This window comes from Lederbergia sp. B243.17, assembly GCF_057657925.1.
In genome coordinates, this window is sequence record NZ_JBWBKF010000025.1 from 55,779 (window position 1) to 113,449 (window position 57,671).

Annotated in this window: 54 protein-coding genes (2 of these 54 cut by a window edge); 52 read left to right on the forward strand and 2 right to left on the reverse strand. The window is 48.0% G+C overall.

The window, feature by feature from the left end; translation table 11 throughout:
- Positions 1–222 carry the 5' portion of an N-acetyltransferase gene (locus AC0TWI_RS03615; RefSeq protein WP_488124971.1) on the reverse strand. Its footprint begins 252 nt before the window's first position, so 222 of the gene's 474 nt are visible here — the first part of the coding sequence; its start codon is at positions 220–222; its stop codon lies beyond the left edge, outside the window.
- A 148-nt stretch (positions 223–370) separates the two neighbouring features.
- On the opposite strand from AC0TWI_RS03615, the gene AC0TWI_RS03620 reads away from it, so the two are divergent.
- The 43 genes from AC0TWI_RS03620 (at position 371) to pyrE (ending at position 46,140) form a co-directional block, all read left to right on the forward strand.
- Positions 371–1,708, forward strand: a complete 1,338-nt coding sequence (locus tag AC0TWI_RS03620; protein WP_488124972.1) for an acetyl-CoA carboxylase biotin carboxylase subunit — start codon at positions 371–373, stop codon at positions 1,706–1,708.
- Positions 1,705–1,917, forward strand: a complete 213-nt coding sequence (locus AC0TWI_RS03625) for an acetyl-CoA carboxylase biotin carboxyl carrier protein subunit (RefSeq protein WP_488125038.1) — start codon at positions 1,705–1,707, stop codon at positions 1,915–1,917. The genes AC0TWI_RS03620 and AC0TWI_RS03625 overlap by 4 nt, the downstream gene beginning before the upstream one ends.
- Before the next feature lie 36 nt (positions 1,918–1,953).
- Positions 1,954–3,480: an acyl-CoA carboxylase subunit beta gene (locus AC0TWI_RS03630; RefSeq protein WP_488125039.1), complete on the forward strand. Its 1,527-nt coding sequence runs from the start codon at positions 1,954–1,956 to the stop codon at positions 3,478–3,480.
- A 98-nt stretch (positions 3,481–3,578) separates the two neighbouring features.
- The gene (locus tag AC0TWI_RS03635) at positions 3,579–4,484 is read left to right on the forward strand and encodes a 2-dehydropantoate 2-reductase (protein ID WP_488124973.1); all 906 of its coding nucleotides are present in this window, start codon (positions 3,579–3,581) and stop codon (positions 4,482–4,484) included.
- Entirely contained in the window at positions 4,481–4,876 is a 396-nt protein-coding gene (locus AC0TWI_RS03640) for a DUF3397 domain-containing protein (RefSeq protein WP_488124974.1), read from the forward strand. Before AC0TWI_RS03635 ends, AC0TWI_RS03640 begins: the two co-directional genes overlap by 4 nt.
- An 89-nt stretch (positions 4,877–4,965) precedes the next feature.
- On the forward strand, positions 4,966–6,594 hold the full coding sequence (gene bshC, locus AC0TWI_RS03645; RefSeq protein WP_488124975.1) for a bacillithiol biosynthesis cysteine-adding enzyme BshC: 1,629 nt from the start codon (positions 4,966–4,968) through the stop codon (positions 6,592–6,594).
- Between the two features lie 215 nt (positions 6,595–6,809).
- Positions 6,810–7,241, forward strand: a complete 432-nt coding sequence (mraZ, locus tag AC0TWI_RS03650) for a division/cell wall cluster transcriptional repressor MraZ (protein WP_488124976.1) — start codon at positions 6,810–6,812, stop codon at positions 7,239–7,241.
- A 46-nt stretch (positions 7,242–7,287) separates the two neighbouring features.
- The gene (gene rsmH, locus AC0TWI_RS03655; protein ID WP_488124977.1) at positions 7,288–8,220 is read left to right on the forward strand and encodes a 16S rRNA (cytosine(1402)-N(4))-methyltransferase RsmH; all 933 of its coding nucleotides are present in this window, start codon (positions 7,288–7,290) and stop codon (positions 8,218–8,220) included.
- Positions 8,221–8,242: 22 nt separating this feature from the next.
- Complete coding sequence (gene ftsL / locus AC0TWI_RS03660; protein ID WP_488124978.1) at positions 8,243–8,602, forward strand: cell division protein FtsL; 360 nt, start codon at positions 8,243–8,245, stop codon at positions 8,600–8,602.
- Positions 8,599–10,809 carry a penicillin-binding protein gene (locus tag AC0TWI_RS03665; RefSeq protein ID WP_488124979.1) on the forward strand — a complete coding sequence of 737 codons (2,211 nt, stop codon included), beginning with the start codon at positions 8,599–8,601 and terminating at the stop codon, positions 10,807–10,809. Before ftsL ends, AC0TWI_RS03665 begins: the two co-directional genes overlap by 4 nt.
- Positions 10,810–10,951: 142 nt before the next feature.
- The gene (locus AC0TWI_RS03670; RefSeq protein ID WP_488124980.1) at positions 10,952–12,865 is read left to right on the forward strand and encodes a stage V sporulation protein D; all 1,914 of its coding nucleotides are present in this window, start codon (positions 10,952–10,954) and stop codon (positions 12,863–12,865) included.
- A gap of 204 nt (positions 12,866–13,069) precedes the next feature.
- Positions 13,070–14,539 carry a UDP-N-acetylmuramoyl-L-alanyl-D-glutamate--2,6-diaminopimelate ligase gene (locus AC0TWI_RS03675; RefSeq protein WP_488124981.1) on the forward strand — a complete coding sequence of 490 codons (1,470 nt, stop codon included), beginning with the start codon at positions 13,070–13,072 and terminating at the stop codon, positions 14,537–14,539.
- A gap of 155 nt (positions 14,540–14,694) precedes the next feature.
- Positions 14,695–15,669 (forward strand): phospho-N-acetylmuramoyl-pentapeptide-transferase, encoded by a 975-nt coding sequence (gene mraY, locus AC0TWI_RS03680; RefSeq protein WP_488124982.1) that lies wholly within the window; start codon positions 14,695–14,697, stop codon positions 15,667–15,669.
- Between the two features lies 1 nt (position 15,670).
- Positions 15,671–17,044, forward strand: coding sequence for a UDP-N-acetylmuramoyl-L-alanine--D-glutamate ligase (gene murD / locus AC0TWI_RS03685; RefSeq protein WP_488124983.1), 1,374 nt, complete (start codon positions 15,671–15,673; stop codon positions 17,042–17,044).
- Positions 17,045–17,122: 78 nt separating this feature from the next.
- The gene (gene spoVE / locus AC0TWI_RS03690; RefSeq protein WP_488124984.1) at positions 17,123–18,223 is read left to right on the forward strand and encodes a stage V sporulation protein E; all 1,101 of its coding nucleotides are present in this window, start codon (positions 17,123–17,125) and stop codon (positions 18,221–18,223) included.
- Between the two features lie 221 nt (positions 18,224–18,444).
- Entirely contained in the window at positions 18,445–19,545 is a 1,101-nt protein-coding gene (gene murG / locus AC0TWI_RS03695) for an undecaprenyldiphospho-muramoylpentapeptide beta-N-acetylglucosaminyltransferase (RefSeq protein WP_488124985.1), read from the forward strand.
- Between the two features lie 183 nt (positions 19,546–19,728).
- Complete coding sequence (locus tag AC0TWI_RS03700) at positions 19,729–20,505, forward strand: cell division protein FtsQ/DivIB (RefSeq protein ID WP_488124986.1); 777 nt, start codon at positions 19,729–19,731, stop codon at positions 20,503–20,505.
- The gene (locus AC0TWI_RS03705) at positions 20,502–21,197 is read left to right on the forward strand and encodes a DUF881 domain-containing protein (RefSeq protein WP_488124987.1); all 696 of its coding nucleotides are present in this window, start codon (positions 20,502–20,504) and stop codon (positions 21,195–21,197) included. Before AC0TWI_RS03700 ends, AC0TWI_RS03705 begins: the two co-directional genes overlap by 4 nt.
- 1 nt (position 21,198) lies before the next feature.
- On the forward strand, positions 21,199–21,924 hold the full coding sequence (locus AC0TWI_RS03710) for a DUF881 domain-containing protein (RefSeq protein WP_488124988.1): 726 nt from the start codon (positions 21,199–21,201) through the stop codon (positions 21,922–21,924).
- A gap of 2 nt (positions 21,925–21,926) precedes the next feature.
- Complete coding sequence (locus AC0TWI_RS03715; RefSeq protein ID WP_488124989.1) at positions 21,927–22,283, forward strand: small basic family protein; 357 nt, start codon at positions 21,927–21,929, stop codon at positions 22,281–22,283.
- Between the two features lie 130 nt (positions 22,284–22,413).
- Positions 22,414–23,703 carry a cell division protein FtsA gene (ftsA, locus tag AC0TWI_RS03720; protein WP_488124990.1) on the forward strand — a complete coding sequence of 430 codons (1,290 nt, stop codon included), beginning with the start codon at positions 22,414–22,416 and terminating at the stop codon, positions 23,701–23,703.
- Positions 23,704–23,740: 37 nt separating this feature from the next.
- Positions 23,741–24,895, forward strand: a complete 1,155-nt coding sequence (gene ftsZ, locus AC0TWI_RS03725; protein ID WP_488124991.1) for a cell division protein FtsZ — start codon at positions 23,741–23,743, stop codon at positions 24,893–24,895.
- 203 nt (positions 24,896–25,098) lie between these two features.
- Positions 25,099–26,022 carry a sigma-E processing peptidase SpoIIGA gene (gene spoIIGA, locus AC0TWI_RS03730; protein WP_488124992.1) on the forward strand — a complete coding sequence of 308 codons (924 nt, stop codon included), beginning with the start codon at positions 25,099–25,101 and terminating at the stop codon, positions 26,020–26,022.
- A 22-nt stretch (positions 26,023–26,044) separates the two neighbouring features.
- Positions 26,045–26,764: an RNA polymerase sporulation sigma factor SigE gene (gene sigE, locus AC0TWI_RS03735; RefSeq protein ID WP_488124993.1), complete on the forward strand. Its 720-nt coding sequence runs from the start codon at positions 26,045–26,047 to the stop codon at positions 26,762–26,764.
- Between the two features lie 105 nt (positions 26,765–26,869).
- Positions 26,870–27,688 carry an RNA polymerase sporulation sigma factor SigG gene (gene sigG / locus AC0TWI_RS03740; RefSeq protein ID WP_488125040.1) on the forward strand — a complete coding sequence of 273 codons (819 nt, stop codon included), beginning with the start codon at positions 26,870–26,872 and terminating at the stop codon, positions 27,686–27,688.
- A gap of 103 nt (positions 27,689–27,791) precedes the next feature.
- Positions 27,792–28,064, forward strand: a complete 273-nt coding sequence (locus AC0TWI_RS03745) for a YlmC/YmxH family sporulation protein (protein ID WP_488124994.1) — start codon at positions 27,792–27,794, stop codon at positions 28,062–28,064.
- Positions 28,065–28,186: 122 nt separating this feature from the next.
- On the forward strand, positions 28,187–28,864 hold the full coding sequence (locus AC0TWI_RS03750; protein ID WP_488124995.1) for a YggS family pyridoxal phosphate-dependent enzyme: 678 nt from the start codon (positions 28,187–28,189) through the stop codon (positions 28,862–28,864).
- A gap of 16 nt (positions 28,865–28,880) precedes the next feature.
- The gene (locus AC0TWI_RS03755) at positions 28,881–29,324 is read left to right on the forward strand and encodes a cell division protein SepF (protein ID WP_488124996.1); all 444 of its coding nucleotides are present in this window, start codon (positions 28,881–28,883) and stop codon (positions 29,322–29,324) included.
- Between the two features lie 5 nt (positions 29,325–29,329).
- A complete protein-coding gene (locus tag AC0TWI_RS03760; protein ID WP_488124997.1) occupies positions 29,330–29,593 on the forward strand; it encodes a YggT family protein in 264 nt (87 codons plus the stop codon).
- A gap of 77 nt (positions 29,594–29,670) precedes the next feature.
- Positions 29,671–30,447 carry a YlmH family RNA-binding protein gene (locus AC0TWI_RS03765; RefSeq protein ID WP_488125041.1) on the forward strand — a complete coding sequence of 259 codons (777 nt, stop codon included), beginning with the start codon at positions 29,671–29,673 and terminating at the stop codon, positions 30,445–30,447.
- Positions 30,448–30,529: 82 nt separating this feature from the next.
- Positions 30,530–31,039, forward strand: a complete 510-nt coding sequence (locus AC0TWI_RS03770; protein WP_488124998.1) for a DivIVA domain-containing protein — start codon at positions 30,530–30,532, stop codon at positions 31,037–31,039.
- A 372-nt stretch (positions 31,040–31,411) separates the two neighbouring features.
- A complete protein-coding gene (gene ileS, locus AC0TWI_RS03775; RefSeq protein WP_488124999.1) occupies positions 31,412–34,174 on the forward strand; it encodes an isoleucine--tRNA ligase in 2,763 nt (920 codons plus the stop codon).
- Between the two features lie 158 nt (positions 34,175–34,332).
- Complete coding sequence (gene lspA, locus AC0TWI_RS03780) at positions 34,333–34,800, forward strand: signal peptidase II (RefSeq protein WP_488125000.1); 468 nt, start codon at positions 34,333–34,335, stop codon at positions 34,798–34,800.
- Positions 34,797–35,708, forward strand: coding sequence for an RluA family pseudouridine synthase (locus AC0TWI_RS03785; RefSeq protein ID WP_488125001.1), 912 nt, complete (start codon positions 34,797–34,799; stop codon positions 35,706–35,708). The genes lspA and AC0TWI_RS03785 overlap by 4 nt, the downstream gene beginning before the upstream one ends.
- 190 nt (positions 35,709–35,898) lie before the next feature.
- Entirely contained in the window at positions 35,899–36,441 is a 543-nt protein-coding gene (pyrR, locus tag AC0TWI_RS03790; protein WP_488125042.1) for a bifunctional pyr operon transcriptional regulator/uracil phosphoribosyltransferase PyrR, read from the forward strand.
- Between the two features lie 191 nt (positions 36,442–36,632).
- Positions 36,633–37,517, forward strand: coding sequence for an aspartate carbamoyltransferase catalytic subunit (locus AC0TWI_RS03795; RefSeq protein ID WP_488125043.1), 885 nt, complete (start codon positions 36,633–36,635; stop codon positions 37,515–37,517).
- Positions 37,518–37,532: 15 nt separating this feature from the next.
- Positions 37,533–38,810 (forward strand): dihydroorotase, encoded by a 1,278-nt coding sequence (locus AC0TWI_RS03800; protein ID WP_488125002.1) that lies wholly within the window; start codon positions 37,533–37,535, stop codon positions 38,808–38,810.
- Positions 38,810–39,901 (forward strand): carbamoyl phosphate synthase small subunit, encoded by a 1,092-nt coding sequence (locus AC0TWI_RS03805; protein ID WP_488125003.1) that lies wholly within the window; start codon positions 38,810–38,812, stop codon positions 39,899–39,901. Before AC0TWI_RS03800 ends, AC0TWI_RS03805 begins: the two co-directional genes overlap by 1 nt.
- Positions 39,894–43,106, forward strand: a complete 3,213-nt coding sequence (gene carB / locus AC0TWI_RS03810) for a carbamoyl-phosphate synthase large subunit (protein ID WP_488125004.1) — start codon at positions 39,894–39,896, stop codon at positions 43,104–43,106. The genes AC0TWI_RS03805 and carB overlap by 8 nt, the downstream gene beginning before the upstream one ends.
- Entirely contained in the window at positions 43,103–43,885 is a 783-nt protein-coding gene (locus tag AC0TWI_RS03815; RefSeq protein ID WP_488125005.1) for a dihydroorotate dehydrogenase electron transfer subunit, read from the forward strand. Before carB ends, AC0TWI_RS03815 begins: the two co-directional genes overlap by 4 nt.
- A complete protein-coding gene (locus AC0TWI_RS03820; RefSeq protein WP_488125006.1) occupies positions 43,882–44,823 on the forward strand; it encodes a dihydroorotate dehydrogenase in 942 nt (313 codons plus the stop codon). The genes AC0TWI_RS03815 and AC0TWI_RS03820 overlap by 4 nt, the downstream gene beginning before the upstream one ends.
- Positions 44,798–45,508, forward strand: coding sequence for an orotidine-5'-phosphate decarboxylase (gene pyrF / locus AC0TWI_RS03825; RefSeq protein WP_488125044.1), 711 nt, complete (start codon positions 44,798–44,800; stop codon positions 45,506–45,508). The genes AC0TWI_RS03820 and pyrF overlap by 26 nt, the downstream gene beginning before the upstream one ends.
- Positions 45,505–46,140 (forward strand): orotate phosphoribosyltransferase, encoded by a 636-nt coding sequence (pyrE, locus tag AC0TWI_RS03830; protein WP_488125007.1) that lies wholly within the window; start codon positions 45,505–45,507, stop codon positions 46,138–46,140. The genes pyrF and pyrE overlap by 4 nt, the downstream gene beginning before the upstream one ends.
- Positions 46,141–46,202: 62 nt before the next feature.
- Here pyrE and AC0TWI_RS03835 read toward each other — a convergent pair whose 3' ends face one another.
- Positions 46,203–47,924 (reverse strand): Rqc2 family fibronectin-binding protein, encoded by a 1,722-nt coding sequence (locus AC0TWI_RS03835; RefSeq protein WP_488125008.1) that lies wholly within the window; start codon positions 47,922–47,924, stop codon positions 46,203–46,205.
- Between the two features lie 134 nt (positions 47,925–48,058).
- On the opposite strand from AC0TWI_RS03835, the gene AC0TWI_RS03840 reads away from it, so the two are divergent.
- The 9 genes from AC0TWI_RS03840 to rsmB form a co-directional block, all read left to right on the forward strand.
- On the forward strand, positions 48,059–50,740 hold the full coding sequence (locus AC0TWI_RS03840; RefSeq protein ID WP_488125009.1) for a cation-translocating P-type ATPase: 2,682 nt from the start codon (positions 48,059–48,061) through the stop codon (positions 50,738–50,740).
- 188 nt (positions 50,741–50,928) lie between these two features.
- Positions 50,929–51,189, forward strand: coding sequence for an extracellular matrix/biofilm regulator RemA (gene remA / locus AC0TWI_RS03845; RefSeq protein ID WP_488125010.1), 261 nt, complete (start codon positions 50,929–50,931; stop codon positions 51,187–51,189).
- A gap of 12 nt (positions 51,190–51,201) precedes the next feature.
- Positions 51,202–51,816, forward strand: a complete 615-nt coding sequence (gene gmk / locus AC0TWI_RS03850) for a guanylate kinase (RefSeq protein WP_488125011.1) — start codon at positions 51,202–51,204, stop codon at positions 51,814–51,816.
- 1 nt (position 51,817) lies between these two features.
- Positions 51,818–52,027, forward strand: coding sequence for a DNA-directed RNA polymerase subunit omega (gene rpoZ / locus AC0TWI_RS03855; protein ID WP_488125012.1), 210 nt, complete (start codon positions 51,818–51,820; stop codon positions 52,025–52,027).
- 112 nt (positions 52,028–52,139) lie between these two features.
- Entirely contained in the window at positions 52,140–53,330 is a 1,191-nt protein-coding gene (gene coaBC, locus AC0TWI_RS03860) for a bifunctional phosphopantothenoylcysteine decarboxylase/phosphopantothenate--cysteine ligase CoaBC (protein ID WP_488125013.1), read from the forward strand.
- Between the two features lies 1 nt (position 53,331).
- Positions 53,332–55,740, forward strand: coding sequence for a primosomal protein N' (priA, locus tag AC0TWI_RS03865; protein ID WP_488125014.1), 2,409 nt, complete (start codon positions 53,332–53,334; stop codon positions 55,738–55,740).
- Between the two features lie 24 nt (positions 55,741–55,764).
- On the forward strand, positions 55,765–56,247 hold the full coding sequence (gene def / locus AC0TWI_RS03870; RefSeq protein WP_488125015.1) for a peptide deformylase: 483 nt from the start codon (positions 55,765–55,767) through the stop codon (positions 56,245–56,247).
- Positions 56,244–57,191, forward strand: coding sequence for a methionyl-tRNA formyltransferase (gene fmt, locus AC0TWI_RS03875; protein WP_488125016.1), 948 nt, complete (start codon positions 56,244–56,246; stop codon positions 57,189–57,191). The genes def and fmt overlap by 4 nt, the downstream gene beginning before the upstream one ends.
- Positions 57,184–57,671, forward strand: the 5' end (the start) of a protein-coding gene (gene rsmB / locus AC0TWI_RS03880) for a 16S rRNA (cytosine(967)-C(5))-methyltransferase RsmB (protein ID WP_488125017.1). The gene runs 847 nt beyond the window's last position; only the first 488 of its 1,335 coding nucleotides appear in the window; it begins with the start codon at positions 57,184–57,186; its stop codon lies beyond the right edge, outside the window. The genes fmt and rsmB overlap by 8 nt, the downstream gene beginning before the upstream one ends.

The following is a 57,671-nucleotide window of genomic DNA, read 5'->3' on the forward strand; positions in this document are numbered from 1 at the left end:
AAAATACTGATCGAATTTTGCCTTCCGCTTGTAAAGGCTCATCCTTGCCACCAGCTTTTCACCGAAGTAAATGCCGTAAAAAGGAGATTCAATGTCATCCTCCACCATATTTGCTTCAAGGTCTTCGAGCATGGAGAGTTCTTGGGCCCCATATTCCTTAAACTCTTTGAACTCCTCCAGCGATTTGAAATTTATTTTCAGTTTTTCCACCTTTACAGCCATGTTGACTCCTCCCAACTAGTGAACTGTCATAATCATACCCATTATAGCCTAAAGTAAAAAATAAGTCAGATATTTTCATTAGGTAAGCGTTTTCATTTTTATGGAGATTTGTAGTACAATAGAGTGAATAGTGGGAAGGAGGATGGGGTTGCAAAAAATTTTGATTGCTAATCGGGGAGAAATCGCTTCGCGGATCATTTTGACTTGTAAAAAGATGGGCATCAAGACAGTGGCTGTTTACTCTAAGGTTGATGAAGGTTTACCTTATGTCAGTGAAGCGGATCAGGCCTATTTCATCGGAGAAGCGCCGGTCCGACAATCTTACCTTAATGTTGATCGGCTGCTGACGATAGCAGAAGATGCCGAGGCGGAAGCAATCCATCCAGGGTACGGCCTGCTTTCCGAAGACAGCCGCTTTGCACAGGCATGCGAGAGGAAAGGAATTACTTTTATTGGTCCAAAACCTCATACAATCGAAATGATGGGGGATAAGATCCGGGCGCTGGAGACGATGATCAAGGCTGGTGTCCCTGTCCTTCCCGGCAGCCGAAGGGCACTTGGTACGGTTGAGGAGGCAATTACTGAAGCAGAGGAGATCGGTTATCCGGTCATGCTGAAAGCGAGTGGAGGCGGTGGCGGAATCGGCATGGGTCGCTGTGAAGGAAAGGAAGAATTGCAGAAACTCTATGATTCTGTGAAAGCAAGGGCCAAAGCCTATTTTGGCAATAGCGAGGTCTTCCTGGAAAAGTTTATTGAAAATGCGCGTCATATTGAAGTTCAAGTCTTTGGCGACAGATATGGGAATGTAATTCATCTCTATGAAAGAAACTGTTCGGTTCAGCGGCGGCATCAGAAAGTGATCGAAGAGACACCTTCGCCGAATTTATCGGCTCATGCAAAAGAAAGACTGTACGCAGCTGCCATTTTGGCGGCAAGGGCCGTACAGTATGAAAATGCAGGGACGGTTGAGTTTATCGTTGATAGCGAGGAGAACTGTTATTTTCTCGAGATGAATACGAGACTGCAAGTGGAGCATCCGGTAACTGAGGCAGTGACCGGCCTAGACCTTGTCGAGTGGCAGATCCGTGTTGCCCGCGGAGAACGACTGCCTCTTCAACAAGCACAAGTTCCTCACTCAGGCCATGCGATCGAATTCCGCATTTATGCAGAGGACCCGGCAACCTTCCTTCCTTCGCCAGGAAGAATCGAGGAAATGGAATGGTCACATATTAGCGCAAGGATTGACAGCGGCTATACGGCTGGCAGCAGTTTGACACCGTATTATGACCCCCTGATTGCTAAATGTGTCATCCTTGAGCAAGATCGCGAGGCATGTATGAGAAGAGCGGCAACCTTTCTGGAATCCTCAAGGATCAGCGGGATTAAAACGAATATCCCTTTGCTGCTGGAAGTGCTGCACAATGAACAGTTCATCAAAGGTCTCTATGATACGTCAATTATCAAAGGGCGGGAGGGCAAAAAATAGTGGAAATTTTATCAACGATGGCAGGCACAGTCCTTCAACTTCTTGTTAGTGAGGGGGATCAGGTGGAGCGAGGACAGACCGTTGCCATGCTGGAGTCTATGAAAATGGAAATTCCGATCGAAGCGGAATGCAGCGGGACGGTGCGTTCGATCAAGAAGGCGGCCGGTGACTTTGTGAACGAAGGCGATGTGATGATCGTACTGGATTGAATGCTGAAGGGAGGAAGGCTACAGGTGAAAAGAGAAATGGAAACCGATTTGCATGTAAAAAAGGAGGAGATTCGAAAAGGGGGCAAACAAAAATACCATGATGCACTCCATGCACAAAATAAATTGTTTGCCAGGGAAAGGCTGAGGATGCTATTCGATGACGGAAAATATGAAGAGGACGGCATATTTGCCAACGCCAAGGCGAGTGACTTGCCCTCTGACGGAGTTATAACCGCTATCGGCCAAGTGAACGGCAGAACGGTCTGTGTGATGGCAAATGATTCGACTGTAAAAGCGGGCTCCTGGGGGCCAAAAACAGTAGAGAAAATCATTCGCATTCAGGAAACGGCAGAGAAGTTGATGGTTCCTCTCCTGTATTTGGTCGATTCGGCGGGTGCGAGAATTACCGACCAACTGCAAATGTTTCCGAACCGGAGAGGGGCTGGCCGAATTTTTCATAATCAAGTGAAAATGTCCGGTATGGTTCCGCAAATCTGCCTCTTGTTTGGCCCTTCTGCAGCAGGGGGTGCCTATATCCCTGCGTTTTGCGATGTCGTAATTATGGTAGAGGGAAATGCCTCTATGTATCTCGGTTCTCCGCGAATGGCCGAGAAGGTGATTGGGGAGAAAGTGACCCTCGAAGAAATGGGCGGCGCACGGATGCACTGTACGGTCAGCGGCTGCGGAGATGTGCTTGCTGAAAATGAAGAAGAAGCAATCGAGTTGGCAAAGCAGTACATGGATTACTTTCCAAGCAACTGTCACAAGGCTCCAGCCGTACGGGACGCGAAGGAACCGAAGAAGGGCGGGAGACAGCTTGAAGAGATTGTGCCGAAGCATCAGAATGCTCCGTTTGATATGTACGAAGCGATTGATGCCCTAATAGACGGCGGCAGTTTTTTTGAAATCAAAAAACTGTTTGCCCCCGAGCTGATCACCGGACTCGCGAGAATCAGCGGGAAACCGGTCGGCATCATTGCCAATCAACCGAAGGCAAAAGGCGGTGTTCTTTTTATCGACTCTGCCGACAAAGGGGCCAAATTCATCCAGCTTTGTGATGCCTTTCATATTCCCTTGCTGTTCCTGGCAGATGTGCCGGGTTTTATGATCGGTACAAAAGTAGAGAGGGCGGGCATCATCAGGCATGGGGCGAAACTGATTGCCGCCATGAGCTCAGCATCTGTACCGAAGATTTCCGTTATCGTCCGGAAAGCATACGGAGCCGGACTGTATGCTATGGCCGGGCCCGCTTTCGAGCCGGATTGCTGCATCGCACTCCCGACAGCCCAAATTGCCGTTATGGGTCCCGAGGCTGCGGTGAACGCTGTGTACTCGAACAGGATCCAGGAAATCGAAGACCCGGAAAAACGAGCAGCTTTTGTGCAGCAAATGCAAAAGGAGTACAAAGAACATATCGACATTTACACGCTCGCATCAGAGATGATTGTCGATGAAATCGTCGCCGCAAATGATCTTAGAGAGGTTCTTATTCGACGCTACAGCATTTACGAAACAAAGGAGATCCCACTTCCTCAAAAAAAGCATTCTATTTTTCCTGTCTGACGCCTCCGCTTTCGGAGGTTTTTTCGTAAAAATTTTCCCTTTCTGTCTGGGTCTTTTGCTACAATGGGAATAATAACGAACAGCAAAAGGTGATTTACATGAAAATCGGCATTATTGGCGGAGGCGCCATCGGATTGCTTTTGGCCTCCTATTACAGCAGCAGGCATGAAGTTCTGTTGATCACGAGGAGGGCAGAGCAGGCTGAACGGATTGGACAAAAAGGGATCAAACTGCTGAGCGGGAATGCTGAATGGGAAAATGAAGTGCATGTGTCCAGTATGGAGAATGGTCTTCCGGATAATCTTGACGTGCTCTTCATTGCTGTCAAACAGTACGATCTTGAACCTGTCATCGCGAAACTGCATCATATTGCAAGTGACGCATTGCTTTGTTTCGTACAAAATGGGATGGGACATCTGAAGCAAGTGGAAACTCTACCACAGAAGACGATTGCAGTCGCTACAGTTGAACATGGTGCCGCCAGGACCGATGACCGGACGGTGAGGCACAATGGAATTGGAAAATTGAATGTCGCTTTACTTCGAGGCAAATCCGATTTACCCCTCATTTTTCCGAAAGCGGATTCTCCGGACTTCCCGGTTGATTTTCATTCGGATTATGAGGAAATGCTATTAAGGAAATTAGCAGCCAATGCGGTAATCAACCCGCTTACGGCAGCCATGAAGGTAAAGAACGGACAGCTGCTTTCTAACCCTCATTATCATTTTTTGTTCCATTCCTTATATGAAGAAGTGGCGAGCGTCTTTCCGAAACTCGGTCATCCCCGGTATTTACAAGAAATAGAAGCCATCTGCCAGAACACAAAAGAGAATACGTCTTCCATGCTGAAAGATCTGCTTGAAGGAAGGGAGACAGAGGTGGATGCCATTCTAGGGTTTATCATGGAAGAGGCAAAATTCAAGGGAATAGACGTCCCATCGATCCGATTCGTTTACAGGATGATCAAGGGGATGGAAGGGGAAGGGGGAAAAGATGTAGGATGAGTTCCGTTTTATCTGCGGCGGCAGCGGTTTTTATCATGCTGCCGATACTGATATACCTGCCCGTCTTTGTAATAACAAAACAAGTAACGGGAAAACACCGGAAAGCTGTTAATGCGGCTGTTAACACGACGACCTTTGTCTTGATCTTCTCGGTGCACTTTCTGATTTTGACAATCTGGCAGCAGTCCTTTCTCTGGGTAATGATCCTTTTAATGCTTGGAATTGCCGTGCTTTTCACATTCATTTATTGGAAGCTGAAAGAGGAAATTATTTTTAGCCATGTTTTTACGGGAGTTTGGAGAATCAACTTTTTGATTTTGACCGCATCCTACATCATTTTGCTGTTATACGGTGCTTTCTCGAGGGTAGCACATCTTGTAGCGGCCGTATGATACTTTGTGAATACAAGTTAATGTATTTTTACAACCGCTTTTGATATACTTTCCATAGATTAGGCAGTTGCAGAAAGGAAGTACAGCTTATGAAAATGGAAAGCATCGGCATTCCAGCCGCAAATCTTTTCACCTCCGGATACATACATAATCAAGAGCCTGTCAATGGCTTCTTTCACTATGATATAACAAATGAAAATGTTTTTAGAGACCGCTATCACGATGTAATGCAGCGTGAATTCCAACGGACAGAGCTTGCGCGCTGCATCGAGGAATATATGAGCTCATATCCGATGTCGCCGGCCATCCGTGCATCGATTGAAAAGCTGAGAGATCCATCGTCCGCCGTCGTCATCGGCGGACAGCAAGCAGGACTGCTTACAGGCCCCCTTTATACAATTCACAAGCTGATTTCGATCATTAAGCTTGCTGAACAGCAAGAAAAAGAGCTGGGCAAGCCGGTTATCCCCGTTTTTTGGATTGCTGGCGAAGACCACGATTTTCTTGAAATCAATCATGTGTATGCTCCAGGGACTCCTGAAATGAAAAAGTTCAGCTATCCTGAAATGCCATCCGGGAAAAAGATGACATCTGATATCCAGTTTGACAGGAAGCAGATGAAAAAATGGATTTCCGACTATTTCAGTTTGCTGAGCGAGAGAAAGTATACGAAAGAAGTTCTGCAACTGCTGGACCAGGCATGCGAGAACAGCGGGAACTTTACTGAACTGTTTACATACTTGATTCAAGCATTGTTTAAAGAATACGGCTTGCTGTTGATTGATTCTGCAAATAGCGGTCTCCGACAACTTGAAATCCCATATTTTATACAAATGATTGAAAATGCCGGCAAGACAACGCATTCTGTATTATCAATGCAGGACAACATTATGTCGCATGGTTATGGAAAAGCGATCGAGATAGAAGAAAATGCGGCCAATCTCTTCTATTATCATGAAGAAGAGCGGCTCCTTCTCGAATATTGTCCGGATGACAACACGTTTTCCGACCGGAACCGAACGGTTATGTTTTCAAAAGACGATCTATTGGGTGAACTGTACGCACACCCTGAGCGGTTCAGCAATAATGTCGTCACAAGGCCGCTTATGCAGGAATCTCTTTTCCCGACACTCGCTTTCATCGGTGGTCCCGGCGAAATTGCTTATTGGGGTGAACTGAAAAGGGCGTTTGAATTGTTCGGAATGAACATGCCGCCGATTGTTCCACGGCTGAACATTACCTTGCTTGAAAGAAAAGTTGAGAAAGACTTGGAAGAGATCGGTCTGACTGTGGCCGGCGTGCTTGCGGAAGGAACCGTGAAGGAAAGGGAACGTTTCCTCGCTGCGGTGACAGACCCTGGGATTAGCAGTCAGTTTCAGGAAATCCGTCAATACTTGGAGGGGAAATACGCCTCTCTTGCCCCGCTGCTCGAAGAAGCAGAACGCGGCTTGAAGCCTCTATCCGAGAAGAATCTCGCCTATCATTTACGTCAAATTGACTATTTGGAAGGAAAGACTGCCCAGGCGATTGAAAAGCGGCACCAGATCATGCTAAGAAAATATGATGAAGCAGGAAGAAGCCTGAGACCGAATGGCGGGCTCCAGGAACGGACGTGGAATGTGTTCTACTTCCTTAATTTTATCGGACTGTCGATGATCGATGACATGATGGAGCTTGATTATCTATTCGACGGCAAGCATAAATTGATCCGTTTATAAAGACTGACAAACAATCAAGGCCCGTTAATGATTTACGGGATAGACCAATAATGGCTCAAAATATGCCAGCAATCGCAAACCTCTTCAAAATTGAAGAGGTTTTTTGTTTGATTATACAGGAATAGCTGGAAAGATAACGAGCGGAAAAAGATAAAAGTGGTGGAGAAAGGTGGGAGGATGTGGTACAGTATAAATAGAAAGTGGGGGCATTCCATATGTTCATGGGTGAATACCAACATAACATGGATACGAAGGGCCGATTGATTATTCCGGCTAAGTTTCGAGATCACCTCGGTGAATCATTTGTCATCACACGGGGTCTTGATCAATGTTTATTTGGGTACCCGATGGACGAGTGGAGGCAGTTGGAAGAAAAGCTGAAAAGCCTTCCGATGACAAAAAAAGACGCACGTGCTTTCACAAGATTTTTCTTCTCTGGGGCAGTTGAGTGCGAAATAGACAAGCAAGGCAGGGTCAACTTGCCTTCATCATTGCTCGCTTATGGAAAAATGGCGAAGGAATGCGTAATTTTAGGGGTATCCAATCGTATCGAGATTTGGAGCAAGCCTTTATGGGAAGAATATCTTGCAGATTCAGAAGAGTCGTTCTCGGAGATAGCCGAGAATATGATCGATTTTGACATTTAAGCAGGATAGCTCCTTAACTCAATAAAGATTGGACAGGTGAAGGGTCATGTTTAACCATAAAACAGTATTGTTAAAAGAGACAGTAGACGGATTGAATGTCAAAAGTGACGGCGTGTATGTCGATTGCACGTTAGGGGGGGCAGGCCATACCGCCTACCTGCTTGAACAGTTGTCGGAAAAAGGGCGGGTGATCGCATTCGATCAGGATGAAACCGCGCTGAGAAATGCAGAAGTCAAGCTAGCAGGCAAAATGGGCCAAGTCACCCTTGTCAAAAGCAACTTTGCTCATTTAGAAGCTGAACTCGAAAAGCTCGGCATCGAAAAGGTGGACGGGATTCTTTATGATCTCGGGGTCTCTTCTCCCCAGCTCGATACACCGGAGCGCGGATTCAGCTATCATCATGATGCACCGCTCGATATGAGAATGGATCTGCAAGGATCGGTCTCCGCATACGAAGTTGTGAATGAATGGGCATATGAGGACTTGGTGAAAATTTTCTTCCGGTATGGCGAAGAAAAGTTTTCAAAACAAATTGCACGAAAAATCGAGTCAGCTCGGGAAAAAAAGCCTATACAATCGACAGGTGAGTTAGTAGAATTGATCAAGGAGGGAATCCCTGCTCCAGCAAGAAGGACAGGGGGACACCCTGCAAAAAGAGTTTTCCAGGCAATCCGGATAGCTGTGAACAATGAACTGGCCGTATTTGAAAGTTCATTGCGGCAAGCAATCGGAATGTTGTCCCCGATGGGCCGAATCAGCGTTATTACGTTTCATTCACTGGAAGACAGAATCTGTAAATCGGTTTTCAGGGAAGCGAGCCAAGGCCCTGAACTTCCTCCCGGTCTTCCTGTTATACCGGATGAGTATAAGCCAGTACTGAAATTGGTGAACCGGAAGCCGATTGTGCCTTCTGATGAAGAATTGGAAGAAAACAATCGTTCACGTTCGGCGAAACTGAGAATCGCAGAAAAGCTATAGATAAGAATAGGGGGAGAACAGTTTGAGCAATTTAGCTCGACAGCACCAGCAGAGTCAATCGCAGCAAATACAAACAGAGATACATATCAAGACGATTCGCCGCCGCGCAAAAATCACTCCTGGGGAGAAAGTGCTCGGACTGGCCCTCGTCATCTTCTGTATTCTCATGGCGGTCAAAATTGTGTCGGCGCAAGCGGCCATTTACGAGGTCAACAAGGAAATACAGGATATCCAGACTACAATCCAAGAACAGACCAAATACAATGATGATCTAGAAGTGCAGATCAGTGATTTGAGCAAGTATGAGAGAATTTGGGAGAAAGCTAATGAACTCGGCTTGGATTTGGATGAAAACAACGTCAAGGTAGTGGACAAGAAATGAACAAAAGAAATACAAACTTGGGAGCAGCAATCCTGTTTTTAGCATTCGGGCTGCTCTTTTTTGTCTTGCTGATCCGGTTTATTACAATCCAATATACCGGCGAAGCGGATGGACAGGTGCTTGCCGCGAAAGCCGCTAAGCTTTATTTGCGGCAGGATGTGATTAAAGCGAAGCGGGGCACCATCTACGACCAGAATGGTTCCGTCATTGCGGAGGATACGTCCTCGTACACGTTGGTTGCCATCCTTGATGAAAAAATGACAAGCGATCCGGAGCATCCCAGACATGTTGTCGATCCGCAATATACCGCCAGAGAACTTTCTAAGCTGATTGATATGGAAGAACAGGAAATCTATAAACGTTTAACCTTAGAAGGATTTCAAGTTGAATTTGGCAGAGCGGGAAGAGACCTGCCTCATAATGTAAAAAAGAAAATCGAAAACCTGAAACTGCCGGGAATCACCTTTGTCAAAGATACTAAACGCTTTTACCCTAACGGAATTTTCGCTTCCCACTTGATCGGTTACGCGAAAAAGGATACGGAATCACTGGAAATCAAAGGTGTTGCAGGTCTTGAGAAAAGTTACGAAAAAATCCTTAAGGGAAAAGACGGCACGCTGAAATACGAGGGCGATATTTGGAACTATATTTTGCCGAATGCGAATAAGCAGATTAAAGAACCGGAGAACGGACATGACCTTTATTTGACCATCGACAAAAAGATCCAGACATTCCTTGAGGATGCCATGAGCAAAGTGGACGAGCAATATAAGCCGAAGAAAATGATGGCGATTGTTGCCGACCCGAAAACCGGGAAAATATTGGCGATGGGGCAGCGCCCTACATACCACCCGGAAACGCGTGAAGGAATCGAGAAATCTTGGCATAATGAGAACATTGAAACAACGTTTGAGCCAGGATCGACAATGAAGGTCTTTTCGCTCGCAGCAGCGGTAGAGAGCGGTGTTTTCGATCCGAATGCTTACTTTGAATCCGGGAGATACTATGTTGACCAAAAGTCTCCGCCAATCAAAGACTCCAACTATGGTCGAGGATGGGGACCGATTACGTATCTTGAGGGGGTTCAACGGTCATCGAACGTAGGATTCGCTAAGCTCCTTGAACGGATGGGAACGGAAAAGTGGCGGGAATATATGGACCGTTTCAAACTTGGGCAGCCTACAGGCATTGACCTTCCGGGAGAAGCTTCCGGAAAAATTTTGTATGACTGGCCTGTTGAAAAGGTGACGAGCGTCTTCGGGCAGGGAACAACGGTGACGGCGATGCAAATGGTACAAGGCATGACAGCTATCGCGAATGATGGTGTCATGATGAAACCATATGTTGTTGACAAAATTGTCGACCCGAATGACGGTTCCGTTAAAGAGACGAAACCTGAAGTGGCCGGACAGCCGATCACAAAGGAAACGGCAAAAAAAGTAAGGGAAATCCTTGAAACCGTTATGCTGCCTCCTCATGGTACTGGGCAGATCTACCAGCTTGATGGGTACAAAGTTTCGGGTAAAACGGGCACAGCCCAGCTGCCGAATCCGAATGGCGGCGGCTACTTGACCGGCTGGAACAATTATCTGTTCTCCGTTCTTGGCATGGCGCCGGCTGATGACCCAAAGATCATCATGTATGTGGCGATCGAGCAGCCGAGCCTTGCCGAAGGTGAAAACGGATCTGTGCCTGTGTCAGAAATTTTCAAGCCAGTCATGCAAAACAGCTTGAAGTATATGAATATCCAGCCAGATGAAACACCTGAACCGAATATTACCAAGTTGCCGGATTTTAGCGGAAAAGGTGTGGAAGCAGCGAAAGTAAAGCTTGCAGGCAGCTCGCTTATACCTGTTGTGATTGGAAACGGAAGTAAAGTGACTGGCCAATTGCCAAATTCAGGAGTTTCCGTTATCGAAGGAGAAAAAGTTATCCTTAGGACTGACGGTGATCTGACAATACCCGATATGACGGGCTGGTCTAAGCGAGATGTACTGAAGGTAGCTGAGATCGCTGGGCTGAAATTGAACATGGTCGGAAATGGCTATGTGTACAAGCAGAACATCAAGCCGGGTTCAACTGTTTCAGAGGGAGGCCAGCTGGTCGTGAACTTTGAAACACCGGAGGAAAAGCAGGCTAGAGAAAAGCAGTCTTCTTCTGACGAGTCTAAAGAAGAGGCAGGGGAAGAACCGCCCCCGCTTGATTAATAGAACATTATACAGAGTTCCGGATTCGGCCCGTTCGCCGAGTATCCGGAGCTCTTTTTTTGTTTTCTTATACATCCAAACACTGTACATATTGGACAAGGATGCGCATATAGTGAAGTGAACTGCTAAAGGGGGAGTGTGCGTGAAACGGGTCTCTGCGGTGACAGTCAGAAAAAGGCTTTCCTTTATCTTGCTGGCAGGCTTAGTTGTCTTTTTAATCATTGACGTCAGACTAGGATATGTACAGTTTGTACTTGGGGATGTATTAACCGAGCGGGCAAGAGAATTGTGGAGCAGGAATATACCTTTTCAGCCGGAAAGAGGGCAGATCACAGACCGGAATGGAGTGCCAGTAGCAACAAATAAAAGTGCACCATCAGTCTATGTAATTCCCCGTCAGGTCGAGAATCCTGCGGAGGCTGCAGAAAAACTGGCCGCTGCTCTTGATGCCGGGCAGGAGGACATTTACAAGCAGCTCGTTAAGGTAACGTCGATTGAACGGATCAAAGAAGGCAGAAAAATCTCTTACGAAAAAGCGAGGGAAATCAGGGAACTCGATATCAAAGGGGTTTACATAGCGGAGGACTCCAAACGGCATTACCCATACGGAAGGTATCTGTCCCATGTCCTTGGGTTTACCGGTATCGACAATCAGGGGCTGATGGGTCTTGAGCTTTTCTACGACAAAGAGCTTCAGGGGAGTAAAGGGTCTGTGCAGTTTTTCTCTGATGCCAAAGGGCGGAGGATGCCTGACATGTCGGATGACTACGAAGCTCCTTTGGATGGGTATGATCTTAAATTGACGATTGATACAAAAGTGCAATCGATCATGGAGCGTGAGCTGGACAATGCGGAAGCCCAGTACAATCCCGACGGAATCATCGCAATAGCAATGGACCCGAAAAGCGGGGAAATCCTAGGCATGTCAAGCCGGCCTTCTTTTGATCCTGCAGATTTCCAAAAGGTTCCGCAGGAAATCTATAACCGAAATTTGCCGATCTGGAGCACATATGAGCCGGGATCCACTTTTAAAATCATCACACTCGCGGCGGCGCTGGAAGAAGGGAAAGTGAATCTTGAAGAAGAATATTTCCACGATCATGGTTCTGTAAAAGTCGGAGGGGCAAATCTCAAGTGCTGGAAGCGGGGCGGCCATGGAAGTCAGTCCTTTCTGGAAGTTGTTGAAAATTCCTGCAACCCCGGGTTTGTCGAACTCGGCCAGCGACTGGGGAAAGAAAAATTGTTTAAATATATAAAGGACTTTGGATTCGGACAGAAAACAGGGATCGATTTGGCGGGCGAAGGAACGGGGATCCTGTTTAAAATGGACCGGGTAGGGCCGGTTGAACTGGCAACCACTGCATTCGGGCAAGGGGTATCGGTTACGCCAATCCAGCAGGTTGCCGCGGTTGCCGCTGCTGTTAACGGGGGTACCCTGTACCAGCCTTATATTGCAAAAGAATTGATTGATCCTGCCACGGGCGAAGTGGTAATGCGAAAAACACCGACAGCAAAGCGGCAAGTAATATCAGAACAAACATCAAAGGAATTGCGGCATGCATTGGAAAGTGTAGTAGCACAGGGGACAGGCAGAAATGCTTTTATCGAATCGTACCGTGTCGGGGGGAAGACAGGAACCGCACAGAAGGCGAAAGACGGACGCTACCTTGAAAATAATCATGTAGTCTCTTTTATCGGCTTTGCGCCGGCAGATGACCCGCAGATTGTGGTTTACGGAGCGGTCGACAATCCGAAGGGAACGATTCAATTCGGCGGAACGGTTGCAGCGCCGATCGTTGGGAAAATAATGGAAGACTCGCTGCGGGCACTAGAGGTGAAGCCGAGAAAAGATCAGATCGAAAAGGAGACAAACTGGCTGGATCCGAAAATGGTAACCATTCCCGATTTAAAGGGTTTGTCAAAAAAAGAGCTTCAAGAGCAAATGTATGATTTGAGGCTCGATGCTACCGGTGAAGGAACAACGGTCTTTCAGCAAGTACCTGAGCCGGGCGTGAAAGTGGAGGCTGGATCGGTTGTCAGGGTATATTTCCGGTAGTAATATTATGTAAACATTTGATGTTCTACAGCATCCCCCGAGAACAGCGGCCCAGGCAGAATTTTGCCAGGCCGCTGTTCTCGGAGGAAAAAATAAATTAAATGATATTGGCTTCATCAACAATTATTTTGTAGAATAGATTAGTATATGTATAGCCGCCCGCGTCTTTTTCAGCGGACTTGGTTATGGGAAGGGATTGAAGCAATGAATTTACATACGTTATTAAAGGCGATTCCGTTTGCTGCTTTGCCTGAAGAGAATCCTGAAATCACAGGAATTACGAATAATAGCAAGAACGTTACTGAGGGAAGCCTCTTTGTCTGCATCTCCGGGCATGCTCTTGATGGCCATTCCTTTGCGGCTGAAGCGGCAAAACAAGGAGCAGCGGCTATTTTGGCAGAGAAAGATGTCGATGCGAATGTTCCCGTCGTCAAGGTTCGGGATACAAAAAAAACGCTCGCCATCTTGGCGGATGCGTTTTACGGCCATCCAACCCAGAAGCTTCATCTGATCGGCGTTACAGGAACAAATGGAAAAACAACGACCACTCATCTCCTTGAACATATTTTTCAGGAGGCGGGGCAGCGTACAGGCTTGATTGGTACGATGTATACTAAAATTGGCGACCAGACTCTTGAATCGAAAAATACGACACCCGACAGTGCGGGACTTCAAGCGATTTTTTCACAAATGGCGGAAAGCAAGGTTCAATCGGCATTTATGGAAGTCTCTTCACATGGTTTGGTGCAGGGACGAGTGGACGGCTGCGATTTTGATGTTGCAGTCTTTACGAATCTTTCTCAGGATCACCTGGACTACCATAAGACGATGGATGAATACAGACGTGCCAAAGGTCTCCTTTTCTCCAGGCTTGGCAATGCCTATCGGGAAGACAGCCCCAAATTCGCTGTCCTAAATGCGGATGATGAGGCTGCAAACGAGTATATGACAGACACGGCTGCCCATATCGTGACTTACGGTATCGAAAATGCCGCTGATTTCCGCGCGTCTGATATTTCCCTTGACGGTTCGGGAACTCATTTTACTTTGCATTCGCCAGAGGGTGAAAAACGTGTCTCATTGAAGCTGATTGGCAATTTCAATGTGTATAACGTCCTTGCTGCGATTGCAGCTGCTTACGTATCAGGGCTTGAGATGGAAGTGATTCTCCGTGCTGCTGAAAGTGCAAAAGGGGTAGGGGGCAGGTTCGAAGCGGTCCAGGAGGGCCAGGATTTCGCAGTAATTGTTGACTATGCCCATACACCGGATGGACTGGAGAATGTGCTTAAGACAGTCCGCCAATTTGCTGAAGGCAGAGTATTCACGGTTGTCGGCTGCGGTGGGGACAGAGACAGGTCAAAGCGCCCGCTTATGGCACAAATCGCCTGCCGATATTCCACCGATCCGGTGTTTACGTCTGATAATCCGAGAAGCGAGGATCCGGCTGCCATTCTGAAGGATATGGAAGCAGGGGTCGAAGGCAAGAACTATATTTCTATCCCGGACCGCAGGGAAGCAATCCGCCATGCCGTTGAAAAGGCATCATCAGGCGACGTCATCCTGATTGCCGGTAAGGGGCATGAAACCTATCAGATCGTCGGCAGTAAGATATTGGACTTTGATGACCGGATCGAAGCAAGAAGCGCAATCAAGGCCAGGGCAGAACACCGATGAGTCGAGTGGTGCCTGCCTGGCAGGCAAGCGTGCAACAGGACTTACAAAAAAGGATAATGGGGAAAAGATAAGAATATGATTAAAATTTATGCAAGCACACACAAAAAAAATAAAAAAGCATGTTCCAGTTTCGGACAGGACAGGAGAGGGAGACAATGATGGAGCGCGTCATTCTATTTTCCATAATCATGGCTTTTCTCATCTCTGTGCTGCTGTCACCACTGTTCATACCGTTTTTGAGACGGCTCAAATTCGGCCAGAGCATTCGGGTGGAAGGCCCGAAATCACATTATAAGAAAAGCGGCACACCGACGATGGGTGGAATCTTGATCATTTTATCCGTCATTGCGACAACATTGATCATGACCTGGAAATACTCTGAGCCCGGCCGTGATACATGGCTGCTCCTGCTCGTCCTGGCAGGCTACGGGCTTGTCGGTTTTTTGGATGATTTTATCAAGATTGTACTCAAGCGGAATCTTGGACTGACTTCAAAGCAAAAGTTGCTTGGCCAGGTTGTCATCGCACTGCTTTTCTACTTCTTATTACGTTCGACCGGCTTTGATACAACTATTACATTGCCATTTGGAAATCTGTCCTTTGATCTTGGATGGGGTTATATGATTTTCCTCATCTTCTGGCTCGTCGGTTTTTCCAATGCCGTCAATCTGACAGATGGCTTGGACGGTCTTGTCTCCGGTACAGCTGCCATTGCATTCGGTGCGTTCGGCATCCTCGCTTGGAGCCAGTCACAATATGACATCGCCCTTTTCTCAGTGGCAGTTGTTGGCGCCGTGCTTGGTTTCCTTGTTTTCAATGCCCACCCAGCGAAAGTATTCATGGGAGATACCGGCTCGCTCGCGTTAGGCGGAGTCATTGCGGCGATTGCCATCATGACCAAGTTTGAATTCATTTTGCTGCTGATCGGCGGTGTATTTGTCATCGAAACGCTTTCCGTCATTTTGCAGGTCATTTCTTTCAAAACGACAGGGAAGAGAATTTTCAAAATGAGCCCGCTGCATCATCACTATGAATTATCTGGCTGGTCCGAGTGGCGGGTTGTCGTGACGTTCTGGTCAGTCGGCCTGCTGTTTGCCGTACTGGGAATCTATATAGAGGTGTGGATGTAACATGAAAGCGATCGATAAATATAAGCATAAGAAAATATTGGTTCTCGGCCTGGCTAAAAGCGGCGTCGTGGCTGCTTCTCTGCTCCATAAGCTTGGGGCATTCGTCACGGTGAATGATTACAAACCGTTCAACGAAAATCCTGAAGCACAAGGCCTGTTGGAACAAGGGATTAAAGTTGTTTGCGGGAGCCATCCTGTCGAACTGCTGGATGAAGGTTTTGAACTCATCGTCAAAAATCCCGGCATCCCCTATACCAATCCACTCGTTGAAGGTGCTGTGAAGCTCGGTATTCCAATTATTACAGAAATCGAGTTGGCGTATGAAACGTCTGACGCAGAGATAATTGGGATTACGGGCACGAATGGAAAAACGACGACAACAACGCTTATATTCAAGATGCTCGAAGCGGACAAAAAGCAGCCGCTGATCGCAGGCAATATCGGCACTGTCGCTTCCGAAGTGTCGCAAATTGCCGCACCTGAAAATACGATGGTAGTTGAGTTGTCCTCTTTTCAGCTGATGGGAATCGAGCATTTCCGTCCGAAAATTGCAGTGATCCTAAATCTTTATGAAGCGCATCTTGACTACCATCACTCACTTGATGAGTACCATCAAGCAAAGTTGAACATCGCTAAAAATCAGACTGCCGAAGATTTTTTGATCATCAATGCGGACCAACCTCATCTAATGAATAAGATTTCAGCCGTTCGCTCGCAGATAGTACCGTTCTCGGTAAAAGGTTTTATCAATGACGGCTGCTCGATTAAGGATGGCATGGTCGTTTTCAAAGGGGAACCGGTAGTTGCTCTTAATGAGATTGTGCTGCCAGGGGCCCATAATCAGGAAAATATTTTAGCGGCTGTGGCAGCAGCAAAGCTTTCGGGAGTCTCGAATGAGGCAATTGTGCAAGTGCTGTCCACATTTGCAGGAGTGAAGCACCGGACTCAGTTTGTCACGGAGTTTTTGGGCAGGAAGTTTTATAATGACTCAAAAGCGACAAACAATCTCGCAGCAAAATGTGCACTAGATGCGTTCAGCCAGCCGACCATTTTGTTGGCGGGGGGCCTTGACCGCGGCGTTGGATTCGATGAACTTATCCCTGAACTGGAGAACAACGTGAAAGCAATGGTTGTTTTCGGAGAAACTGCCGAAAAACTTGCTGAGACCGGACGACGGGCAGGAATAGAAACGATCATCCATGTCGATAATGTGGCTGATGCTGTGCCTGCCGCATTTGAAGTATCCGCACCTGGAGACGTGATTCTCTTGTCGCCTGCGTGTGCGAGCTGGGATCAATACCGGACATTTGAAGTCCGCGGTGATATTTTCATGGAGGCCGTGCATAAGCTAAAAGAGAGCATGGACCACTGCTGAAGCATTACAGAAGAAGACAGGCATCATTTGCAGGCTTGGCAGCATGGCTCTAATAAAGGTGAGGCTGGTGTTGCTTGAATGCCTGTTAAAAAATCGTCGCCCGACTTTCTGTTGATCTTCGCCGCTTTGACGTTGCTGGCTCTTGGTCTGATCATGGTTTATAGCGCGAGTGCCATTTGGGCCGATTTTAAATCGAATGATTCCTTTTATTTCGCCAAGAGGCAATTATTATTTGCCGGCGTCGGATTTGCTGCCATGCTGTTTATCATGAACATCGACTACTGGACATGGCGAAAATGGGCAAAACCGCTTCTCATCATCTGCTTCGTGCTATTAATCGCGGTGCTCATTCCCGGAATCGGGATGGAGAGGAACGGATCGCGCAGCTGGATCGGCGTCGGTGCGTTTTCTATTCAGCCGTCCGAATTTATCAAAATGGCGATCATCATCTACCTGGCGAAGTTTTTGTCTGAGCACCAGCGCCACATCACGACCGTGAAAAAAGGGCTGCTGCCATCTTTTTCCCTTGTTTTTCTTGCCTTTGGCCTGATCATGCTCCAGCCCGATTTAGGGACAGGCACTGTGATGGTAGCAACATCGATAATCATGATCTTCATTGCCGGTGCCAGGATCATGCACTTCGCTTTTCTGGGGCTGATCGGTATTGCCGGTTTTGTTGCCCTGATTGCCTCCGCTCCTTACCGGATTGCTCGGATTACATCTTTTCTAGACCCGTGGCAAGACCCGCTTGGCAGCGGCTTTCAGATTATCCAGTCGCTGTATGCAATCGGGCCGGGGGGATTACTCGGATTGGGGCTTGGAATGAGCAGGCAAAAATTTTTCTATCTGCCTGAACCGCAGACAGATTTTATTTTCGCGATAGTGGCGGAAGAACTGGGGTTCATCGGCGGAAGTCTCGTTTTGTTGCTGTTTGCCCTGCTCTTATGGAGGGGGATCCGGATCGCTCTCGGGGCGCCGGATCTTTATGGCAGTTTCCTGGCTGTTGGCATTATTTCCATGATTGCTGTGCAAGTAATGATTAATATCGGAGTGGTGACTGGCCTGATGCCTGTAACAGGCATCACACTGCCTTTTCTGAGTTATGGCGGGTCTTCCTTGACCCTGATGCTGATGGCTGTCGGCGTCCTGCTGAACATTAGCCGTTATTCAAGGATTTGATTACCCCTATTTAAGATGCAGAAAAGAGAGCAGAGACGAACCGTATGAGGTTCGTCTCTGCTCTTTTGCCCTTAAGGAGTTTTTGTCAGAGAATAAGGTGATACAATGTAACAACATTGATAAAATATAGTAAGATAACTATAGTTATATCTTTGATAAAATAGAAGTTACTTTACCGAAGCAAACGCGGCGGACGATTACAATTGTTGATGAGGTGCTATATGAAAATTGCAATCAGCGGCGGCGGAACGGGCGGTCATATCTACCCTGCCCTTGCGTTGATCCGTACTATTCAGAAAGAGTATCCAGATACTGAATTTCTGTACATCGGTACAGAAGCCGGACTGGAATCGAAATTGGTAAAAAGAGAAGGCATTCCTTTTCGAACAATTGATATCACCGGTTTTAAGCGCTCAATCTCGTTTGAGAACATCAAGACAGTATACCGTTTTATGAAAGGTGTTTCCTTAAGCAAAAAAATGCTGAAAGAATTCAATCCGGACGTTGTGATCGGAACAGGAGGGTATGTTTGTGCGCCTGTCGTATATGCCGGTGCAAAAAGAAAAATACCAACGATTATACATGAGCAGAACAGTGTGCCTGGTTTAACCAACAAGTTCCTTAGCCGTTATGTTGACAAGGTTGCCATCTGCTTTGAATCGGTCAAAGAGTATTTCCCTGAGGAAAAAGTGGTAATGACAGGGAATCCACGTGCCTCGGAAGTAGCTGGAAAGCAGGGGACTGGTTCTTTAAAAGAAGTCGGCCTTCGGGATGATCTCCCTGCCGCACTGATTTTCGGCGGGAGCAGAGGTGCAAGGCCGATAAACGATGCGGTTCTTAAGTCGTTGACCGCTCTTGCGGGCAAGCCGTATCAAGTGCTTTATGTAACAGGGGATGTCCACTATAATGATGTCATGAAGGAAGCGTCGTTACTCGGCGAGGCATCTAACATATCCATTAAGCCGTTCATTCATAATATGCAAGATATTCTTGGCAGAATGGATGTTGTAGTCGGCCGGGCAGGCGCCACGTCGATTGCAGAAATAACAGCACTCGGGCTGCCATCTATCCTTATTCCGAGTCCTTATGTGACGAATAACCACCAAGAAAAAAACGCGCAGGCTCTCACAAGTTCGGGTGCTGCAACCATGATTAAGGAAACCGAACTGACCGGGCAGCGCCTCGTTGAAACACTCGATGCCATTCTCCTTGATGACAACAAGAGAAAGTTGATGGGTGAAGCATCCAGTGAGCTTGGCATTCCTGACGCAGCACAGCGTTTGTTCCAAATGATGCTTGAATTGGCAAAAAAGGACTCTTGATTCCTTTAGAGGAGCTTCATACAATAGACAAGTCGCTGGAATGCTTCCGGAGAGGAAGCGATTGTACATATAGCGGCGGACATCCGGCGAACGGGGCACCGCAATCATTAGTTGTCAGTGAACTGCAGGCAAAATCACCGGCCGGACAAATCAGATAAGGCCGGTGCAAAAGGGGAAGTGTATATGGAAAAAGGGAAAGTTCTCTCCCTTGAGGACCGGATACCGAAGATAAAGCAGCATAGGAAAAGGAAGGCAAACAGGCGTCTGATTTTCCTGCTTTCCCTTTTCTTCTTTCTGATTGTGCTTGTCGTCTATTTTCAATCGCCTCTCAGCCACATAAAAAAGATCGATATCCAGGGAAATCGCACGTTGAGTGCCAAAGAAATCGAAGACAAGAGCGGATTAAAACCTGGCGAACATTTATGGAAAAGTGATTTTTCGGGCGCGGCGGAAAAACTAAAGGATTTTTCGCAAATAAAAGAAGCGGAAGTGCATTTCACGTTTCCCAATAAGGTCGAAATTGTTGTAGAAGAATTCAAAACAGTTGCCTACCTTTCGAATGGAAAAGGTTATCGGCCTTTGCTCGAGAATGGGAAGATACTGGGGGATGAAAGTGGACATACTCCTGAATCGGAGGCGCTATTGTTATTCAGCTTTAAAAGCGGCGACATCTTGACGGATCTTACAGAGCAATTGACCGCTCTTCCGACTGAGATTTTGACAGCCATATCCGAAATTCATTATCAACCAAAAAAAACAGACCGCTATGCCATTCATGCTTATATGAATGACGGCAATGAAATAACCGCAACCATCCCGACCTTTGCTGAAAAGATGGTACATTATCCATCCATCGTCAGTCAGCTTGATAAGGACGTCAAGGGAGTCATAGACCTTGAGGTAGGCTCTTATTTCAAAGCATTTGAACCGGAAGAAACAGAGGGTGAAGAGGAAGAGTGAACAGAAAAAGAAGAAACGTTGTATTTTCCATTGTATTCCTCGTCTTCGGTTTTATTCTCGCCTTTTCCTATAGCCAGCTTGGGCAGCGCAGTGAAAATAGTTTGCTTGACTTGCGCTATTCGAAAGAAAATGAGCTTCGGAAGCAGCTGATTGGTCAACAGGATGAAAACCGCCGACTTCAGCAAGAGTTATATGACAAGCAGGGGAAAGTGGTCGAGCTTGAAAAAGATTTATCCGATGAGAAGACCGGCATGGCAAAGCTGGCATCCGAAGCGGAGAAATACCGGATGTTCCTCGGGAAAGTGGGAGTCAAAGGACCTGGGGTTGAAGTGAAACTGGATGACGGAAAGAACCGGTCCAGCGAAAATGCAAACCTGTATATCGTGCATGAACATCATGTGTTCAATGTGATAAATGAGCTGCTGATTGCCGGGGCGGACGCCGTCGCAGTAAATGGACAGAGGATTTACCATCATTCCTATATCGTCTGCAATGGCCCGGTCATCACAGTCGATGGGAATCAGTATCCTGCTCCGTTCCGGATTACGGCAATCGGCAACCCGGATGTTCTCGCGGGAGCTTTATCCATCCAAGGCGGTGTCCGTGATCAGCTTGTGAATGATAATGTTGTTTTTACGCTGGAGAAGAAAAAACAAGTGACGATGGAGCCGGCACTGGGAGAGGCGCAGTAGAATGAAAAACCGGTCTAAACTTTATTTTACCATCATTGCATTTATTATCGGTGTCATGGTTGCCGTCCAGTTTCAGACAGTCAACGAACCGGCCGCGGAGGATCCTTCGGATACATGGGAATTGCGGCAGGAGCTGACAAAAGAGATGGATCTGCAGTCAAAGCTCATCAATGAAATACGAGCAAATGAACTGAAAATCCATGACTATGAATCAGAGATTTTTGGCAGCAAGGAAGAGGCGCTGAAGCAGACGATTCAAGTGTTGAAGGAAGAGGCTGGCCTGACGAAGGTGACGGGCCCGGGTATTAAGCTGACCATCGAGCCGGTAAACGAAGCACTATTGCTCGGGGAAGAGGTTGAAGGTGTATCGCCCGTCATCTTGAAGAGGCTGGTAAATGAATTAAACCGATACGGGGCGAGGCATATCTCAATCGATGGTGAAAGGCTGATCAACTCGACTGTCATCCGCGATATAAATGGAGAGACGGTCGTCGGCACCCATGCGCTCCGGGACCTGCCATTTGTAATTTATATTACGGCTGATAATATGGAACAGGCAGGCAAAATCTACAACCGGATGCAAATATCACCTTCGATCGAAGACTTTTTTATCGATAATCTTCGGGTAAAAGTGTCAGAGCCTCTTCAGCGGGTCTCCATACCTGCCTATTCGGAGCCAATAACGATTCACGGCATGGAACCTGTGAACGAAAAAGGAGAGAAGTGACGATGTGGCTCCCCATCCTCGGATTATTGATCGGTGTGCTTCTGGGACTGTTGACTGATATCAGAGTGCCTGATGAATACGCGAATTATTTATCAATTGCTGTACTGGCAGCCCTTGATACCCTTTTCGGTGGGATGCGCGCTTATTTGCAAAATCAATATGATCAGCGAGTATTTGTTTCCGGTTTTTTCTTTAATATTTTGCTGGCAGCAAGTTTAGCTTTTCTAGGTGTCCATCTTGGTGTAGACTTATATTTAGCTGCCATTTTCGCCTTTGGCGTCCGGCTCTTTCAAAATATCGCGGTGATTCGCAGAATTTTACTGAGCAGATGGTCGGCATTTAATGAAAAAAAGAAATAATATTAAAGAAGAGACAGGAAAACCACCACTTGTGACGAATTATTTTAATAAAGTATACTCAAGGATGATTACAAATGAAGCAAATGAATGTGAATAAAGAGATAAGGAAGGGAAAAGGGGGTGCCGCGGAATGAACAACAGTGAAGTATATGTCAGCTTAGACATCGGTACGTCCACGGTTAAAGTGATTATTGGAGAAATGGCCAATGATTCATTGAATATTATTGGCGTTGGCACATCAAAGGCAGAAGGCATCAGAAAAGGGTCCATTGTTGATATAGATGAAACGGTTCAGTCGATCAGAAAAGCGGTAGAACAAGCTGAGCGAATGATCGGGATGCAAATCAGGCAGGTCATCGTCGGCATAACAGGCAATCATGTGGGGCTTCAGCCTTGCCACGGAGTTGTTGCTGTTGCTAGTGAGAACAGGGAGATCACAGACGATGATGTCGCAAGAGTGCTTGACGCTGCCGAAGTTATTTCTATTCCCCCGGAAAGGGAAATTATCCATGTGATTCCGCGCCAATTCATCGTTGACGGACTTGACGAAATTACAGACCCACGAGGGATGATCGGTGTTCGCCTTGAACTTGAAGGGATCATGATTACAGGGTCGAAGACCATTTTACATAACACACTTCGCTGTGTGGAACGAGCAGGGCTTGAAATCGTTGACATCATCCTTCAGCCGGTTGCTGCTGCTTCGGCAGCATTGTCGAAAGATGAGCAAAATCTCGGTACAGCTCTGATTGATCTGGGCGGCGGTTCCACTACCGTTGCCGTCTTTGACCAAGGGTACATAAAAGGAGTCAGTGTCATTCCTGTCGGCGGGGAACATATCACGAAAGACCTGTCGATCGGTCTACGGACAGCCACCGAAGATGCAGAAAAGATCAAGTTGAAATATGGCCATGCCTTCTATGACCAGGCGTCAGAAGACGAGATTTTCAGCGTGCCTATCATTGGCAGTGACCAGCATCAGCAGTTTAACCAGCTGGAATTATCTGATATCATAGAAGCCAGGATGGAAGAAATCTATGATCTCATTCAAAACGAGTTTAAGAGAATGGGAGTTTCCGATTTGCCAGGCGGCCTCGTGCTGACCGGCGGCGGAGCCAATATGCCTGGTGTGATGGAACTTGCCCAGGTGATTTTCCAAAACCGGGTGAGAATCGCGATCCCTGACTATATCGGTGTCCGCGAACCTCAGTTTGCGACTGCTGTCGGGTTGATCAAATATGCTTATAAAAACGCACGACTGCAAGGAAGGAATGTTTCCTCCGCACCGGTGCATATCACGAATGAAGTGCCCGAAAAGCGTCCTGTAAAGGCAGGCGCACCTAAACAGAAAGCGGAAAAGAACCCGGACGATAAAATGTCTGTCAAAGTGAAAAAATTCTTCGGATATTTCTTTGAATAGGACAACCGGCTGATTAAACAATATAGGAGGACTGGCCATGTTGGATTTTGATACAAATTTAGATTCTCTAGCGACAATAAAAGTAATCGGTGTCGGCGGCGGCGGCAACAATGCGGTGAACCGAATGATCGAACATGACGTACAAGGCGTCGAGTTCATTGCAGTCAATACAGATGCACAGGCACTAAACCTGTCGAAAGCGGAAATCAAGATGCAGATCGGTGCAAAGCTTACCCGCGGACTTGGAGCCGGTGCCAATCCTGAAGTAGGCAAAAAAGCCGCCGAAGAAAGCAAGGAACAGATTGAAGAGGCGCTCAGAGGCGCAGATATGGTATTCGTAACGGCCGGAATGGGCGGCGGAACAGGCACAGGCGCTGCACCAGTCATCGCTAGGATTGCCCGCGATCTTGGAGCACTGACTGTTGGTGTTGTGACACGTCCATTCTCTTTCGAAGGCAGAAAACGTTCGAGCCAGGCAGGCGGCGGAATCGAATCTATGAAGGAAGCTGTCGATACATTAATCGTTATCCCGAACGACCGCCTTCTCGAAATTGTCGACAAAAGCACGCCGATGCTTGAAGCGTTCCGTGAAGCGGACAATGTTCTCCGTCAAGGTGTACAAGGCATTTCCGACCTGATCGCGGTGCCGGGACTGATCAACCTCGACTTTGCAGACGTGAAAACAATCATGACGAACAAAGGGTCCGCATTGATGGGTATTGGTGTCGCGACTGGCGAGAACCGTGCAGCCGAAGCGGCTAAAAAGGCGATCTCCTCGCCATTGCTTGAAACATCCATTGATGGGGCTCAAGGTGTGCTGATGAACATCACGGGTGGTACTAACCTGAGCCTTTACGAAGTACAGGAAGCGGCTGATATCGTTGCTTCTGCTTCTGATCAGGAAGTCAATATGATTTTCGGTTCAGTGATTAACGACGATTTGAAAGACGAAATCGTCGTAACTGTCATCGCAACAGGATTTTCGGATTCTGCGGCTCCACAACTTAAGCAGCAGCGTCCTTCATTTGGACATTCCCAGCCGCGCCCGGCACAGACACAGCAACAAGCGCCTGTCCGTGAACCGAGAAGGGAAGAGCCGCAGGAACAGCAGCAGCAGCCAAGATCAAATCAGACGGTCGAGGATACGTTGGACATCCCGACATTCCTGCGCAACCGCAATAGAAGACGATAATTTGGAAACCGAAGGACCGGGCATGGATATGCCCGGTCTTTTTTTGTTTGTTGAAAATAGCAGGACGCCCTTTTTGTAAGCGTTAGACTTAATTCGGGAAAACTTCCAATGATTCAGCCCGAGGAACTGACAGAAACCTCTGTTGGCTTGTACTATACTTTTTTTAGGACATCGGCATTCTCATTTAGAGAGGAGGGGGTGTGGTGACGCTATATCTCGATCTGATCTGGCTGCTTAATTTTCTGGTGGATAGCTTGCTGCTATGGATGACATCCATTTTCTTAAAGCGTTTCGTTTCAATATGGAGGATTTTCGCCGGAGGTCTGATCGGGTCTCTCGTCGTGTTTGCGAGTCTTAGTCCGCAGGCTGGATACTTCAGCCACCCGCTCGCAAAACTGGCAGTGTCAGTTTGTATGATACTTGCCGCTTTCGGATGGAAGAGGGCGAAGCATTTTTGGGCCGGCTTACTCACCTTATATTTCGCCACTTTTCTGATGGGTGGGATTTTGCTCGGCACTCATTATTTTCTTGTATTTGATCTTGATATGCAGACGGCAGTATTTTTGCAAAGTCTAAACGGATTTGGCGATCCGATCAGCTGGCTGTTTGTAATACTCGCCTTTCCGGTTGCCTGGTATTTTTCCAAAAGAAGAGTCGGAGCCGTCACGGCTGCAAACATAGCCTACGATGTACTGGCAGATGTCAAAATCGTTATAAATGGAACCACTCTGAAGGCAAAAGGGATGGTCGACAGCGGAAATGGGTTGCTGGATCCCATCTCGAAAGCGCCCGTCATGATACTCTCCACGGTAGGACAGGAAGAGAAGGTGCCGGAGGAGATTGTTCAACTGGCGGCGGAGCAATATTCAGCATTGGAGGCGGCATCTTCACTTCCAGAAGCTTGGGTACAGAAGATGCGGCTCATCCCTGCCCAGTCGCTAGGGAGGAAGCATCAGCTCCTTTGCGCTTTTAAACCGGATACGATTACGATCATTGACCGGGAGGAAAGGATGATCCAAAACGGCTTAGTTGTCTTTACAGGGCAGAGTCTTTCGGCAAGCGGAGAATTCCAATGCATCATTCATCCGCTAATGGCTGCGGGAGGCCTCGTACGTTCCGCGTCATAGAAAAGGGAAGGAGGGGGAAGGTTTGAAAACGATCCGGCTAAAATTACAATCGTTCTGGCTAAAGCTGCTCGTAAAACTGAAAATCCGCCCGGATGAAATTTATTATATCGGCGGTAGTGAGGCGTTGCCGCCGCCCTTGTCAAAAGATGAAGAGGAAAGCTTGCTGCTGCGGCTCCCAAAAGGGGATATGGAGGCAAGGTCGATTTTAATTGAGCGGAACTTGCGCCTTGTCGTCTACATTGCCAGGAAGTTTGAAAATACAGGAATCAACATAGAAGACCTGATCAGCATCGGTACCATCGGATTGATCAAAGCGGTGAACACGTTTAACCCAGAAAAGAAAATCAAGCTTGCTACATATGCATCTCGCTGTATTGAAAATGAAATTTTAATGTTTTTAAGGAGAAACAATAAGACAAGGTCGGAAGTGTCATTCGATGAACCGCTGAATATCGATTGGGACGGCAATGAGTTGCTGCTCAGCGATATTTTGGGAACGGATGAAGATATCATTACACGGAATCTGGAAGCGAAAGTTGATAAGAAACTACTGTTTACTGCACTGCTTAAGCTGACGGATCGGGAAAAGCAAATTATGGAACTCCGTTTCGGCCTTGCAGGCGGAGAGGAAAAGACTCAAAAAGATGTAGCGGACATGCTTGGCATTTCCCAATCGTATATATCCCGCCTGGAAAAAAGGATCATCAAAAGACTGAGGAAGGAATTCAATAAAATGGTGTAAAAAAGAAATATTTTATTGCCGAATTGAGCCGCAACGGCAAGGGATGAGGCAAAGGGAACACAAGAATCGCTACATTACAGATGCATAGATTTTCCTCCTGCGGAGATACTTTATTTTGTAAAGCAGCTCCTGCAAGGAGGGAAAAAGTTGAAGCGGAACAAGGTAGTCATATGCGGTGTGGATACTTCCAAGCTCCCTGTCCTCAAAAACGAAGAAATGCGGGAACTTTTGCGGCAAATGCAAGAAGGGGACTTAACGGCCAGGGAGAAACTAGTGAATGGCAACTTGAGGCTCGTTCTGAGTGTCATCCAAAGATTTAATAACAGAGGCGAATATGTCGATGACCTTTTCCAAGTCGGCTGCATTGGTTTAATGAAGTCGATCGACAATTTCGATTTAAATCAGAATGTTCGTTTTTCCACTTATGCAGTGCCGATGATCATCGGGGAAATCAGAAGGTACTTACGGGACAACAACCCGATTCGGGTATCCAGGTCACTCCGTGATATCGCATATAAAGCATTGCAGGCGCGGGAGAGGCTGATGGCGAAAACATCAAGGGAGCCGACAGCGGGCGAGATTGCCAAGGAGTTGGGCATTCCGCACGAAGAAGTCGTGTTTGCGCTTGATGCCATTCAAGATCCTGTTTCGCTTTTTGAACCGATTTATAATGATGGCGGGGATCCGATTTTTGTCATGGACCAGTTGAGTGATGAAAAGAGCAGGGACAGTCAATGGATTGAAGAGATTGCCCTCCACGACGGTTTGGAGAAGCTGACGGATCGTGAAAAAATGATTTTGCATAAACGGTTTTTCCAAGGCAAGACCCAAATGGAGGTCGCTGACGAGATCGGAATTTCACAAGCTCAAGTGTCCCGCCTGGAAAAAGCGGCAATTAAACAAATGAATAAAAATATCCAGTAATAAAGAAACCGGACTCCCAATAGGGCAGCCCGGTTTTATCTATTCATGAAGGGCCTGTCCTCCGGCATACATTAGTATAAAGGGGAAGGAAGAGGGGATATTCATGAGGATTTCGGAATTTCAGCTGAAAGATGTTGTCAATATATCAGACGGTAAGAAACTCGGAAACATTGGAGATATTGAAATAAACTTAGAAACAGGGAGAATCGAAACGGTGATCGTCGGAGGGGCAGGTAAACTGCTCGGCTTTTTCGGCAGAGAAGAAGAAATAATGATTTCATGGAACCAAATCATGAAAATCGGCACCGATGTCATCCTTGTCAGACTGAACAGCCAGCAGGTCATGCAGCATCAGCTGGGCGAACCGAAAGATTGAGATAAGGCTTTGGGAAGAAAGGCTTTTATGGTACACTAGTAAATAATCTTGCACAGTTTTGCTGTTTTGCCGGATACGCAAATAGTTTATGAAGAATTATGATAAAACTAGGAGTTTGAAGGATGAAAGTTGTCGATAAGCTTGAGAAAATTATGCAGAACATAAACGAAGCATGCAGAAGGGCGGACCGCAGTCCTGAAGAGGTAAAGATTATCGCGGTGACGAAATATGTGACAGCGGAACGCGCGAAAGAAGCCGTAGATGCCGGCATCCGCCATCTTGGTGAGAATCGGGAGACCGGTTTGGAAGTTAAGAGGGAAGTGCTCGGTGAGAGTGCGATCTGGCATTTTATCGGCTCACTGCAAACGCGGAAAGTGAAACAAGTGATTGGGAATGTGTCGTATATCCACTCTTTGGACAGGCACTCGCTTGCAAAAGAAATTGATAAGAGGGCAGACGGAAACAAAATCCACTGTTTCGTCCAAGTTAATATTTCTGGTGAAGAGTCCAAACATGGGGTTGAGCCGGATAAGGTGATCGATTTCATAAGGGAGATCGCCCAATACCCAAACATTAAGGTTGTCGGCCTAATGGGAATGGCGCCGCTTACGGATGATGATGAGAAAATCCGTTCTTGTTTCCGGAGGCTGAAATCACTCCAGTCCGAAGCGGAGGAATTGAACTTGGAGCATGCTCCATGCCGAGAGCTGTCGATGGGCATGTCAAATGATTATATGATTGCAATTGAAGAAGGCGCTACATTTATCAGAATCGGAACCGCGCTCGTTGGTGAGGACTGAAAAGGAGGCATCAAAAATGGGTATGAAATCAAAGTTTAAAAACTTTTTTATGCTGGAAGATGAATATGAATACGTCGAGGAGCAGGTCGTCAAGGAAGAGGAGCCTGTTCAGGAGACAAAACCGGCAAGCGGGCGAAAGCAAGCCCAAAATGTCGTGAGTCTGCAAAGCGTACAGAAATCGTCTAAAGTTGTCCTTGTTGAACCGCGAGTTTATGCAGAAGCACAGGAAATTGCCGACCATCTTGTTAATCGCCGTGCAGTTCTTGTGAATCTGCAGAGGATTCAGCGGGACCAGGCAGTTCGCATCGTCGACTTTTTAAGCGGCGCAGTCTATTCAATCAATGGAGATATACAAAAAGTGGGAAGTGAAATATTCCTTTGCACGCCGGATAATGTTGAAGTGTCAGGAAATATCTCACAGCTGCTAGATGAAAATGATTTTGATACGAGGTGGTCTTAAGGTTTATGGGTACAGTCATATTACTCATTGCAAAACTGATACAATATTATTCATACGCGCTGATCATATATATTTTGATGTCATGGTTTCCGAATGCGCGTGAAACAACGATCGGCCAATTCTTTGCGAGAATTTGTGAGCCGTATCTTGAACCATTTCGAAGAATTGTCCCCCCAATCGGCATGATTGACATTTCACCGCTCGTAGCTTTTTTCGTGCTTAATTTGGCTACAAGGGGTCTGGGTGAGCTTTACTACTGGCTCGCATAAACGAGTTGAACCGAGACTTATAAGAAAAGGATAGCAGCCGCTTTCCTTTTTTATTTGAAGGAATTGAGGTGCAGTATTTGTCACATATATACCAGCATTTCAGGCCTGGGGAGAAAGAATTTGTTGACCAGGTGCTACAATGGAAAGAGCAAGTTGCCGGCCGATATGCACCGAAGCTGACGGATTTTCTTGATCCGCGTCAGCAGTTTATTTTGCAGTCGCTGCTTGGACATGAGGATGAGGTTCAGCAAAGTCTGTTTGGCGGAAGCGAAGATGGAGAACGGAAAAGGGCTCTTATCTATCCTGCTTATTTCGTACCTGAAGAAGTGGATTTCTCTATAGGCCTGTATGAAATCAATTATCCGGAGAAGTTTTTCAGCCTAGATCATCGGATGGTCCTTGGATCGATGATGTCTCTTGGCCTAAAAAGAGAGAAGTTCGGAGATATTTTAATCAATGGAACGAGAATCCAGTTTTTTGCAGCCGCAGAGGTCGAGTCCTATATGTTCATGGAGCTGAAGCAGATCGGTAAAGCGAGTGTCCAACTGCAAAGGATAGCGCTCTCCGAAGCAATAGAAAGCGATGAAAAGTGGCAGGAGCTCGAATCCACTTCTAGCTCATTAAGACTTGACGCTGTTGTGGCAGCTGCGTTCAAGCTTTCCAGGCAGAAATCTCAGGCACTTATCCAGCATGGAGCCGTGAAACTAAACTGGAAACAATCCGAAAATCCGGCTGAGGAATGCCGGGAAAGTGACATTCTTTCTGTTAGAGGGCATGGCCGCTGTAAATTAACCGCCATTTTGGGTCAGACAAAAAAGGACAAATGGAGGATTCAGCTGGGCATTTTGAAATAATTTTTGTGAAATACCGCCCTTTTGCGTCGAAATTTTGTATAATAACAGTAATGATTTTGGAAGAAGCAGTGGAGGTGGCATAATGCCGTTAACGCCAGTCGATATACATAATAAAGAGTTCAGCAAAGGTTTCCGCGGGTATGATGAGGATGAAGTGAATGAGTTCCTTGACCAAATCATCAAGGACTTTGAACTTCTGATCCGTGAGAAGAAAGAATTGGAAGCAAAGCTTTCTTCGATGGACGAACGCCTTGGGCACTTCAGCAATATCGAAGACACATTGCACAAATCGATCATGGTTGCCCAGGAAGCAGCGGAGGAAGTGCGGGGCAATGCACAGAAAGAAGCAAAGCTGATCATTAGGGAAGCGGAAAAAAACGCCGACCGGATCGTAAATGAATCGCTCTCCAAAGCAAGGAAAATTGCGATGGAAATTGAAGATTTGAAGAAGCAGTCGAAAGTATTCCGCACCCGGTTTAAAATGCTGATTGAAGCTCAGCTTGACCTGATCGACAATGAGGACTGGGATCATTTGATGGAATTTGAAGTCGATGCGACAGAACTGAAGGCGTTGCAGGAAGTCGAAGACTAATCTTGACTTGCTGAAAGTCTTTCGCATATACTATTGATATTTACAAAAGCGAATACACATAACGATGACAGGGACAGTAGATTTTCAATCGTCTTCTTATAGCGATTCCGGGGTGGTGGAAGCCGGAAGGACGGGAAAGTTGAAGCATCACCCTCGAGTTCCGGAATGGAAAGCCCTAAGGCAAGTAAACGACGGCGGCCAGCCCACGATACGGGAATGAGCGGACAAGTGATTGTCTATTTGGGTGGTACCGCGGGAATATAACCTTCTCGTCCCTATTGGGATGAGGAGGTTTTTTTATTTTCCTGCCGGAACAGAAGGACAAAACGGATAGTATCCGGCAAAAAGCCGGATAGGATAGGAGGAAGAAAAATGGATTACAAAGAAACACTGAGAATGCCGAAAACAGATTTTCCGATGCGCGGAAACCTGCCGAAAAAAGAGCCGGAAATCCAGGCACGCTGGGCTGAAATGAACATTTATGAGAAAGTGCAGGAACGGACGAAGGATCGACCGCTCTTCATCCTCCATGATGGACCGCCTTACGCGAACGGCGATCTTCATATGGGCCACGCTCTTAATAAAACATTGAAGGATTTCATCGTCCGCTATAAGTCGATGTCCGGTTACTGTGCTCCATATGTACCGGGTTGGGATACTCACGGCCTTCCAATCGAACAGGCGCTGACAAACAAAGGTGTCAAGCGTAAAGAGATGACCGTTGCAGAATTCCGTGAGCTATGTACAACGTATGCCCTCGAGCAGATCGACAATCAGCGCCGTGAGTTCAAACGGCTCGGCGTCAGGGGAGATTGGGAAAATCCATATATCACGCTAAAACCGGAATATGAAGCCCAACAGATCAAGGTGTTTGGCGAGATGGCACAAAAAGGCTATATCTATAAGGGGAAGAAACCGGTGTATTGGTCCCCATCTTCAGAGTCCGCGCTCGCAGAAGCGGAAATCGAGTATCAGGATAAGCGTTCGCCATCCATTTATGTTGCGTTCGCTATCCAGGATGGCAAAGGTGTTCTTGACGAAGGGGCAAACATCATCATCTGGACGACGACACCTTGGACGATTCCGGCCAACCTTGGTATCGCAGTTCATCCTGACCTTCAGTATGTCGAAGTGAAAGTCGGCGACAATCTGTATGTTGTTGCTGAAGCTCTTCTCGATGAAGTGGCGGAAGTGATTGGTTGGGAAGACGTTGAAAAAGTGAAGACAGTAAAAGGTTCGGAAATGGAGAAGATGACAGCAAAACATCCTTTCTATGACCGAAGCTCTCTCGTCGTTCTCGGTGAGCATGTTACGACCGACTCTGGTACAGGGTGCGTCCATACGGCTCCGGGCCATGGGGAAGATGACTTCTATGTCGGACAAAAATACGGGCTTGACGTTCTCTGCCCTGTTGATGATAAAGGAAGAATGACGGAGGAAGCACCTGGATTTGAAGGGCTATTCTATGATGAAGCAAACAAACCGATCACAGAGAAGCTTGAGGAAGTAGGCGCCCTGCTCAAATTGAACTTTATTACCCACTCTTATCCGCATGACTGGCGGACGAAAAAACCGGTTATTTTCCGTGCGACCGCCCAGTGGTTCGCATCCATCAAGGACTTCCGCGAGGAACTGCTTGAGGCGATCAAGGAAGTCAAATGGGTACCGCACTGGGGCGAGACGAGGCTGTTCAATATGGTCCGTGACCGTGGCGACTGGTGTATATCCCGCCAACGTGTATGGGGCGTTCCGATTCCTGTTTTCTATGCTGAAAACGGTGAAGAAATCATTACGAAAGAGACCATTGCCCATGTAGCTGATCTTTTCCGTGAACATGGATCAAATATTTGGTTTGAACGGGATGCGAAAGATTTATTGCCGGAAGGATTCACCCATCCGGGCAGCCCGAACGGGAACTTCGAAAAAGAGACGGACATCATGGATGTTTGGTTCGATTCTGGTTCCTCCCATCAGGCAGTGCTTGTGGAGCGGCCGGAACTGCGCCGTCCTGCCGATCTGTATTTGGAAGGCTCCGACCAGTACCGCGGCTGGTTCAACTCTTCACTTACAACGGCCGTAGCCGTAACAGGCGAGGCTCCTTATAAAGGCGTGCTGAGCCACGGTTTCGCCCTTGACGGAGAAGGCAGAAAGATGAGTAAGTCATTGGGCAATACCATTTTGCCATCGAAAGTGACGAATCAGCTCGGCGCTGAGATTCTCCGCCTTTGGGTCGCCTCGGTTGATTATCAGGCGGATGTGAGGGTATCCGATCCAATTTTGAAGCAGGTCAGCGAAGTGTACAGAAAAATCCGCAATACGTTCCGTTTCCTTCTCGGCAACTTGTTTGACTTCAACGCAGAGAAAGATGCGATTGCATTTGCGAACCTGCGCGAGGTCGACCAGTTCCTGCTCGTACGGCTGAATAATCTTGTTAAAGAAGTGGAAGATTCCTACGAAAACTACGAGTTCTCAACGATCTACCATGCGGTCAACAATTTCTGCACGCTTGATCTGAGTTCATTCTATATGGATTTTGCCAAGGATGTCCTGTACATCGAAAGCGAAAACAACTTTGAGCGCAGAGCGATGCAGACAGTCATGTACGAAACCGTAACTGTGCTTGCGAAACTGCTGTCGCCGATTCTTCCGCATACAGCAGATGAAGTTTGGTCCTTTATCCCGGGAGCTGAGGAATTGAGCGTCCAATTGACGGATATGCCGGAACATAAAGAAATTCCTGATGCTGAAGCAATCGAAGCGAAGTGGAATGTTTTCTTGGATGTAAGAGACGATGTGCTGAAGGCTCTTGAGGAAGCGCGTAACGCCAAGCTGATCGGCAAATCGCTGACTGCAAAAGTTTCGCTTTATGTCGATGACGAAACGAAATCCTTGCTTGAAAGCATCACGGAAAGCATGAAGCAGCTGTTCATTGTTTCCGGTTTTGAAATCTCCGGATCCTATGATCAAGCTCCGGAAAATGCGGTGAAACTTCCGCATGCTGCGATCGTAGTCAGCAAAGCAGAAGGGGAAACATGTGAAAGATGCTGGGTCGTATCGCCGGAGGTTGGCGAAGATCCGGATCATCCAACGCTTTGCCCTCGCTGTGCAGCAGTTGTAAAAGAAATCAACGGATAAGCGGCAGCTTGTCCATTCGGCCCAGCCAAGCGTCCTGTTCGCAGTTTGTTCACTGCCGGGCGCCAGATGGCTGGGCCTTCTTCTATTGTGCTATTTTATTTTTTCCAGATGTGGTAAAATGCACGGAGGATAATTTAATCGATTCGGAGGTTTGTCCATTGGGCTATTATGTACTTGCTCTGTTCGTCGTCGCACTTGATCAGTTCACCAAATGGCTGATCGTCAAAAACATGCAAATCGGCGACAGTATTGCTGTCATACCGAATTTCTTCCATATTACCTCTCACAGGAATCAAGGGGCTGCATGGGGAATGCTCCAGGGCCAGATGTGGCTCTTTTATATTATTACTGTGATCGTTGTGGCAGGAATCATTTATTATATGGAAAAACATGCAAAAGGGAAACCGATGTTCCAGGCAAGCCTCGCCTTCATTTTAGGCGGAGCGATCGGCAATTTTATCGATCGTCTGTTCCGTAAGGAAGTAGTCGACTTCATCGATACGTATATCTTTTCCTACGATTTCCCGATTTTTAATATTGCCGACTCGGCCCTGACTGTTGGGGTCATCATGCTGCTGATTGTCATGTTTATTGAAGAAAGGAAAGAGAAGAGGAAAACGATATGAACAAAATAGAGCACATTGTCACAGAAAACGAATCCGGCCAAAGGCTCGACAAACTGCTTGCAGGCGTTTCGGCAGACTGGTCAAGGTCACAGATCCAGATCTGGATCCGCGACGGTCTCGTAACGGTGAACGGAAAGGCTGAAAAGGCCAATTATAAATGTTCCGCTGAGGATCAGATCAAGGTGGAAATCCCTGAACCGGAAACGCTTGATGTAGAACCTGAAGAAATGGATCTCGATATTTATTACGAGGACGGAGATGTGCTTGTCGTAAACAAGCCGAAAGGGATGGTAGTTCATCCTGCACCCGGCCATTCGGGCGGAACGCTTGTCAACGGGTTGATGGCCCATTGTAAAGACCTATCCGGTATTAACGGGGTCATGCGGCCGGGAATCGTACACCGCATTGATAAAGACACGTCTGGACTGCTGATGGTTGCGAAAAATGATATGGCCCATGAGAAGCTGGTCAATCAGCTTGTCGACAAATCGGTTACCCGAAAGTATTTTGCGCTAGTCCATGGCAATATTCAGCATGACCACGGAACGATCGACGCACCGATCGCCAGAGATAAGAACGAGCGGCAAAGTATGGCGGTCGTCGAAGGTGGGAAACATGCGGTTACGCATTTCAATGTTCTGGAGCGGCTCGGGGAGTATACATTTGTCGAATGTGTATTGGAAACCGGACGGACACACCAGATTCGCGTCCATATGAAATATATCGGCTATCCGCTTGTCGGCGATCCAAAATATGGACCAAAAAAGACGCTCAACACAGATGGACAAATGCTGCATGCCGGCGTTCTCGGCTTCATCCACCCGCGAAGCGGGGAATACATTGAGTTTTCCGCTCCTCTGCCGGCACCTTACGAGACATTGCTGAACAAATTGAGGGATAATGATTGACAGCCGGCATGTTCAGTATTATAGTTGTTGATAGTTGAATAAGGACCTTTAACAAAGTCCAGTGAGGCTTGGAAGGATACGGGATTTTGCATGCGGCTCCGTGCTGCATTGCGCCAGTCTGCAAGTAAGTATGCCCTCTCGCCTCGGCGGGAGGGCTTTTGAATTATCAGAATGGGGTGGTTATGGCATGATGCAACAGGCGGTTGTTCTGGATGAGAAAGCCATTCAGCGGGCGCTGACAAGGGTGGCCCATGAAATTATTGAGCGAAATAAAGGGGTTGAAGGCTGTGCACTTGTCGGTATTAAGACAAGGGGCATTTTCCTGGCAAACCGGATCGCCAGCAGGATTGAAGCGATCGAGGGAGAGTCGATTCCGGTCGGTGAACTGGATATTACACTCTACCGTGACGATTTGACCTTCAAGAACCAGGAGGCAGAGCCGGAAGTGAAAGGTTCTGACATTCCCTTCGATATATCAGATAAAAAAATTATTGTCGTCGATGATGTATTGTATACAGGCAGAACCGTCAGAGCTGCGATGGATGCGCTGATGGACATGGGACGCCCATCCCAGATCCAGCTTGCCGTACTTGTGGATAGGGGACATCGCGAGCTGCCGATCAGGGCGGATTTCATCGGCAAGAACCTGCCGACCTCCAGCCAGGAGCGCGTAGTCGTTGAACTAGCCGAAAAAGACGAGATGGATCAAGTAAGCATTTATAAAAACGAATAAACAAACTTCCTTTTAAATCAGTACGAGAGACTGGCAAAGGAGTTCGCTGTGCAGCGGCATGTTTTTTTGCATGCCTCTTCAATGGACCCTCTTTGCCAAGATGCAAAGAGGGTTTTTTATTATCATGAGATCTGCCTGGAAGGGCTGATTGTGAATGGGGGACCAAAGAAATGCAGGTGAGCGGAGTGGCGATGAAGCATCTTTTGACGATGTCGGATATGGAAACCGAAGACATTATGCAAATTCTCCGGTATGCAGCAGATTTTGAAAAGGGGGAGATTTGGCAGCCTGAAAGGAAGGTCTTCGCAGTTAATCTTTTTTTTGAGCCAAGTACGAGAACAAGAACAAGCTTTGAAATGGCGGAAAGGAAGATTGGTCTTGAAGTACTTCCATTCGAGCCGGGGGCTTCGAGTCTGCTGAAGGGGGAAACGCTCTACGACACAGTTAAAACGCTGGAATCGATCGGTGTAGATCTTGCCGTCATCCGCCATGAACAGGAGGCGTACTACCGGGAGCTTACAGGAAAGGTGAACATGCAGCTCGTAAACGGAGGGGACGGCTGCGGACAGCACCCGACACAATCCCTTCTCGATATCTACACCATTTATAAGGAGTTTGGCACTTTCAAAGATTTGGAGATTGCCATTATCGGCGACCTGCGACACAGCCGGGTAGCGCGTTCCAATTACGAGGCGCTGGCAGGTCTGGGTGCGAATGTCTCGCTCTCCGGTCCTCCTGAGTGGTTTCTTGAAGGCGCGGAATTCGCAGGCCGGTATCGGGAGATTGACGAGGCAGTTGCAACGGCTGATGTTGTCATGCTGCTGAGAATCCAGCACGAGCGCCATGGGGAAAATCCAGCAGATGTAAAAAGGGAATATCACGAGCGGTATGGGCTGACAATCCAGCGTGAAAAAATGATGCAGCCGCATGCGATTATCATGCATCCCGCACCTGTCAACAGAGGTGTTGAAATTGCTGACGAACTGGTCGAATGCAGCCGATCAAGGATCTTTAACCAAGTGCAAAATGGATTGTTTACTAGAATGGCAGTACTGAGAAAACTATTGGAATCGTAAGGGGGAGCTGAAACGATGAATTGGCTGATCAGAAACGCTTATTTGGCAGAAAATGACCAGGAAAAAGTAGATGTACGGATTGAGAATGGGAAGATAACCGAAATCGGAAAAGAGCTGGAGCATAGGGACGGAAAGGAGTTTAACGCGGAGGGCCTCCTCTTATCTCCAGGATTCATTGACTTGCATATCCATTTGAGGGAACCCGGCGGTGAAAGAAAGGAAACAATTGAAACGGGAACGAAGGCAGCGGCTCGCGGAGGCTTCACAATGGTGGCTGCAATGCCGAACACAGATCCTGTGCCAGACACTGCGGAAAAAATGGAATGGCTCGTCAGTGCGGCAAAAAGCAGAGGGGCGGTCGATGTACTTCCGTACGCGGCAATTACAATCGGGCAGAAAGGTGAAGAGCTCGTTGACTTTCAAGCGTTGAAGAATGCCGGCGCGTTTGCATTCACCGATGACGGTGTCGGCGTGCAGTCCGCCGGAATGATGTTCGAAGCGATGAAGGAAGCAGCAAAGCTTGGCATGGCGATTGTCGCTCACTGTGAGGATAACACACTTATATATGGGGGAGCGGTCCATGATGGCGAGTTTGCCAAAAGAGAGAATTTGCCGGGCATCCCGTCCATTTGCGAGTCCGTACATATTGCCCGCGATATCCTGCTTGCAGAAGCAGCCGGATGCCATTACCATGTCTGTCATATCAGTACGAAGGAATCGGTCAGGGCGGTCAGAGATGCGAAGCGGGCAGGGATCCATGTGACTGCCGAGGTTTCTCCTCACCACCTGCTCCTTTGCGAGAAAGATATCCCCGGCAAGGATCCGAACTTCAAGATGAACCCGCCGCTTAGGAGCGAGGACGACCGTGCCGCGCTGATCGAAGGGCTGCTCGATGGAACCATTGATTTCATTGCTACGGATCATGCACCACATACAGCTGAAGAAAAAGGGAAAGGGATGGAGCTGGCGCCCTTTGGCATCGTCGGCCTGGAAACAGCGTTCCCGCTTCTCTATACATACTTTGTAAAGGAAGGGAAATGTACACTGAACGAGCTGATCAACTGGTTGACAAGTAAGCCAGCCGGAACATTCGGCCTCAAGTCAGGAAGTCTGGAAATCGGAGGGAAGGCGGACCTCACTCTGATTGATCTGGAAATGAAAAAGGCTATTCATCCTGAAGAGTTCGCATCCAAAGGCAGGAATACGCCTTTTGCCGGATGGGAATGCCAGGGCTGGCCGCAAGCGACATTCAAAGACGGAGAACTTGTATGGTCTGAAAGGGAGGACATTTGATGAACAGGAAATTGATACTGGAAGATGGAACCATTTTACTGGGGAAAGCATTTGGTGATGAAAAAGAAGTGTTTGGTGAAGTGGTTTTTTCGGGAGGCGCTACAGGATACCAGGAAGCGATTTCCGACCCGTCCAATTACGGTCAAATCCTCGCGTTTACATACCCGCTCATCGGCAACACGGGAATCAACAGGGACGACTTTGAAAGCATCCAGCCGGTCATCAAAGGAGTCGTTGCAAAGGAAGTATGCGAACATCCGTCAAATTGGCGGAGCAGCATGACGCTGAGCGAATTTTTGAAAATGAAGAGAATACCGGGCATCAGCGGCATTGATACGAGAATGCTTACAAGGCTGATCAGGGAAAAAGGCAGCATGAAGGGAGCCATCTGCCATGAAGGCGAAAGCGAAGAACAAGTGCTTGCCCGCCTGAGGGCTACGAGTTTTCCGAGAGACGAGGTAAAACAGGTAACAGCGACCAAAGCGTATCCAAGCCCCGGCAGAGGGAAGAACGTCATCGTCGTCGATTTCGGGGTAAAGCATGCGGTGCTGAGAGAACTGACGAATTGCGGCTGTGATGTCGTTGTCGTCCCTTACAACACACCTGCTTCAGAGATTCTCGCGCTGAAGCCGGACGGAGTGGTTTTATCGAATGGGCCGGGCAATCCGGAGAGTGTTGCCGGTGTGTGCGAAATGATAGAGGCTGTGCAAAAAGAGGTCCCATTGTTCGGCATCGGTCTCGGACACCAGCTATTTGCGATGGCGAACGGTGCGAATGTGGAGAAAATGCATGCGGGACACCGGGGACTGAGCTACCCGGTCAGAGACCTGAAAAGCGGTAAAGTGCTTTTCACCGCTCAGAATCATGGCTATGAGGTAGAAGCGGAATCGATCGATCCGGCGCTTCTGAAAATCACTCATATAGATTTGAACAGCGAATCGGTCGAAGGTCTGCAGCACGTGGAATACCCTGCTTTTTCCGTTCAATTCGAGCCGGAAGCATCAGCAGGTTCTGAAGATGCAAAGGTGCTATTTGATCAATTTATCGAGCAGATGGAACAATCCGGAAAGGTGGAGAAGCAAAATGCCTAAAAGAAATGATATTGAGAGCATCCTCGTTATCGGATCAGGACCGATCATCATCGGACAAGCGGCAGAGTTCGATTACGCCGGAACACAGGCATGTATGGCCTTGAAAGAAGAAGGCTACAGGGTAATCCTGATCAATTCCAATCCCGCAACAATCATGACGGATACAGAAATTGCCGATGCCGTTTATATCGAGCCGCTGACACTGGAATTCGTTTCGAGAATCATCCGCAAGGAACGTCCGGATGCACTTCTTCCGACACTCGGCGGGCAGACTGGCCTTAACATGGCGATGGAACTGGCGAAGGAAGGAATACTGGAAGAATGCGGCGTGGAAGTGCTCGGAACTCGGCTTTCCGCGATTGAGCAGGCAGAAGACCGAGATGCGTTCCGGGAATTGATGAGAGAACTGGATGAGCCTGTGCCAGACAGTGAGATTGTTCATTCGCTTGAAGAAGCGGAGGCTTTCGCCGATGAGGTCGGCTATCCGGTCATCGTCCGTCCGGCCTATACGCTTGGCGGCACGGGCGGCGGCATTTGTGAAAACGGCACTGAGCTTACCGAAATTGTCGGAAGCGGCTTGAAAAACAGCCCGGTCCATCAGTGCCTAATTGAAAAAAGCATTGCCGGCTATAAGGAGATTGAATTCGAGGTCATGCGTGATGCAAACGACAATGCGATCGTCGTCTGCAATATGGAAAACGTTGATCCTGTAGGCATACATACCGGCGATTCCATCGTTGTCGCTCCTTGCCAGACCCTCACAGACCGAGAAGTGCAGAAGCTGCGCAACGTTTCGCTTAAATTGATCCGGGCATTGGGCATCGAGGGAGGGTGCAACGTCCAATTGGCCCTCGATCCGGACAGCTTCCAATACTATATTATTGAGGTGAACCCGCGGGTAAGCCGGTCATCCGCCCTTGCTTCAAAAGCGACAGGGTTCCCGATCGCCAAACTTGCTGCAAAAATTGCCGCAGGCTACACGCTAGACGAAATTATCAATCCTGTAACGAAAAAAACATATGCCTGCTTCGAGCCGGCAATCGATTATGTCGTAACGAAAATTCCGCGCTGGCCGTTCGATAAGTTCGAATCCGCCAACCGCATCCTCGGCACACAAATGAAAGCAACTGGAGAAGTGATGGCAGTCGGCAGAACGTTCGAGGAATCACTGCTTAAAGCGGTCCGCTCCTTGGAAAACAACGCCTACCACCTTGGTACGCTTGGACAATCGGATCTGGGCAGAGACGATTTCCAAAAAGCGATCGAAAAAGCGACAGATGAGCGATTGTTTTATATCGGAGACGCCTTGAGAAGCGGAATTTCCTTGGATGATATCCATACATGGAGCAAAATTGATTACTTCTTTCTTCACAAACTGGCGAACATCATCCAAATCGAGCAAGAGCTAGCGAAGGAACCGTTTGAAACCGACGCAGCTTCTAAAGCGAAAGCAGCAGGCTTCTCAGACAAGACAATCGGCATCTTGTGGAATTGCGGCGAAATGGACGTCTATGACTGGCGCAAGGAGCAGGGATTGATGCCAGTTTATAAGAAGATCGATACATGCTCAGGAGAATTCGATTCGGATACGCCGTATTTCTATGGGACGTACGAGTGGGAAAATGAATCCGAGCGCTCTGAACGAAAAAGTGTCGTTGTACTCGGATCCGGCCCGATCCGGATCGGCCAAGGAATCGAATTCGACTATGCGACGGTTCACAGTGTCTGGGCGATACAGGAAGCGGGATATGAGGCGATCATCATTAATAGCAACCCGGAAACCGTTTCTACCGACTTCAGTATTTCCGACAAGCTGTATTTCGAGCCGCTGACAATAGAAGACGTCATGCATGTTATCGATCTTGAGCAGCCCGAAGGAGTTGTTGTCCAGTTCGGCGGCCAGACTGCAATCAATCTTGCGGCGGATCTTGAAGAAAGAGGAGTCAAGCTTCTTGGCACGACATTGGAAAGCTTGGATAGGGCGGAAAATCGCGATAAATTCGAGCATGCCCTCTCCGAGCTGAAAATACCTCAGCCGAAAGGAAAGACGGCTTTCTCTGTTGAAGAGGCTGTCAAGATTGCTGATGAAATCGGCTATCCGGTTCTTGTCCGACCTTCTTACGTCCTTGGTGGCCGGGCGATGGAAATTGTTTATGAAGAAAAGGAACTTCTCCATTATATGAGAGATGCTGTGAAAATCAATCCGGAACATCCGGTACTTGTCGACCGCTACCTAGTCGGCAAAGAGATCGAAGTCGATGCAATTTGCGACGGAACGGACGTCCTCATTCCGGGGATCATGGAGCATATTGAACGGGCGGGCGTCCACTCAGGCGATTCGATTGCCGTTTATCCAACACAGAACATCAGTCCGGAAATGAAGGAGAAGATCGTCGATTATACAGTCAAACTGGCAAAGGGATTGGAAATCATCGGTTTGCTCAACATCCAATATGTCATTTCCAATAATGAATTGTTCGTCATTGAAGTCAATCCGCGCTCAAGCCGTACGGTCCCATTCCTGAGCAAAATAACCGGCATCCCTATGGCGAACCTCGCGACAAAGGTGATTCTCGGCCAAACTCTTTCTTCACTTGGCTATACGGGCGGGCTCGCTCCGGAACAGCCAGGCGTATACGTGAAGGTGCCGGTATTTTCCTTCGCGAAGCTGCGCAGGGTCGATATCACGCTCGGACCAGAAATGAAATCGACCGGAGAAGTAATGGGCAAGGACAATACACTGGAAAAAGCACTGTATAAAGGACTTGTCGCTGCCGGAATGAATATCAAGACGTACGGAACGGTATTAATCACTGTCGCAGATAAAGACAAAGAAGAGGCTGCCTCCCTGGCGAAGAGATTCCAGGCGATCGGCTATCGAATTATCGCCACGAGCGGTACTGCTGGCGTGCTGACGGAGCAAGGCATTAATGCAGTCGTTGTTGGAAAAATCGGTTCCGAAGGCGAAACACTGCTTGACGTCATTAAACAAGGGAAAGCTCAGATCGTCATCAATACATTGACAAAAGGCAAGCAGCCAGCCCGGGACGGCTTTAGGATCAGAAGAGAGTCTGTTGAAAATGGAATCCCTTGCCTGACATCTCTCGATACGGCAAAAGCGATCCTTGATGTCCTTGAATCAATGGTTTTCACAGCCGAGGCGATGGGGAAGGCAACGAGGAATGAAAAGGCGGTTTGTCTATGATCATGCAAGAAACAATGACGGTTTTGTCCCAGCGGACACTGGCAAGCAATATCTATGAAATGACAGTTGAAGGAGAGCTAGTGCAAAAAATCAAGTCGCCGGGACAATTCGTCCATATCCGTCCTACAGGAGGATCCGATCCGCTTCTCCGCAGGCCGATCAGCATTTCCTCATACAATAAAGAGAAGAAGACGATGACCCTGATTTACCGTGCAGAAGGAAAAGGGACAACCCTTCTGTCGGAAAAAGGACAGGGAGAGAACCTGGATGTAATCGGTCCGCTCGGGAACGGTTTTAACGAGAAAGAGCCTGCGACAGGGAGCACAGCCCTCCTTGTCGGCGGAGGCGTAGGCGTCCCCCCGCTCTACGAGCTGGCCAAGCAGCTGGAAAAACGCGGCGTACGCACCGTCCATGTTCTCGGCTTCCAATCAGAATCGAATGTGTTTTACGAAGAAGAATTTAAAGCAATAGGCCGTACGCTGATTGCAACTGTAGACGGAACACACGGGATAAAAGGATTTGTCACCGATGTAATCAAGGGAGCGGGCATTCATCCGGACTATCTTTATGCCTGCGGACCGACACCGATGCTGAAGGCGATTCAGGCCAGATATTCCAATATCCCTGCGTATCTTTCGCTTGAGCAGCGGATGGGCTGCGGGATCGGGGCTTGCTTCGCCTGTGTATGCCGCACGCAAAACGATCCTTCAGGGACCGAATACGTAAAGGTGTGCACGGACGGCCCTGTATTCCCGATTGGAAAGGTGGTATTAGGATGAGTCGACTTTCAGTGGAGCTACCAGGGCTTTCCTTGAAAAATCCGGTCATGCCGGCATCTGGCTGCTTCGGATTTGGCAAAGAGTACGGACAGTTGTATGATTTAAACGAGCTTGGTGCGATCATGATCAAGGCCGCTACCGGGGAACCGAGGTTTGGCAATTCAACTCCCCGAGTAGCGGAGACGTCAGCAGGCATGCTGAACGCAATCGGGCTGCAAAACCCGGGTGCAGAACTCGTGCGCAGCCGTGAATTGCCTTGGCTTGAACAGTTTGACACGCCGATTATCGCTAATGTCGCCGGATCGGTGATGGAGGAATACGAAAAAGTAGCTGAAATCATTTCCGCTGCTCCAAATGTGCACGCGCTTGAACTGAATATCTCCTGTCCGAACGTCAAAGAGGGAGGCATCGCTTTTGGAACTGTCCCTGAAGTTGCCGAGGAATTGACGAGGAGAGTCAAAGCGGTCTCTTCCGTGCCTGTATACGTTAAGCTCTCCCCGAATGTGAGTGATATCGTCGGCATGGCGCAAGCGGTTGAGAGAGGCGGGGCGGCCGGACTGACGATGATCAATACGCTCATCGGCATGCAGCTCGACTTCCGGACCGGCAGACCGATCCTCGCCAACGGAACGGGCGGCCTATCAGGGCCGGCCATCAAGCCGGTCGCCATCAGGATGATCTATGAAGTGAGCCGGAAGGTTGACCTTCCGATTATCGGCATGGGCGGTATCCAGTCTGCGGAGGATGTTATCGAATTTTTATCTGCAGGGGCGAGCGCTGTTGCTATCGGAACGATGAATTTCACTGATCCATACATATGCCCAAAAATCATTACTGAGCTGCCGGCCAAATTGGACGAGATCGGCGTCGGAAACATTACCGAGCTGATAGGAAGGAGCTGGAAAGAGGATGCTGCAAAAGCCAATCATCGCGCTTGATTTTCCTGGAGAGGAAGAGGCGCTTCGTTTTTTGAAAAAATTAGAGGGTGAGCAGCTTTCGGTAAAGGTAGGGATGGAGCTTTACTACCGGGAAGGGCGTTCGCTGCTGGAAAAGCTATTGGACAGCGGCCATGATATCTTTTTGGATTTGAAACTGCACGATATACCGAATACCGTCTACAGTGCCATGAAAGTGTTGGCCGAACTGGGCACCGGCATGGTGAATGTCCATGCTGCCGGGGGATTGAAAATGATGCAAGCGGCGCTTGAAGGGCTCGAGGAAGGAACGAAAAGCGGTGCTTCAAGGCCAAAACTTATCGCTGTCACCCAGTTAACGAGTACGACGGAAGTACAAATGCAGAAAGAACAGCTTGTTACAGCAAGTCTTCATGATTCTGTCCTCCACTATGCTGCCTTGGCAAATGAGGCTGGACTTGACGGGGTCGTCTGTTCTGCGCTTGAAGCAGGAGCAATCCGAGATGCGACAAGCCCGTCCTTTCTGCGTGTGACGCCGGGAATCCGCCTGGCAGGAGATGATGCGCATGACCAAAAGCGTATTGTTACACCGGCCAAGGCAAAAGAGCTTGGGTCCACCCACCTTGTAGTTGGGCGTTCGATTACCGGAGCCGCCAATCCGAAGGAAGCATATGAACGAGTTGTACAGGAATGGAGGACACAACAATGAAAAATGATGCAGGAAAGACAGCAGGACAATTGCTGGAAATCGGCGCGGTCGCACTGAGGCCGTCGGATCCTTTTACATGGGCTTCAGGAATTCAGTCACCGATTTATTGCGATAACCGCCTCACGATGAGCTACCCTGAAATCAGGGAAGCGATCGCAGAGGGATTGAGCAGCATGATAGAAGAGCTGTATCCAGAAACGAATTTGATCGTCGGAACTGCGACTGCAGGAATCCCGCATGCTGCGTGGGTGAGCGGAAGGATGAAGCTGCCGATGGCCTATGTCCGTTCCTCCGCGAAAAAGCATGGAAAAGGAAATCAGATTGAAGGGAAAGTCTCAGCGGGCGATAAAGCGGTCGTCATAGAAGACTTGATCTCAACAGGAGGCAGCGCCATCTCCGCTGCAAAAGCACTTCAGGAGGCAGGCGTTGAAGTCGCAGCCGTTCTATCCATCTTTACCTATGAACTGGAATCCGGTAAAAGGAATTTTGAGGAAGCAGGACTTCGCAGTCACTCATTGACCGGATATTCCGCTCTTATCAAGGAAGCATATGAAAAAGGGCAGATCACCGATAAAGACCAGGCTGCACTGGAAAGCTGGCGGGTCGACCCAGAAAATTGGAAACAGGGCTAAATAAAAAAAGGGGACTGCCAGGCAAGCCGATATTGGCGTGCAGGCAGTCCCGTTTTTTTGGTTTACATGGTTGGTTTTTTCCGCAATTTCAATACTTGGTCTTCTTCAGGTGTCACATATACAGTCTGCTGCTGATCATAGATGACGAAACCTGGTTTAGAGCCGTTCGGTTTTTTCACGTGGCGGACTTTCGTATAGTCGACAGGAACGGATGCCGAGTCTTTTGCCTTGCTGAAATAAGCGGCAAGATTGGCGGCGGACCGGATCGTTTCATCTGCCGGCTCCTTGCTGCGGATGACGACATGCGAACCGGGGATATCCTTCGTATGCAGCCAAATTTCATCCCGGCCGGCAAGTTTCATCGTAAGGTAGTCGTTCTGCTTATTGTTTTTTCCGACGAGTATTTCTGTCCCGTCTGGTGACCAATACGATTCAAGCTTCGGCTTTGATGGCTGGTTCTTGCGGTTGCCACGGTTTTGCTTTAACTTGATATATCCTTCTTCCGCAAGTTCCTGACGGATTTCTTCAATATCCGCTGTCGAAGCAGAATGGAGTTGCTGAATCAGACTGTCGAGATACTTAATTTCTTCTTCAGCAAGAGCGATTTGTTCTTTCACCCGGATGACAGCATTCTTCGATTTTTGGTACTTCGAAAAATAGCTTTGTGCATTTTCTGCCGGCGTTTTCCTAACGTCAAGCGGAATGGTGACCATTCCCCCAGCCTCATCGTAATAGTTGACGACAGTCGCTTCTTCCATCCCTTTTTTCAACGTGTGCATATTTGCCGTAAGGAGCTCTCCCTGTAGCTGGAACCTGTCGGCATTTTCTGCCTCCGCAAGTGTATCTTTCAGTTTTTCGATTTTCGTTTCGTTTTTCTCCATCTCATTTTTAAGCCAGCGTTCCAGGTCATTTGCTTGCTGCTTCACTCGATCCCGCACCGCTTTTTCATAGTAGAAGCGGTCCAGCAGGTCACTCAGCGAATGATAATGTTTGCTGTCTCCCTTAAGATGCTCTAGCGGAAAGAGGTAAAAATATTCTTTGCCGTCTTTTTCGATCATGACCGGGTCGTACGCATGGTCCTTTATTTTTGCCATAAAAGACAGGAAGGCTCCGGGCAAAGTCGTACGGTTTGCGAGACCCGCCTGGAAGACAATTTCTTTTGCGGCAAGCGGAGACAATCCCGAGAAGCGGGACACGAGCTGTTTATCCAGCTTTCCGCTGTTGAAATCAAGTGCGCGGAGAATGTCTTCTTCCTCGGCTTCAAGCGGATCCAGTTTATCTTGTGGCGGAGGAGAGACGAAGGCAGCCCCCGGCAAAATCGTCCTGTAACTGTTCAACGCATGGGGAACATGCTTAATGCTGTCTATGATCGTGTTGGTATTCCTATCGATCAGAATGAGATTGCTGTGCCTGCCCATAATTTCAATGATCAGTTCCTTGATGGAAATATCCCCAAGTTCATTGCGGCCTTTCACTTCAAAGCGGACAACCCGATCCAGACCGTTCTGCTCAATTTTTTGAATGATGCCGCCTTCGAGATGTTTGCGGAGCAGCATGCAAAACATCGGCGGTTCTGCAGGATTGTCAAAATTCTCATTTGTAAACTGCATCCTCGCGAAGCTAGGATGAGAGGACAAAAGCAGCTTCCTGTTCTTCCCGCCTGAGCGGATCACCATTACAATTTCATATTTATCAGGCTGGTGGATCTTATTGATTCTTCCGCCCGTGAGCGCCTGTGCCAATTCTTCTGTCATTGCTCTTGTAAATAAACCGTCAAATGCCATTTAAAACATCCTTTATACCCGTAGTATTCATTTCATCGCTCTCTATGAAATTATAACATGATTTGTCCGGGCGCTGAATAAGCATACATCAAGAGGACAACTTCTGTTTATAGTGGAAAGCGAGTGATGGGAAGATGCTTTTTCATGAGCTAAGGAAAAATGAAGTGGAACAAGCCTTGAATACGAACATTGAAACGGGCTTATCCGAAAAGGAGGTTGAGCTTAGAAGGAGGACGGCCGGATGGAATGAGCTGACAGAAGGGGAAAAACAATCGGCAATCATGCTGTTTTTCAGCCAGTTTAAAGATTTTATGGTGCTCGTCCTTTTAGGGGCCACGTTGGTATCCGGTCTGCTTGGGGAGTATATTGATGCGATTGCCATTATGGCGATCGTCCTCCTGAATGGCTTTCTCGGTTTTTTCCAGGAGAGGAAGGCGGAAAAGTCACTTCAAGCATTGAAAAATCTGTCTGCCCCGCAAGTCACCGTCTTAAGAGAAGGAAAATGGCGGAAGATAGACTCGAGGGAAGCTGTCCCGGGAGATGTTCTGAAAGTGGCTACTGGTGACCGGATCGGAGCCGATATCCGCTTTATTTCGGTCAGCCACCTGGAGATAGAGGAATCCGCACTGACAGGCGAGTCGATTCCTGCAGAAAAAACCGACGGGGCTCTTGTAGAAAAGCATCCGAATCTTGGTGATCTGCATAATATGGGGTTCATGGGCACGATGGTAACAAGGGGGAACGGAATTGGTATCGTTACAGCTACAGGGATGAAGACAGCCATGGGCCAGATTGCCGGAATGATGCAGGAGGCAGGCGGCATGATGACCCCGTTGCAACGAAGGCTCGAGCAGTTAGGAAAGATTTTGATCACAGTCGCCCTGCTGCTCACTTTGCTCGTCGTAGTTGTGGGAATTTACCATGGACATGATATGTATACAATGTTTCTGGCTGGTGTATCTCTTGCTGTAGCTGCCATTCCAGAAGGATTGCCTGCTATTGTAACTGTCGCACTCTCACTCGGGGTCCAACGGATGATCAAGAAAAATGCAATCGTCCGCAAGCTGCCGGCCGTCGAGACGCTGGGCTGCGCATCGGTAATTTGTTCCGATAAAACCGGTACGATGACACAGAACAAAATGACCGTCACCTCTATTTGGAGTGGCGGAAAACAATGGTCTGTCACGGGTCTTGGTTATGAAAATGTGGGGGATTTTCTCTCGGACAAGGGCAAAGTGGAGGCTGCGCAGGAAAAGGCTTTGCAGCAGCTGCTGACATTCGGCGTCCTTTGTAACCATTCTGACGTTCATTTTCATAAAAAGGAACCGGCAATCGAAGGCGATCCGACAGAAGCAGCTCTTTTGATTGCTGCCTTAAAGGCAGGGATCACCAGGGACAAGCTTCAGCACCAGTTTACGATCGAAGAGGAATTTCCTTTTGATTCGACGAGGAAAATGATGAGTGTCGTCGTTAAAGATTCGGGCGGGAAACGATATGCTGTTACGAAGGGCGCTCCTGATGTACTCATAACAAAATGCCGCTCGATCCTTTGGGATGACAGGCAGGCTACTCTTACTAGTGCCTATGAAGCTGACGTGAATGAAGCAGTAAACAATATGGCGAAGGGCGCACTGCGTACGATTGCAATCGCCTTTAAACCGATGGCTGATGGTGAAAAGAGCCAATACAAGGAAAGCGAGATTGAGAAGGATCTGATTTTCATCGGGCTGCAAGGGATGATTGATCCGCCGCGTCCGGAAGTGCGTGCTGCCGTCAAAGAATGTAAAACAGCGGGGATCCGTACCGTTATGATAACGGGTGACCATGCGGCGACCGCCAAAGCGATTGCCCAGCAATTGGGGATCATGTCTCCGTCCGATCCGATCATTGATGGAAAGCAATTGAATGAAATGACAGTCGAGGAGCTTGAAGAGGTTGTCGAAAAGGTTCCCGTTTTTGCCCGGGTTTCTCCAGAGCACAAATTGAAAATCGTCCGAGCCTTCCAAAACCGCGGCCACATTGTAGCAATGACGGGAGATGGTGTCAATGATGCTCCGGCGATCAAAACGGCCGATATTGGTGTGGCGATGGGCATCACCGGTACCGATGTTGCCAAGGAAGCTTCCTCCCTGATCCTGCTCGATGATCATTTTGCGACGATTAAAGCAGCGATTTATGAAGGAAGGAATATTTATGAAAACATCCGGAAATTCATTCGATACTTGCTCGCTTCCAATGTAGGAGAGATTCTGGTCATGCTGTTTGCCATGCTGATGTCGCTGCCATTGCCGCTCGTCCCGATCCAAATCCTATGGGTCAACCTTGTCACGGACGGACTTCCGGCGATGGCGCTCGGGATGGACCAGCCTGAAGAAAATGTGATGAAAAGAAAGCCGCGACATCCAAAAGAAGGGGTATTTGCCAGAGGGCTTGGCTGGAAAGTAATTTCGAGAGGGTTTTTAATCGGCATAGCCACTCTGCTCGCTTTTCTTATCGTCTATAAGCGGAATCCGGCAGATCTTCCATATGCTCAGACCATAGCCTTTGCAACGTTGATCCTTGCTCAGCTGATCCATGTGTTTGATTGCCGCAGCGAAGTTTCCATCTTTTCGCGAAACCCCTTTGAGAACAAATACCTCGTCTGGGCGGTGATCTCTTCTGCCGTACTCATGTTCATCGTCATCTATGTTCCTGCTTTCCAGCCGATTTTCCACACTGTCGCTATTCAGCCGCTTGATTGGCTTCTAGTTGCTGTGTTCGGTGCGTTGCCGACTTTTTTACTGGCTGGAACGTTTTTGGCAAGAAAACGTCAATAAACTATGATATAATGTGAGAGGTAATAGAGCGAAACTCTATTACCTTTTCATGTTCAGGAATGAAGCAGGAAGAGGGGATATGCCGAATGGAAAAATGCCCCCTGCTTGCGGGCAGGTCCTGCTGAATAAAAATATTACATATGTATCATAATTGTTGACAATAGCCGATAGCTGACGGGAGGGGCATTATGCCGATCAAACTCTTAAATATAGGATTCGGAAATATCGTTTCCGCCAATCGCATCATTTCTATCGTCAGCCCGGAATCCGCGCCGATCAAGCGGATCATCCAGGATGCAAGAGAAAATGCTACACTGATTGATGCAACATATGGAAGAAGGACGAGGGCTGTGATCATCATGGACAGTGAACATGTGATTTTGTCGGCAGTACAGCCGGAAACGGTAGCACAGAGAATTAACGGCAAAGACAGCCATGATGAAGGGTAGGAGCGAGAGGAAATGAAAGAAAAGGGACTATTGATTGTATTATCCGGACCATCCGGTGTCGGGAAAGGAACGGTGCGCAAGGCAGTATTTTCGAGGCCTGACGCAAAATTCGAGTACTCGATTTCCATGACGACCAGGAAGCCACGGGAAGGGGAGCGCGACGGAATTGATTATTTTTTCAAATCGAAAGAAGAATTCCAAAGGCTGATCCAGCAAGATAAGCTTCTCGAGTATGCTGAGTATGTCGGGAATTATTATGGCACACCGGTCGATTATGTCCAGGAGACGCTCAATTCCGGCAAGGATGTTTTTTTGGAGATCGAAGTGCAGGGAGCAAGACAGGTACGGGAAAAGTTTCCGGAAGGGCTTTTCATCTTCCTGATGCCGCCGAGCCTGCAGGAGCTTGAGAGCCGGATTGTCGGAAGGGGAACTGAGACAGTCGATCTGATTAATAACCGGATGGAGGCTGCTCGCAAGGAAATCGAATTGATGAATCTGTACGATTACGTCGTCGTCAATGACGATGTCGAGCAGGCTGTTGACCGGATTAATGCTATCGTTGTCGCAGAGCACTGCCGGAGCGAAAGGGTAATTGAAAAATACATTAAAATGCTGGAGGCTAAATAATATGCTATATCCTTCTATTGACAAGTTACTGAATGTTATCGATTCAAAATACTCGCTTGTTACCGTTGCTGCGAGAAGAGCAAGACAGTTCCAAAAAGACCAGGATCCGATTTTGGATGAATACGTCTCGCATAAATATGTCGGCAAGGCACTGGAGGAAATCTACAAAGGCGAATTGTTCCTGAAGGATCAAGAGCCTCAAGATGAATAGGAAAGCAAAAGACAACCTGGAACGGGTTGTTTTTTCTTTTATCTCCCCCTTCATTGATTCATAATATAGGCAGAAGAATAAAGCAGATTATCGATGGATAGGAGAAGATCGTATGTCCGGGAAAAATATATTACTGTGTGTAACAGGCGGAATCGCCGTTTATAAAGCTGCTGCGCTTACAAGCAAGCTTGTCCAGGCCGGATTCCAGGTCAAAGTGATGATGAGTGATTCGGCAGCAAAATTTGTCGCGCCTCTTACTTTTCAGGCATTATCCAGACATGATGTCTATACCGATACATTTGATGAAAAGGATTCGGCAGTCATTGCCCATATCGATCTTGCGGATTGGGCCGACTTGGTAATTGTCGCTCCTGCAACAGCCAATATCATTGGCAAGCTCGCCAACGGAATTGCTGATTCGATGATTCCGACGACAATATTGGCAACAGTTGCCCCGGTCTGGATTGCACCGGCAATGAATGTGAACATGTACAACCATCCTGCTGTGAAAAAGAACATTCAGACCCTTGCTTCTTTCGGCTATCGCTTTATCGAACCGGGTGAAGGCTATCTCGCATGCGGCTGGACCGGAAAAGGCAGGCTTGAAGAACCAGAAACGATAGCTGCAGCCGTAAGCAGTCATTTTTCAGAAAAGGGGCTTGAGGGCAAAACCGTCCTCATTACGGCAGGAGCAACAAAGGAAAGAATCGATCCTGTCCGCTACTTGACAAACCGCTCATCAGGTAAAATGGGCTTTGCGCTTGCTGAAGCAGCTGCCGATATGGGAGCACGCGTTATTCTCGTAACCGGATCCGCCCTCCCAGCAGCCCAAGGTGTCGAACTGGTGAAAATTGAAAGTGCGGATGACATGTATAGGGAAGTGCTGGACAGGTTCCAGGAAGCAGATATTGTCATCAAAGCTGCAGCCGTCGCCGATTACCGCCCGAAAGAGGTGTTCGAGAACAAGCTGAAAAAGAAAGAGGGCAACCTTGTCATCGAATTTGAGAGGACAAGGGATATCCTGATGGAACTCGGCGAGCGGAAGGACAAGCAGTACCTTGTCGGCTTTGCTGCTGAAACGGAAAAGGTTGCTGAATATGCAGCAGGCAAGCTGAAGAGGAAGAATGCGGACATGATTGTGGCTAATGATGTGACTAGGCAAGGGGCAGGATTTGCAAGTGATACGAATATCGTCACGATCTTTGATAAAGAAGGAACGGTCAAAGAACTGCCTCTTCTGAGCAAATATGAAACAGCAAAAGAGATTCTGCGGGAAATCCGCAATAAGCTGGGAGAGAGATGAAATGAAAATTGCTGCTGTCATTGTTGATGTGCCAGCATTGGGAGTAGACAGGGAATTTGATTACAAAGTACCCGAAAAGTGGCAAGGGATGATAGAGCCCGGCATGCGTGTCGCCGTTCCGTTCGGACCAAGATCAATCCAAGGGTTTGTAACAAAGGTGAAGGAGAAATCAGACGCCAAAAACCTGAAACCGATCATAGAGCCGCTTGATTTGCAGCCCGTGCTAAACGAGGAACTGCTGCAACTGGGAAATTGGCTGGCGGATGAAACGTTGTCCTTTAAAATCTCCGCTTTCCATGCGATGCTTCCGGCAGCGATGAAAGCGAAGTACGAAAAGGGCATCCGCCGGGTCGGCACTCCTGGAACGTCGCCTGTGCTTGAAGATATTCTTGCAGGCAGAGAGGAAATCTCTTGGAAAGAGGCCGAAGAGCTCCATCTGCTCCGGCAGCTGCATGCGGAAATCAAAGCGGGCAATGCCGAGGTGATCTATCATATTAAGAGCAAGGCAGGAAAGAAAACGAAGAAGGTCATTTTTCCAGCCCTCCCCGGCGACCAGCTTCAGCAGGCGTTTGATGAGCTCGGCAGCCGTGCGGCAAAGCAAAAGGACGTCCTTGCCTATATTCTTGCCAATCCGAAAGAACAGTACAGTGAAAAAGAACTGACAGAACAGACAGGGGTTGCAGCAGCAACAGTCTCAGCTCTCGTGAAAAAGGGACTGCTTAAGACAGGCCGGGAAGAAGTATACCGTGATCCATATGCCCATAAAACATTCAAGAGAACGGAGCCGCTTCCGCTTACGGAGGATCAAGAGCAGGCAATCCGGCCCATTCTCAATTCTCTAGAGAAACAAATCTATGAAACTTTTTTGCTGTATGGCGTGACAGGAAGCGGGAAAACAGAAATTTATCTTCAATCAATTCAGCAAGTATTAAAAGAGGGAAAGGAAGCGATTGTCCTCGTCCCCGAAATTGCCCTTACTCCGCAAATGGTTGACCGGTTCAAAAGCAGGTTCGGAGACGATGTGGCCGTTCTGCACAGCGGGCTTTCCATCGGGGAGAAATATGATGAGTGGAGGAAAATCCAACGCGGGGAAGCGAGCGTTGTGGTCGGTGCCCGTTCAGCCATTTTTGCACCGTTTGAAAATCTCGGCCTCATCATTATTGATGAAGAGCATGAAACGAGCTATAAACAGGAGGAGGCGCCGCGATACCATGCGAGGGACGTGGCGGTGAAACGAGCCCAGACCCACCATTGCCCGGTTATTCTCGGCAGTGCGACACCGTCGCTCGAGTCGTTCGCACGCGCGCAAAAAGGAGTCTATCATCTGTTGTCTCTGCCAAAAAGGATGAACAACAGTGCCCTGCCAGCTGTCAGCATTGTCGACATGCGGGAGGAAATGAGGAACGGCAACCGCTCGATGTTTTCTACTGAACTGTTCGAAAAGCTTCAGGATCGCCTGCAAAAGAAAGAACAGACGATCCTTTTTCTCAACAAGCGGGGGCACTCTTCCTTCATGATGTGCCGGGACTGTGGATATGTGATGCAATGTCCGCATTGTGACATATCGCTCACATACCATCGCTATACAAATGAAATGAAGTGCCACTACTGCGGGTTCCAAACAGGAGTGCCGGATTTATGTCCGGAATGCGACAGCACCCATATCCGCTACTTTGGCACGGGAACACAGAAGGTAGAAGAGGAACTGCTTAAATTGCTTCCTGAAGCATCGGTGATCCGGATGGATGTGGACACAACGAGAACAAAAGGCGCGCATGAAAAGCTGCTTGACCGGTTCCAGTCTGGACAGGCTGATATACTGCTCGGCACGCAGATGATCGCCAAGGGTCTCGATTTCGCGAATGTTACATTGGTCGGCGTTCTAAGCGCCGATACGATGCTGCACCTCCCGGATTTCCGGGCAGCAGAAAAAACATTCCAACTTCTCACCCAGGTGAGCGGCCGAGCCGGCAGGCATGAACTCGCAGGAGAAGTCGTCATCCAGACGTACACTCCCGAGCATTACAGCATTGAATTCGCCAGCATGCATGACTATGATCAATTTTACCGCCGTGAGATGATGATGAGGAAAATCGGTTCTTATCCGCCTTTCTACTATTTGGCATTGATTACAATTAGCCATGATGATTTGATGAAGACGGTCTCTGCCGCCGGCAAAATCTCAAAATATATGACCTCACAGTTGTCCGATCAGGCGATCCTGCTCGGCCCTGTCGCTTCGCCGATTCCCCGAATCAATGATAGATATCGTTATCAATGTCTGATAAAATACAAAAGTGAGCCAGGGATGAACACGGCCCTCAGGAAAATAATGGAACACTATCAGCAGCAGTATGCAAAAGAAGGGTTGACCATTTCAATAGATGTCAATCCTTATACTATGATGTAATCAACAGGAAGAGAGGGGACTCGGATGGCTATCCTTCCCATCGTTCATTACCCAAATGACATTTTAGAAAAAAACTGCGAGCAGGTTGCCGTTTTTGACCAAGCACTTGGTGAATTGCTCGATAATATGTACGATACGATGATTGCAGAGGACGGCGTGGGCTTGGCCGCACCTCAGATCGGCATCGCCAAAATGATTGCCGTCGTGGATATTGAGGACGAACACGGAAGAATCGAACTGATCAACCCGAGAGTCACAAAGAAACAGGGCTCACAGACGGATGTTGAAGGCTGTTTGAGCTTTCCTGGCCTGTATGGCAAAGTCGAGAGACCGTTTTCTGTTCGCGTGGAATCGCAGGATAGGCATGGAAATCCTTTTATAATAGAAGCAACAGACTTTTTGGCAAGGGCGCTTCAGCATGAAATCGATCATTTGCATGGAGTGCTGTTCACGTCAAAAGTGATTGAGTATATAGAGCTTGAACCGGACGGGAGCGATGTAGAATGACAAAAATTTTATTTATGGGAACGCCTGATTTTTCCGTCCCGGTTTTGCGGCGGATTGTCGATGAAGGCTATGACGTGATCGGGGTGGTCACACAGCCGGACAGGCCGGTTGGGAGGAAAAAGATCCTGACTGCGCCTCCGGTCAAAGAAGAGGCGATCAGGCTTGGCCTTCCGGTTTATCAACCGAAAAAAATCAGGGAAGCCGAGGAAGTGGAAAAAATTGCCGGGCTTGCCCCTGATCTCATTGTTACGGCAGCTTTTGGGCAGATTTTGCCGAAAGCTCTATTGGATATTCCGAGGTTCGGCTGCATTAATGTTCATGCTTCCTTGCTGCCTGAACTGAGAGGTGGTGCTCCGATCCACTATGCCATTCTTGAAGGGAAGGAACAGACCGGAATTACGATCATGTACATGGCCGAAAAGCTCGATGCCGGCGATATTATCAGCCAGGAAGCGATTACGATCGAAAAGACTGACGATGTCGGAACCCTCCACGAAAAGCTGAGCCGTATCGGCGCAGATCTTCTTGCAAACACACTGCCGCCGCTCCTTTCCGGACAAATCGAAGCTATCCCCCAGAATGACAGCGAGGCAACATATGCCCCGAACATTTCGAGAGAACAAGAGAAGATTGACTGGAGCAAAACAGGGGAGCAGGTTTTCAACAAGGTTCGCGGCTTATGCCCTTGGCCGGTTGCCTATACTGTTCGGGAAGGCAAGCCTCTGAAAATATGGAAGGCGCAATTGACGGGGAAGCTGTCAGATGCTGAACCGGGAACCGTCACTGAGCTTGAGTCGGATGGCTTTATTGTTGCCTGCGGCGATGGCAGAGGACTGAAAATAACAGAGCTTCAGCCCGCTGGGAAAAAGAGAATGCCGGCTGAACAATTTCTGCACGGCACAGGGGCAAATTTAAAGATTGGTGATGTGCTCGGTAATGAATAAAAAGAAGAATGTACGCGAAGCAGCGCTTGAAATATTGGAATCAATCGAACGCAACCAGTCATACAGCAGCTTGCTGTTGAACAGGGTAATTGAAAAAAACGATTTCTCACGGGCGGATACGGCTCTTTTGACGGAAATCGTCTATGGAACCGTCCAGCGAAAAATGACACTTGATTACTTTCTAAAGCCTTTTATCAAAAAGAAGCCTGAAAGCTGGGTGCGGAATCTGCTAAGGCTCTCACTTTACCAGATGGAATACTTGGATAAAATCCCTGAGCGCGCGATCTTATATGAAGCGGTCGAGATTGCAAAAAGGAGGGGTCATCGCGGGATTTCGGGCATGGTCAACGGGGTGCTCCGCTCGGTGCAGCGTAACGGCTTGCCAAGCCTGGATGAAATCACTGATCCGCTTGAACGGCTTTCGATCCGGACGAGTCATCCGCTCTGGCTCGTTAAGAAATGGGCCGAGCAATACGGTTA

What these genes read in the sequence shown, in the direction of transcription:
- AC0TWI_RS03630 (WP_488125039.1), top strand. Translation starts at nt 1,954, where the DNA reads ATGGAAACCGATTTGCATGTAAAAAAGGAGGAGATTCGAAAAGGGGGC.
- AC0TWI_RS03635 (WP_488124973.1), top strand. Translation starts at nt 3,579, where the DNA reads ATGAAAATCGGCATTATTGGCGGAGGCGCCATCGGATTGCTTTTGGCC.
- AC0TWI_RS03640 (WP_488124974.1), top strand. Translation starts at nt 4,481, where the DNA reads ATGAGTTCCGTTTTATCTGCGGCGGCAGCGGTTTTTATCATGCTGCCG.
- bshC (WP_488124975.1), top strand. Translation starts at nt 4,966, where the DNA reads ATGAAAATGGAAAGCATCGGCATTCCAGCCGCAAATCTTTTCACCTCC.
- mraZ (WP_488124976.1), top strand. Translation starts at nt 6,810, where the DNA reads ATGTTCATGGGTGAATACCAACATAACATGGATACGAAGGGCCGATTG.
- rsmH (WP_488124977.1), top strand. Translation starts at nt 7,288, where the DNA reads ATGTTTAACCATAAAACAGTATTGTTAAAAGAGACAGTAGACGGATTG.
- AC0TWI_RS03665 (WP_488124979.1), top strand. Translation starts at nt 8,599, where the DNA reads ATGAACAAAAGAAATACAAACTTGGGAGCAGCAATCCTGTTTTTAGCA.
- AC0TWI_RS03675 (WP_488124981.1), top strand. Translation starts at nt 13,070, where the DNA reads ATGAATTTACATACGTTATTAAAGGCGATTCCGTTTGCTGCTTTGCCT.
- mraY (WP_488124982.1), top strand. Translation starts at nt 14,695, where the DNA reads ATGATGGAGCGCGTCATTCTATTTTCCATAATCATGGCTTTTCTCATC.
- murD (WP_488124983.1), top strand. Translation starts at nt 15,671, where the DNA reads ATGAAAGCGATCGATAAATATAAGCATAAGAAAATATTGGTTCTCGGC.
- spoVE (WP_488124984.1), top strand. Translation starts at nt 17,123, where the DNA reads ATGCCTGTTAAAAAATCGTCGCCCGACTTTCTGTTGATCTTCGCCGCT.
- murG (WP_488124985.1), top strand. Translation starts at nt 18,445, where the DNA reads ATGAAAATTGCAATCAGCGGCGGCGGAACGGGCGGTCATATCTACCCT.
- AC0TWI_RS03700 (WP_488124986.1), top strand. Translation starts at nt 19,729, where the DNA reads ATGGAAAAAGGGAAAGTTCTCTCCCTTGAGGACCGGATACCGAAGATA.
- AC0TWI_RS03710 (WP_488124988.1), top strand. Translation starts at nt 21,199, where the DNA reads ATGAAAAACCGGTCTAAACTTTATTTTACCATCATTGCATTTATTATC.
- AC0TWI_RS03715 (WP_488124989.1), top strand. Translation starts at nt 21,927, where the DNA reads ATGTGGCTCCCCATCCTCGGATTATTGATCGGTGTGCTTCTGGGACTG.
- ftsA (WP_488124990.1), top strand. Translation starts at nt 22,414, where the DNA reads ATGAACAACAGTGAAGTATATGTCAGCTTAGACATCGGTACGTCCACG.
- ftsZ (WP_488124991.1), top strand. Translation starts at nt 23,741, where the DNA reads ATGTTGGATTTTGATACAAATTTAGATTCTCTAGCGACAATAAAAGTA.
- AC0TWI_RS03745 (WP_488124994.1), top strand. Translation starts at nt 27,792, where the DNA reads ATGAGGATTTCGGAATTTCAGCTGAAAGATGTTGTCAATATATCAGAC.
- AC0TWI_RS03750 (WP_488124995.1), top strand. Translation starts at nt 28,187, where the DNA reads ATGAAAGTTGTCGATAAGCTTGAGAAAATTATGCAGAACATAAACGAA.
- AC0TWI_RS03755 (WP_488124996.1), top strand. Translation starts at nt 28,881, where the DNA reads ATGGGTATGAAATCAAAGTTTAAAAACTTTTTTATGCTGGAAGATGAA.
- AC0TWI_RS03760 (WP_488124997.1), top strand. Translation starts at nt 29,330, where the DNA reads ATGGGTACAGTCATATTACTCATTGCAAAACTGATACAATATTATTCA.
- AC0TWI_RS03770 (WP_488124998.1), top strand. Translation starts at nt 30,530, where the DNA reads ATGCCGTTAACGCCAGTCGATATACATAATAAAGAGTTCAGCAAAGGT.
- ileS (WP_488124999.1), top strand. Translation starts at nt 31,412, where the DNA reads ATGGATTACAAAGAAACACTGAGAATGCCGAAAACAGATTTTCCGATG.
- AC0TWI_RS03785 (WP_488125001.1), top strand. Translation starts at nt 34,797, where the DNA reads ATGAACAAAATAGAGCACATTGTCACAGAAAACGAATCCGGCCAAAGG.
- pyrR (WP_488125042.1), top strand. Translation starts at nt 35,899, where the DNA reads ATGCAACAGGCGGTTGTTCTGGATGAGAAAGCCATTCAGCGGGCGCTG.
- AC0TWI_RS03795 (WP_488125043.1), top strand. Translation starts at nt 36,633, where the DNA reads ATGAAGCATCTTTTGACGATGTCGGATATGGAAACCGAAGACATTATG.
- AC0TWI_RS03800 (WP_488125002.1), top strand. Translation starts at nt 37,533, where the DNA reads ATGAATTGGCTGATCAGAAACGCTTATTTGGCAGAAAATGACCAGGAA.
- AC0TWI_RS03805 (WP_488125003.1), top strand. Translation starts at nt 38,810, where the DNA reads ATGAACAGGAAATTGATACTGGAAGATGGAACCATTTTACTGGGGAAA.
- carB (WP_488125004.1), top strand. Translation starts at nt 39,894, where the DNA reads ATGCCTAAAAGAAATGATATTGAGAGCATCCTCGTTATCGGATCAGGA.
- AC0TWI_RS03815 (WP_488125005.1), top strand. Translation starts at nt 43,103, where the DNA reads ATGATCATGCAAGAAACAATGACGGTTTTGTCCCAGCGGACACTGGCA.
- AC0TWI_RS03820 (WP_488125006.1), top strand. Translation starts at nt 43,882, where the DNA reads ATGAGTCGACTTTCAGTGGAGCTACCAGGGCTTTCCTTGAAAAATCCG.
- pyrE (WP_488125007.1), top strand. Translation starts at nt 45,505, where the DNA reads ATGAAAAATGATGCAGGAAAGACAGCAGGACAATTGCTGGAAATCGGC.
- AC0TWI_RS03835 (WP_488125008.1), bottom strand. Translation starts at nt 47,924, where the DNA reads ATGGCATTTGACGGTTTATTTACAAGAGCAATGACAGAAGAATTGGCA.
- AC0TWI_RS03840 (WP_488125009.1), top strand. Translation starts at nt 48,059, where the DNA reads ATGCTTTTTCATGAGCTAAGGAAAAATGAAGTGGAACAAGCCTTGAAT.
- remA (WP_488125010.1), top strand. Translation starts at nt 50,929, where the DNA reads ATGCCGATCAAACTCTTAAATATAGGATTCGGAAATATCGTTTCCGCC.
- gmk (WP_488125011.1), top strand. Translation starts at nt 51,202, where the DNA reads ATGAAAGAAAAGGGACTATTGATTGTATTATCCGGACCATCCGGTGTC.
- rpoZ (WP_488125012.1), top strand. Translation starts at nt 51,818, where the DNA reads ATGCTATATCCTTCTATTGACAAGTTACTGAATGTTATCGATTCAAAA.
- coaBC (WP_488125013.1), top strand. Translation starts at nt 52,140, where the DNA reads ATGTCCGGGAAAAATATATTACTGTGTGTAACAGGCGGAATCGCCGTT.
- priA (WP_488125014.1), top strand. Translation starts at nt 53,332, where the DNA reads ATGAAAATTGCTGCTGTCATTGTTGATGTGCCAGCATTGGGAGTAGAC.
- def (WP_488125015.1), top strand. Translation starts at nt 55,765, where the DNA reads ATGGCTATCCTTCCCATCGTTCATTACCCAAATGACATTTTAGAAAAA.
- fmt (WP_488125016.1), top strand. Translation starts at nt 56,244, where the DNA reads ATGACAAAAATTTTATTTATGGGAACGCCTGATTTTTCCGTCCCGGTT.